General features: G+C 64.4%; 42 protein-coding genes and 2 tRNA genes. 19 read left to right on the top strand and 25 right to left on the bottom strand.

Annotation, left to right across the window (positions count from 1 at the left end; translation table 11 throughout):
* On the top strand, window positions 1-400 hold a 400-nt coding region (locus RSO01_RS48515; protein WP_218037535.1), incomplete at its 5' end, for a hypothetical protein.
* Window positions 401-498: 98 nt separating this feature from the next.
* Here RSO01_RS48515 and RSO01_RS33215 read toward each other — a convergent pair.
* From RSO01_RS33215 to RSO01_RS33210, 3 genes are all read right to left on the bottom strand, one after another.
* Complete coding sequence (locus RSO01_RS33215) at window positions 499-1,476, bottom strand: hypothetical protein (RefSeq protein ID WP_147154881.1); 978 nt, start codon at window positions 1,474-1,476, stop codon at window positions 499-501.
* A gap of 477 nt (window positions 1,477-1,953) precedes the next feature.
* Complete coding sequence (locus tag RSO01_RS47720; RefSeq protein WP_170303538.1) at window positions 1,954-2,121, bottom strand: hypothetical protein; 168 nt, start codon at window positions 2,119-2,121, stop codon at window positions 1,954-1,956.
* Entirely contained in the window at window positions 2,108-3,280 is a 1,173-nt protein-coding gene (locus RSO01_RS33210; protein ID WP_147154880.1) for a hypothetical protein, read from the bottom strand. The genes RSO01_RS47720 and RSO01_RS33210 overlap by 14 nt, the downstream gene beginning before the upstream one ends.
* 429 nt (window positions 3,281-3,709) lie before the next feature.
* Between RSO01_RS33210 and RSO01_RS33205 the strand changes: the two genes are divergently transcribed.
* Window positions 3,710-3,919, top strand: coding sequence for a hypothetical protein (locus RSO01_RS33205; protein WP_147154879.1), 210 nt, complete (start codon window positions 3,710-3,712; stop codon window positions 3,917-3,919).
* Between the two features lie 137 nt (window positions 3,920-4,056).
* On the opposite strand, the gene RSO01_RS33200 is transcribed toward RSO01_RS33205, so the two are convergent.
* The 4 genes from RSO01_RS33200 to RSO01_RS33185 all read right to left on the bottom strand — a co-directional run bounded on the left by RSO01_RS33200 (window position 4,057) and on the right by RSO01_RS33185 (window position 7,336).
* Window positions 4,057-4,689, bottom strand: coding sequence for a hypothetical protein (locus RSO01_RS33200; RefSeq protein WP_170303537.1), 633 nt, complete (start codon window positions 4,687-4,689; stop codon window positions 4,057-4,059).
* A gap of 138 nt (window positions 4,690-4,827) precedes the next feature.
* Window positions 4,828-5,547, bottom strand: a complete 720-nt coding sequence (locus RSO01_RS33195) for a hypothetical protein (protein ID WP_147154877.1) — start codon at window positions 5,545-5,547, stop codon at window positions 4,828-4,830.
* A 16-nt stretch (window positions 5,548-5,563) separates the two neighbouring features.
* Entirely contained in the window at window positions 5,564-6,184 is a 621-nt protein-coding gene (locus RSO01_RS33190; protein WP_147154876.1) for a hypothetical protein, read from the bottom strand.
* Between the two features lie 492 nt (window positions 6,185-6,676).
* On the bottom strand, window positions 6,677-7,336 hold the full coding sequence (locus RSO01_RS33185; RefSeq protein WP_218037534.1) for a helix-turn-helix domain-containing protein: 660 nt from the start codon (window positions 7,334-7,336) through the stop codon (window positions 6,677-6,679).
* A 92-nt stretch (window positions 7,337-7,428) separates the two neighbouring features.
* Here RSO01_RS33185 and RSO01_RS33180 point away from each other — a divergent pair, with 92 nt between their 5' ends.
* Complete coding sequence (locus RSO01_RS33180) at window positions 7,429-7,656, top strand: helix-turn-helix domain-containing protein (RefSeq protein ID WP_147154875.1); 228 nt, start codon at window positions 7,429-7,431, stop codon at window positions 7,654-7,656.
* Between the two features lie 14 nt (window positions 7,657-7,670).
* Here RSO01_RS33180 and RSO01_RS33175 read toward each other — a convergent pair whose 3' ends face one another.
* Both RSO01_RS33175 and RSO01_RS33170 read right to left on the bottom strand, forming a co-directional pair.
* Window positions 7,671-7,934: a hypothetical protein gene (locus RSO01_RS33175; protein ID WP_147154874.1), complete on the bottom strand. Its 264-nt coding sequence runs from the start codon at window positions 7,932-7,934 to the stop codon at window positions 7,671-7,673.
* 63 nt (window positions 7,935-7,997) lie between these two features.
* A complete protein-coding gene (locus RSO01_RS33170; RefSeq protein WP_147154873.1) occupies window positions 7,998-8,204 on the bottom strand; it encodes a hypothetical protein in 207 nt (68 codons plus the stop codon).
* Window positions 8,205-8,214: 10 nt separating this feature from the next.
* Here RSO01_RS33170 and RSO01_RS33165 point away from each other — a divergent pair, with 10 nt between their 5' ends.
* The 4 genes from RSO01_RS33165 (at window position 8,215) to RSO01_RS33150 (ending at window position 10,986) form a co-directional block, all read left to right on the top strand.
* Window positions 8,215-8,676, top strand: coding sequence for a hypothetical protein (locus tag RSO01_RS33165; protein ID WP_170303536.1), 462 nt, complete (start codon window positions 8,215-8,217; stop codon window positions 8,674-8,676).
* Between the two features lie 141 nt (window positions 8,677-8,817).
* Window positions 8,818-9,141: an HNH endonuclease gene (locus tag RSO01_RS50000; protein ID WP_147154871.1), complete on the top strand. Its 324-nt coding sequence runs from the start codon at window positions 8,818-8,820 to the stop codon at window positions 9,139-9,141.
* A 143-nt stretch (window positions 9,142-9,284) separates the two neighbouring features.
* Window positions 9,285-10,424, top strand: coding sequence for a zinc-binding metallopeptidase family protein (locus RSO01_RS33155; RefSeq protein WP_147154885.1), 1,140 nt, complete (start codon window positions 9,285-9,287; stop codon window positions 10,422-10,424).
* 352 nt (window positions 10,425-10,776) lie between these two features.
* Complete coding sequence (locus RSO01_RS33150) at window positions 10,777-10,986, top strand: hypothetical protein (RefSeq protein ID WP_147154870.1); 210 nt, start codon at window positions 10,777-10,779, stop codon at window positions 10,984-10,986.
* A 144-nt stretch (window positions 10,987-11,130) separates the two neighbouring features.
* On the opposite strand, the gene RSO01_RS33145 is transcribed toward RSO01_RS33150, so the two are convergent.
* The 3 genes from RSO01_RS33145 to RSO01_RS33140 form a co-directional block, all read right to left on the bottom strand.
* Window positions 11,131-11,811: a PAS domain-containing protein gene (locus tag RSO01_RS33145; RefSeq protein WP_147154869.1), complete on the bottom strand. Its 681-nt coding sequence runs from the start codon at window positions 11,809-11,811 to the stop codon at window positions 11,131-11,133.
* Window positions 11,812-11,935: 124 nt separating this feature from the next.
* The gene (locus tag RSO01_RS47715) at window positions 11,936-12,082 is read right to left on the bottom strand and encodes an ATP dependent DNA ligase (protein ID WP_170303534.1); all 147 of its coding nucleotides are present in this window, start codon (window positions 12,080-12,082) and stop codon (window positions 11,936-11,938) included.
* An 80-nt stretch (window positions 12,083-12,162) separates the two neighbouring features.
* Window positions 12,163-12,345 (bottom strand): hypothetical protein, encoded by a 183-nt coding sequence (locus tag RSO01_RS33140; RefSeq protein ID WP_147154868.1) that lies wholly within the window; start codon window positions 12,343-12,345, stop codon window positions 12,163-12,165.
* Window positions 12,346-14,369: 2,024 nt separating this feature from the next.
* Between RSO01_RS33140 and RSO01_RS33135 the strand changes: the two genes are divergently transcribed.
* On the top strand, window positions 14,370-15,149 hold the full coding sequence (locus RSO01_RS33135) for a Hint domain-containing protein (RefSeq protein ID WP_170303533.1): 780 nt from the start codon (window positions 14,370-14,372) through the stop codon (window positions 15,147-15,149).
* A 110-nt stretch (window positions 15,150-15,259) separates the two neighbouring features.
* On the opposite strand, the gene RSO01_RS33130 is transcribed toward RSO01_RS33135, so the two are convergent.
* Window positions 15,260-16,240, bottom strand: coding sequence for a hypothetical protein (locus tag RSO01_RS33130; RefSeq protein ID WP_147154866.1), 981 nt, complete (start codon window positions 16,238-16,240; stop codon window positions 15,260-15,262).
* A gap of 154 nt (window positions 16,241-16,394) precedes the next feature.
* Window positions 16,395-16,470: transfer RNA gene (locus RSO01_RS33125), tRNA-Ala, on the bottom strand.
* 122 nt (window positions 16,471-16,592) lie between these two features.
* Here RSO01_RS33125 and RSO01_RS33120 point away from each other — a divergent pair.
* The 6 genes from RSO01_RS33120 to folD all read left to right on the top strand — a co-directional run bounded on the left by RSO01_RS33120 (window position 16,593) and on the right by folD (window position 19,454).
* A complete protein-coding gene (locus tag RSO01_RS33120; protein ID WP_147154865.1) occupies window positions 16,593-16,988 on the top strand; it encodes a RidA family protein in 396 nt (131 codons plus the stop codon).
* Between the two features lie 10 nt (window positions 16,989-16,998).
* Window positions 16,999-17,238 (top strand): hypothetical protein, encoded by a 240-nt coding sequence (locus RSO01_RS33115; protein WP_218037533.1) that lies wholly within the window; start codon window positions 16,999-17,001, stop codon window positions 17,236-17,238.
* Between the two features lies 1 nt (window position 17,239).
* On the top strand, window positions 17,240-17,863 hold the full coding sequence (locus RSO01_RS33110; RefSeq protein ID WP_147154864.1) for an FHA domain-containing protein: 624 nt from the start codon (window positions 17,240-17,242) through the stop codon (window positions 17,861-17,863).
* Window positions 17,864-17,952: 89 nt separating this feature from the next.
* Complete coding sequence (locus tag RSO01_RS33105; protein WP_147154863.1) at window positions 17,953-18,234, top strand: YggT family protein; 282 nt, start codon at window positions 17,953-17,955, stop codon at window positions 18,232-18,234.
* Between the two features lie 4 nt (window positions 18,235-18,238).
* Window positions 18,239-18,559: a DUF167 domain-containing protein gene (locus RSO01_RS33100; protein ID WP_147154862.1), complete on the top strand. Its 321-nt coding sequence runs from the start codon at window positions 18,239-18,241 to the stop codon at window positions 18,557-18,559.
* Window positions 18,552-19,454 (top strand): bifunctional methylenetetrahydrofolate dehydrogenase/methenyltetrahydrofolate cyclohydrolase FolD, encoded by a 903-nt coding sequence (gene folD / locus RSO01_RS33095; RefSeq protein WP_147154861.1) that lies wholly within the window; start codon window positions 18,552-18,554, stop codon window positions 19,452-19,454. Before RSO01_RS33100 ends, folD begins: the two co-directional genes overlap by 8 nt.
* A gap of 169 nt (window positions 19,455-19,623) precedes the next feature.
* Here folD and RSO01_RS33090 read toward each other — a convergent pair whose 3' ends face one another.
* Both RSO01_RS33090 and RSO01_RS33085 read right to left on the bottom strand, forming a co-directional pair.
* Window positions 19,624-20,538, bottom strand: a complete 915-nt coding sequence (locus RSO01_RS33090; RefSeq protein ID WP_147154860.1) for a metal ABC transporter solute-binding protein, Zn/Mn family — start codon at window positions 20,536-20,538, stop codon at window positions 19,624-19,626.
* A gap of 15 nt (window positions 20,539-20,553) precedes the next feature.
* On the bottom strand, window positions 20,554-21,045 hold the full coding sequence (locus RSO01_RS33085) for a prolyl-tRNA synthetase associated domain-containing protein (RefSeq protein ID WP_147154859.1): 492 nt from the start codon (window positions 21,043-21,045) through the stop codon (window positions 20,554-20,556).
* Window positions 21,046-21,077: 32 nt separating this feature from the next.
* Here RSO01_RS33085 and rfbA point away from each other — a divergent pair, with 32 nt between their 5' ends.
* On the top strand, window positions 21,078-21,944 hold the full coding sequence (rfbA, locus tag RSO01_RS33080) for a glucose-1-phosphate thymidylyltransferase RfbA (protein WP_147154858.1): 867 nt from the start codon (window positions 21,078-21,080) through the stop codon (window positions 21,942-21,944).
* Window positions 21,945-22,026: 82 nt separating this feature from the next.
* A tRNA-Gly gene (locus RSO01_RS33075) sits at window positions 22,027-22,101 on the top strand.
* A 49-nt stretch (window positions 22,102-22,150) separates the two neighbouring features.
* On the opposite strand, the gene RSO01_RS33070 is transcribed toward RSO01_RS33075, so the two are convergent.
* A complete protein-coding gene (locus RSO01_RS33070) occupies window positions 22,151-30,748 on the bottom strand; it encodes a glycoside hydrolase family 94 protein (protein WP_246158983.1) in 8,598 nt (2,865 codons plus the stop codon).
* 320 nt (window positions 30,749-31,068) lie between these two features.
* On the opposite strand from RSO01_RS33070, the gene RSO01_RS33065 reads away from it, so the two are divergent.
* Window positions 31,069-31,383 carry a hypothetical protein gene (locus RSO01_RS33065; RefSeq protein WP_147154857.1) on the top strand — a complete coding sequence of 105 codons (315 nt, stop codon included), beginning with the start codon at window positions 31,069-31,071 and terminating at the stop codon, window positions 31,381-31,383.
* 454 nt (window positions 31,384-31,837) lie between these two features.
* Here RSO01_RS33065 and RSO01_RS33060 read toward each other — a convergent pair whose 3' ends face one another.
* The gene (locus tag RSO01_RS33060; protein WP_218037531.1) at window positions 31,838-33,046 is read right to left on the bottom strand and encodes a cation:proton antiporter domain-containing protein; all 1,209 of its coding nucleotides are present in this window, start codon (window positions 33,044-33,046) and stop codon (window positions 31,838-31,840) included.
* A 272-nt stretch (window positions 33,047-33,318) separates the two neighbouring features.
* On the opposite strand from RSO01_RS33060, the gene RSO01_RS33055 reads away from it, so the two are divergent.
* Window positions 33,319-33,549, top strand: coding sequence for a PqqD family protein (locus RSO01_RS33055; RefSeq protein WP_147154855.1), 231 nt, complete (start codon window positions 33,319-33,321; stop codon window positions 33,547-33,549).
* Here RSO01_RS33055 and RSO01_RS33050 read toward each other — a convergent pair.
* The 7 genes from RSO01_RS33050 to RSO01_RS33015 form a co-directional block, all read right to left on the bottom strand.
* Window positions 33,539-34,411 (bottom strand): transglutaminase family protein, encoded by an 873-nt coding sequence (locus RSO01_RS33050; protein ID WP_147154854.1) that lies wholly within the window; start codon window positions 34,409-34,411, stop codon window positions 33,539-33,541. The two genes, RSO01_RS33055 and RSO01_RS33050, sit on opposite strands and share 11 nt — an antisense overlap.
* 122 nt (window positions 34,412-34,533) lie before the next feature.
* On the bottom strand, window positions 34,534-35,247 hold the full coding sequence (locus RSO01_RS49775) for a sigma-70 family RNA polymerase sigma factor (protein WP_147154852.1): 714 nt from the start codon (window positions 35,245-35,247) through the stop codon (window positions 34,534-34,536).
* Between the two features lie 206 nt (window positions 35,248-35,453).
* Entirely contained in the window at window positions 35,454-37,064 is a 1,611-nt protein-coding gene (locus RSO01_RS33035) for an AMP-binding protein (protein WP_147154851.1), read from the bottom strand.
* A complete protein-coding gene (locus RSO01_RS33030) occupies window positions 37,061-38,344 on the bottom strand; it encodes an MFS transporter (protein WP_147154850.1) in 1,284 nt (427 codons plus the stop codon). The genes RSO01_RS33035 and RSO01_RS33030 overlap by 4 nt, the downstream gene beginning before the upstream one ends.
* On the bottom strand, window positions 38,341-38,952 hold the full coding sequence (locus RSO01_RS33025) for a LysE family translocator (protein WP_147154882.1): 612 nt from the start codon (window positions 38,950-38,952) through the stop codon (window positions 38,341-38,343). The genes RSO01_RS33030 and RSO01_RS33025 overlap by 4 nt, the downstream gene beginning before the upstream one ends.
* Window positions 38,952-40,229: an acetyl-CoA C-acyltransferase gene (locus RSO01_RS33020; protein WP_147154849.1), complete on the bottom strand. Its 1,278-nt coding sequence runs from the start codon at window positions 40,227-40,229 to the stop codon at window positions 38,952-38,954. The genes RSO01_RS33025 and RSO01_RS33020 overlap by 1 nt, the downstream gene beginning before the upstream one ends.
* Window positions 40,230-40,238: 9 nt before the next feature.
* Complete coding sequence (locus RSO01_RS33015; protein ID WP_147154848.1) at window positions 40,239-41,123, bottom strand: TauD/TfdA dioxygenase family protein; 885 nt, start codon at window positions 41,121-41,123, stop codon at window positions 40,239-40,241.
* Window positions 41,124-41,179: 56 nt separating this feature from the next.
* On the opposite strand from RSO01_RS33015, the gene RSO01_RS33010 reads away from it, so the two are divergent.
* Entirely contained in the window at window positions 41,180-42,178 is a 999-nt protein-coding gene (locus tag RSO01_RS33010) for a D-2-hydroxyacid dehydrogenase family protein (protein ID WP_147154847.1), read from the top strand.
* The last annotated feature ends 127 nt before the right edge of the window (window positions 42,179-42,305 follow it).

Here is a 42,305-nt window from a genome sequence, read left to right as displayed (position 1 = left end):
CATCGACCAAGGCTGTCAGCTCGCATTTGTCCGATACCACCCTCCTGCGATGAAATCGGCGGGTGGTCCATCGATGACGATTGGCGCGGGGGGAGGGTGGCGGCGGAGCAGGCCCGCCAACGGAGGATTATGGCGCAGGAACTCCCCTACCTCGTTGTCGCTGCCAAAAAGCCAGATGCTGACCTACCGGCTTCCACAAGACGAACAGACGAAATTGCGACTGCGCAGAGGGCGCATGTCGCCGCTGCTGATGCCAAGGCTGGTGAGTTCGCCGGTTGCGCGATCACCGCAAGAGCAGGCGATGCCAAAAGGGCGGCTTCCCCAAGTCGCCGCCGTATGTCCGTTGTCGGTGGATGAAGCCTGGATCATGAGGCGCACGATGGCGCCGCTTGATGTTTAAAGACCACTCACCATCTGGCGAGCAAATGCTGGCAGTGCTGGGCGCGACCTTCAAACTCACGAGCCAGCACTGACAGCAAATGGTGCGGCATGCCGTCTTCAGCGAAGCTTCAGACACGTAAGCTGACCCTCAGCTTCCCAGACAATGTTGCCGTAGCGCTGGCACCGCGCCCAACGCTTCCCATCCTTCTCAAAAAATTCGGGCCCGACAGCAGCTTGAGCGCGGTTGCTGTTCGTACATGCCGCTGCAATGAGAACATCAGCGTCACAGTTTCCTTCCGCCTTTTGAATGACGGGTCCAAATGACTTTATATAGAAGTCGGACGGCTTTAATTTGATCGTGGCAATTTGATCATCGATGCGTTGCTGCAACCTAGCAACTATAGAAGTCTGATACCCCTTCAGCGGTATGAGTAGCGGCCCGTTCTCGAGCCGAAGGGCTATTACCGCATCCTCAGCACTTCTTACCTGCACCCCGTCAACGATTTGGACAATTGGAGTACGATAGCAAAGTGTCGAGAACGGGCTTTCTGGCTTGATTGTTTGCTTTTGCGCAGGCAGAGACGGCGAGCATGTTAGTCCGCCTTGAGGCACGATATCAGCTCCGAGAAGTTCCCCGCCGTTTACCGATCCGTGTGCTATCGTCAGCGACACAGCATCGTTCCCGGCTGAAATGTATTTGATGTCCCATTGTTTGCTTGCGAGTTCGAGGCATCGCTCAATCACGGGAAAAGCCTGCGAGTACACATTCTTTGCGTTTACATATTCCGTGTCGCTAAATCCCAAGGCCTCGCGCGATTGCCTGCAGAGCTGAGAGTTGCGAGATTCCTCGTAATTTCCTCCAAGACTGAACGCTTGATAAGCGATGGAAAGGCCACCACCAGCATGGGATGAGCTGGCCTCACAAGTGGCATAGTAGCGAAGGGCATTGTAGTCCCGATTGGTGAAGTTCGTGGTGTATCCCACTGCAATCGTGCTGGCCAAGGTATTGCAGCTTGAAGGCGTTGGCGCCTGGGCAAGAGCGGGTGAAACAGCAAGAATCGTAAGAGCAACGCCGCAAAGGTTACGCACGCGCATGACGTACCTCCTTTGGAAGCTCTGAAGCGAATGCCTTAAGCCGGCTTGTCGTGGTGAAAATATTCCAGTGCCGCCTTTTGCAAGTCAAGTACGACTGCGGTTGCGTTCTAAGCCCGCAACAAGCATCGTGCCCAGATCCTCGCCCGAGGCACGGCATACCGCGACCGTCCGGCCGTAGCGGTCGCGGTCCTTCTAATGGCAGACAATCGGCCGACACGCCGTCAGTGCCTGCAGCCTGGTTGCTGCCATGCGGCCGGCAGGCCAGCCATCAGGACACGTCTGCGAGAGCTCGGCCGCGTCGATGCCCCACAAACGATAAGTGACGCCGCCTTGCTTGAGCGTGTCGTCATCCGTGACCTGTGCCGCAACGGGCGACCAAAGCAACGCCGACGCGATGACAATACAGACACACCGCTGGGCGTTCACGGCTCGCGTCGCTCTTCTGCGAAACGCCTAGCGCGGTCGAAGTAATTTTCCCTACCACACCTTTTCCAGATCGCTGAAAGTGTCGTCGAGTTTGAGGCGGTCCCAGATGACTCGCTCGCCGACGGGTTTGGGTTTAGGCATCCGGCCTTCCGCAATCAGGCGGTCGAAGGCGGTGACACCGACGCCGAGGCCACGTGGTGTTGCCTCAGTCGCGCGCATTGACGTTAAGCGGCGAGGTCTTCCACACCGCCTCATAGAGTGCTGAGTCGAGGATCGGCTTAGGCGCGGGCAGATTGAGTGTCGTACGGAGCTCCGCGATGCGCTCGCGCAGCAGCGTTATCCTGTCATCCAGGCTGGCTGCGGCAACGATTTTCTGCGGCGCGACGCCCAGAAAACTGAGGACTGACGCGAGTTGCCGCTGGTCGATGCCCGACAGCGGGTCGGACGTGAACATGCCGCTGTCGCTGCCGAGATACGCGCGCTCGAACGGCGACATGAAGACCGCTGGCATCGGCTTCAGTGTCCGCAGAACCCGACCGGACCGGCTGGCGAGGGTGCCGGTGATGTCGCTTTGTGGCCACTCGGACGGATTACGACGAAACATGCCCGTCTGAAACTCGCGTATTGCCGTTCGCGTCATCGCGCTGAAGCGGCCATCATCGGCGATGCCGAGAGCTCTCTGTACTTCCTTGATTTGGGAAACGCCCGGAATCTCGCTGTCGGTTGCAGGATCTTGGATCGCAGAGATCTGCGCCAACCGCTCGATCGCAGCAGACCGAGCTTCGTCCGAGGAGTGATCGCTTGCCGCAGTTGCGGCCACTGTCACCTTCTCTTCGTTAATCCGTGTCTGCTTTAGCAAAAGGTAATCTCGAAACCTTACCCATTGATCACGGTCACCCGTCTCCGCAAGGAATGAAAAGAACTCAGCAATTATGATGCGCTTCTCGATGCGTTCATTGCGCCCTTCACTTGCCAGCTTCTCGAGGTAATCCCGACGATTGCCAACGTCTGTAGTGGAAAGCTTCCGCTGCTCTAACTGGTGCGTCTTCTCCGCTATTTGGTTCTCGTATTGATTCTTGGTTTCGAGGACCTTCTGCTCCGACTTCGCTTTGATATCGAGAGTCCGCTCTTGAGCTTGGACTTTGATCGCCTCAATGCGCTCAGAGAAAGCTGAGCGTGCCACTTCCTGAAAGAATGGGAATGCGGCAACAGCTACGCCTACGATCATTGTGCCGTAGACCACTTTGCGAACGTCCGCGCGAATCTTCTCTTTCTGCAATTCGGCTTCTAGACGAGCTTTCTCAAGCTCGAAATCGGGCGCACTTAGTGACGTCGGCGCGGGCTTTTCGGGTTCTATCGGCTTCGATGAGTCGACCATGATGAGAACCTCTCACCCCAATGGTTGCAGTTCTAGTGTAGCTTACCACCGCCGGGCTGGCAAGCCATCGTTCGGACCGACTGTTTGAGAGTAGGCACTTCCCTGACTTCGGGTCGACTGGCGTCTTAGTGATGGGGGCGCTAAGCCCGGCCGCTGGTGTTTGCCGGCCCGGCCGCTCGATGCCGGGCGACCATCGTTTTGCCGGTCACCATTCCACCTTATCCGCAAGTGCGAAACGGTTGGGACGGTAGTTCGACCATAGCGGTCCCAGGTCCTTCACTGTCCGCAGCCCGCGCCGAGGCTCGCTCTTGCTTCGCTTTTGCGCCGAAAGGGCCTCAGGAACAGCGGCCAGTGCAAATTGGTCGTGTGAGGCTTGAAATAGGCTAACGCCGCGTCCAGCCTACAAACTAGAGACAGGGGGACGCGCGAATGATTTCCTATGAAGCAAAAGAGCACGTGCAATCGGCGTTCGAAGACGTTCTGAAGACCTTGGACGCTATGGAACGTGAGCCGGATCAGGCAGAGGAGTTGAACCTCGTCGATGCCCTTTGCTCCATGGCTAACGGGCACCTGGGCTGCCAGAAAGATTGGCGAAACCCGCGGATTGGTCGCAAGCAAAGCGATTGGCATAGACGATAGTCAGCCGCGGGTGACCAAGGACATGATGCGGCGTGGCCTGATTCACGTGCGTATCCATTGCTAGAGAGATACGCCGTAGCCCGCAACCAAGCTGGCTCTTGCTCCGGAGCTCGCGGTCTAGGGCGGTCATCGCTTGCCTACTCGACGGCCTTCAACTCGACGTCGCCGGCGGCGCGCAGAAGAGCGAATGCCGTCTCTTCGCCTTCCTCGGCCCTGACGACCTTGAAGAGCCACGATTGCCCTTCAATCCGATCGCTCCTGAAGGGGCTCCCGAATGTCTCGCCTGAACCGAACATCAGCCGGCGCAAGCACCGAAGGTCATCCATGGCGCAGTCAGCGAGCTTCGCCATGAAGTGGTCGGCGGGCTTCCAGGCATCATCCTCTTGCGCCTTCGCCATGAAGACCGCGCGGGCGCTTGCGCATTCCTCATTCGAAGCGTCCGCCGTGCAGATGAAATGCTCTAGCAGCCAGACAACCTCATGCAAGAGGTCATCTGCCGTTAGCGGCTCGCCATCCTCGGAATCGATGCCCCTGTCAGGCTGCATTTCAAAGCCGATCGTTCGAAGCATGCCGACCATGTAGACCGCATCGGCCACGGTGTAGTTGCCGAAGACCGGCAAGAGGGATTTGGCCAGCAGCACGCTACCCGGTAGCGTTTCGCTCTTCACCGATGCCATGGCGTCAATGAGCGCCTGAGATGGCTTTGTGTCTTCATGCCGGCCGCGATGGATGAAGTTTGCGGCGCCCCACGCGGCATTGTGGATGCGCAACACCAGAGCCGTCGGCGATAGGGGCGGCCTCGGGGCGCGGGGGCGCGTAGGTCGCGCCGTGGCGACGGCCGTGACGCTCGCAGGCACGGAGGGTGTTTCAAAGGTAAGTGTGTCAGGCATTGTCGTTTTCCTCTCAGCTCAGGATGGATAGTCGGTCGTGACGTTGGGGATACCGAGCAACGCGCGCAGGTCGCTGATCAGGCTGGCGATGATCTGTTCGCCGAGGGAGAGTTCGTCCGGCTTTCTGGCCGGGACCTCTTGGCCCTCAATCTCGGCGAAGAGCTCCAGCTTGCGGAGGATGCCTAAGTGCGTGGTGGTCGGGTGTGCAGCCAGAGCCCGCTCAAGCGCTGCTGAAACTGTGCTCTGGCGCTCCATCTCTGGGCCCAAGCCGGCTTCGCCGGCATTGTAGTAGGCCGCGCTCGCCTGCCGGTCGAGCTGCCAAAGCAGTTCCGCTGGATCGGCGCTGGTCGATGCCGCCGCCGAAAGTGTTTCAGGCATCCCCGCTGCTTGGCTGAGATCGGCGATCAGGCGCTTAACCATGCGGGGCCAAAGCAAATTGGGACTTTCGGCCAGATAGCCGTCGAGGTTTTCCACGTCGGCAATAAGCCGAAGCTTGATGGCGGCGCCCAGCGTCGTGCCATCTCGCTTGTTCAAAAACTCTTCCTGAGCCTGATTATAGGCCTCGGCGAGGGCGTCATACTCGGCGCCGTCGACACGGCAGCTGTTGAGCGCTGCCTCCGCCGCCTTGTAGGCAGCGAATGCCTTACCGCTCGGGCAACTGAGAACGACCGTGCGTTCAGTGATCGGGGATGCCGGGATTTCGACATCGCTGGCGGGGACAATGAGAGTGTCGGGCATGGGATCTGCTCCTGGCCTACGCGGCACAAAACTGCGGTGACGCAGCAAGTGCTGCTCGGTACTTGGCGATGGCGGCCAGCGACGCTTTCATTGCCAGCCTGTGCTTCTCACGCCACGCCAAGAGCTGGCGGCGTCGGTCCTGCCGATCGAATGAGCGAATGCGTGTGATCCAGGCCTCGTCGCCGATCTCTTCGGCCAGCGAGAGCGCACGGCGCGAGTTGGGAAAGTACGTGTGGCAGTGAAGGCTAGTGCTTGCCTTGAAGACTTCGCCGCCTAGCCGCTCGCGCGGAAGGAGCTTGGACCGCGGCAGCGGCCACACCTCGCGGCCCTCCCGCGCCTGGGCCCACTCTTCTTCGTACATCGCAACGAGCGCCCAAAAGCGCAGCGAGCCCCGGCGAACCGGTGGGTTAAGAGGCCACTGATGCAGGGCAGCCAAAGCCATCAGCGCCTTGGGCTCTGCCAAGCCGTAAACCTCTTTGCGCTTCAGGGTTTCGAGATGTTGCCGCATGGCGGCAAACTCTTCGGCGGTGACGAGGCCGAGCGCGACCGGATCGGCGTTCCAGTCCACTTCGATGAACCGGCCTGCTGGGCGTTTCGACGCGCCAATGACGCTGTTCGTGATGATGCTGTCGGGCATGATGATTTTCCCCTGCTAGATGCTCGCGGTCGCATCCGACGACCTGACGATATAATACCATTTGGTATCGTTTGGTCAATACCAAATGGTATTGCATACATGCGTATGCTGTTCCCCATGCGGGGGTGGATTGTCTCAATTACAGCGCTGTGGGTTGTGGGCATCCTTGCCGGCTGCGGTGAAAGTCGGTCTCAGGCAATCGGACGCTGCCAGCTGGAGGCGTATCGCATTTACCCTGTGGAGCAGCGCTTGCTGGATAGGGCGTTGGTCATCAATGCCTGCATGCGCGCCAGCGGCTATACAGTGGCACTCGTTGACGGCTGTGAGTTAGGCCGTGCGGAATGCTGGGACACTGAGTGGGAGGCTTGGTGGCGGAAATTTACGAGGAAGGACGACCACCGTTAGCGAACTTGGATCGCCCTCGGGCGAAGACATGCCGCCTAAGGCCTCCGATACTGCGCGAGTGAGGTGAGGAACGCCCCGCGATGCCCGTTAGATGACCCGCTGTTTGACCCACTCGATATATGCAAAGCTCTCTACCGGCTGGTCCTCAAGGATTGGCGTCACGGGGTTGATACTAATCAGATGAAAAAAGCCCTTCTTGGTGCCTGGTATCAGGCGCTTAACGTAGAGCGACCCGTCCTTCACTTGCACGATTACCGGTCGTGGCGGCATGTCTTTCTTGTTTAGTGGTGGATTCCTCTGAGAAGTGAAGAACAGCACATCTCCAGTGTCGTAAAACGGTCGCATAGCCCCGCCGCGGACAACCACCGCGGCTCCTGTGTTGGACTCAAACCCGGGAGGAGAGGGGGTCCATTCGGTTTCCCCGTTAACACGATGAATCTCGTCACCGGCTCCAACGTAATGGCGAACCTCTGACTGTCGCGATCGAGATTTCGACTCAGCCGCGTATCTGGGGTCTTCACTGGCAGCGGACGAAGTATCGATTGATTTGGAGCCGCGACCATATTGGAGCCACGGGAGCCGAACATCCAAGGCCTGGGCGAGCTCCACTACAAAGCGAGGCATCACATCGTCCCGCTTCTCGATGTGATGGATGGCGACCTGTGTCACCTTACGGCGAAGGATGTTCGAAACCCGTCGGGCAAGTTCTGCCTGCGACCAATTCCGATCCTCACGCTCCTTCTTCACTCGCGCACCTAGGGCCATACCGAACGGTATCAAAAAGGACAATACCATCGGGTATTGACTGGTTGAATACCACTTGGTATTAGAGTTGGGCGATGAGCACCGTAGCCCTCTTGGAAGCGATCAAGGACGCTGGCGGCCAAGGGAAATTGGCCGCCAAAATCGGCAAGCGACAAGGCCATATTGGCAATTGGCTGCATCGGGACAAAAAGGTTCCGGCCGAAGCGTGCGCCGCAATTGAACTCGCAACGAGCGGGAAGGTCACACGCTACGACCTGCGGCCAGATGTCTTCGGACCGAAGCCCGGGCGAGACGCAGAGTGATCGTGGGCAGAAGGCTAGCCTCTGCTCGAGCGCCAATGCGCGGCCTGCTCCTTGAGCATTTCAATGGCGATTGCGAAGCCCGGGTGCCAAGCCGTCTCAGCCGCCAACATCTCTATGGCCGCCGTGGCGCCGGTAATGACCCTCAGGGTGTCTTTAGGCTTCAAGACGTCCCGTCTTTCCAGGACGACCAACAGTTCGATCACCAAGGCCCAGGCAGAGATCCCGACGGCCGCGTCCATGACGATGTGGTTCTCACGCTTGATCTTCTTCCGGGGCATGGTGGCCTCTCATTTGTGAAAGCGGAGCTGGCTGCCGGCTTCCCACAGACCGGCAGCCAGCATTCACGTCGGCGTGGCAACGGAGCAGGGGGCCGTCGCCGGCGTGAACTCGTGAACTTGCCCCTGCGCGCCGTTGTCGTTCGACGGCGGCGGGATGAGGGCGGTGCCGATGTCATCGGCGGCCGCCAAACGTTGTGTGATCAAGCGTGCTGCCAGGCGTCGCGCGATCTCACCAAGGTGAACCCAGTTGTCAGTTTCTGCGGTTTCCATGACCCAAATCATGGAGATCGCTTTGTCCCGAATCCGAGAAATCTCTTCACCTTCGCAGGGAAAGAAGATGCACGCCGTCGCTGAGGCGAAAGCCGCTTTCCGAGCGATACCTCGCGGCGTCGACCAGCCGAAGCTCGAATGGCTGCGCAATCGCGTCGCCCCGTTTTTCGGCCTGACGTTCAGTCAAGCAAAGAAGATCGAGTACGACGAGGTCAAGGATCTGCGAGCCAGCCGGCTCGATCACATCCGGGATAAGGTCAGCCAACTACAAGAAAGCGCCGCGAAGCGCCGTGGAGAGGCCGATGCCATCAAGGAGCGACTTGCCTGCCTCCGATCCGCTCGTACAAGCCGAATTGCTGGTGGCTGTAGCGGAGGAATTGGAACGACTGACAGCCGAGGCCTGGGAGCGGGCGAGGGCAGCAGTGGAGAGAGCGGGCGGACCCCCGCCATTGCTCGACCGGATGAGGCGTGAGGAACCCTGAGTCCTTCGCGCTTTAATCGATTGGGTACCGAGGCCGAACCGCATTCTAGAGGACAGCTTTCATCATCCCCGGCGGTAGTGAAAGTTTGAAATCCGACGAGCAGGTGCGCCATACAAGAGCCGCGACGAGCGATGCTACGTGCCGCGATTGGGCAGTCATGCCCATACTGCGGCGACGCCATGGAAGGCCCCAACCGCTGGCCGACCCGTGACCACATCAAACCTAGATCGAAGCGCCATACGCTCACAGCCGACAACCAAGCCATCGTCTGCGCACCGTGCAACAAGGCCAAGGGGTCACTGTCACTGCAGCGCTTCGTTAATCGCCTCGCTCGTGCCGGAGATCCGCGGGCACTCCGCGTAGCGGCCTTTTTGCAGATTCGCCTTCCACAGCTAGATCTGCAACAAGAGACAGGTCCGAACGTGAAGCACTCGGACTTTGAGTTCTCCATCTAAGCACCTCAGCCCCGCTCTTACCGGCGGGGCTTTTTCCTTTGTCGGCAAAGCGTCCTTTGGGGAACCGCAGTGAGCTTCGTGCATTGGCACGGTTGCCATCAAGGGCGACCGCAATGGTGCGGTGCATCTCCGGAGGGCGCCTGATGCGGCTGTTCAAATGCCAGGCTTGCGAACAGGTTCTCCACTTTGAGAACACACTTTGCGAGAAGTGCGGCCATCGGCTGGGCTATCTACCGCTGGCAGCGGCGCTTACGGCGGTCGAGCCGGATGGAGAGTCCGTCAGGGCACTAGCCGCGCCAGGCACGGCTTTCCGCTTCTGCGTCAACGCCCAGCACGAGGCCTGCAACTGGCTGGTCGAGATGGCATCGCCCGACCCGCTCTGCCTGTGCTGCCGGCACAACCGCACCATCCCCGACCTCGCGCTCGAGGCCAACTTGGTCGCTTGGCGCAAAGTCGAGCGTGCCAAGCATCGCCTGTTCTACGCCCTCGTGCGGCTCAAGCTGCCGCTCACGACCAAGCTCGAGAACGCGGACACCGGGCTTGCCTTCGACTTACTGGCCGATCCGCCGCAGCCAAGCGCACCACCCGTGATGACGGGCCACGACAACGGCCTGATTACGCTGGCGCTGTCCGAAGCTGACGATGCGGAGCGCGAACGCAACCGCGTCAACTTGCACGAGCCCTATCGCACCATGCTGGGACACTTTCGCCACGAAATCGGGCATTACTACTGGGACCGACTGGTACGTGACGCCGCAGGACCGGACGGCGGTCGGCTGGAGGCGTTCCGCGCCCTGTTCGGCGATGAGCGCGCCGACTATGGCCAGGCTCTGCAGCGACACTACGATCAGGGGCCGCCCGCCGACTGGCAGTCGCAGTTCGTGACGGGCTACGCCACGATGCATCCGTGGGAGGATTTCGCCGAAACCTGGGCGCACTATCTGCACATCGTCGATACCCTGGAGACCGCCGGCGCCTTCGGCCTTTCGACCCGTCCGAAGGTGGCGCAGGGCGACGAGCTAGACGCGTCGGTTGACTTCGATCCCTATCGCGCGCGGACCATGGACCAGCTGACCGAGAGCTGGCTGCCGCTCACCATCGCCCTCAACAGCCTGAACCGTGCAATGGGCCAGCCTGATCTCTATCCATTTGTGCTGTCGTCACCGGCGCTGGAAAAGCTCGCCTTTGTCCACTTGCTGGTTCGCCCGACTCAGCCATCTACGGCCGCCACGACACGGGCCCCTGGCGCCGTCCCAATAGTGGCCCGCGATCAAGGCGAGTGACAACAATCGACTCCGCGACGCAACGAACTACCTGACTTCTGTCTTTGGCTTCTCGGAGCAGGCAATTCCCCCGCTTATGCTCCGCCCGCAGGTAAGCCTCGGGTTGCCCGCCCAGTGTTCAGCGCCCTGGGCGGGCTTTTCCTCTGGGGCATGGCCAGCATCGCCGCTAACCCTGTTTTTCTGCCCGTGGAATCGAATTAGTCCGTCTGGCAGCCGGAGAAAGAGCGACGATGGCGTTGTCCGGCGATCATCAAAGGGAGCCGCGGCTTTGAGGCGGATGCGGCATCGGCCGTACAAGGTGCCGCGCCCAAATTGGCTAGCCGCGGCGCAAACCTGCTTCTACAGTCCCGGCATGTCCCGCAAGCCAGTGTATTTCCTCATGGGCTTTATCGTTGGCGCAGTCGTGAGCCTGCTCTGGAATGCAATGCCGATCATTCGTGCAGGAGCTGCGCCCTCAATCCCAGGCATCTGGTTCGACATTGCCGTGCAGGCGGTGATCATCGGACTATTGTTTGGGTTGGCCGTCATGTTGGTCAGCACATGGCGCAGGAACAGAAACTAAGGTCAAAGCCACCAAGCGTCCCCTCCATTGCTGCTTTCGGGCCCATTCCAGAAATTCGCTATGTCGAGCGGTTGGCCAGAGATGTCGCCAGGAGAGGACACCTGTCACGCCGCTGCAAAGAGCAGCGATTACCGCCGCCTTAGATCAAATCTCATTGGCTCCGCCCTGAGTTCGCGCCGGGCCAGTGATTGCCGCCGTCTGCTCAAGTCGATGCTGCCGGGATTGCACCTCAGCCGTCACGTCCTCAACGTGATGCAGGAGGCAGATCAGGTTGCCGTTATCATCGTACACCGGCGAATTGATAGGCTGCCAGTGGCGCTCGACGAAATTGCCCCGGAGATCGCGCACGTCATAGCGCTGGATGGCCATTTCGTGCGGGCGGCCGGTCTCGGCGGCGATTTGCAACGAGATGAACAGGTTGTTCACACCGTCCGCCGATGGATCGGCCGGATTGTCGGGAAACACCTCGAACAGGGAGCGGCCGGCGATGGCGCTGCGATTCGTCATCGTCGCCTGCGCATAGGCATCATTCACGTCAACAATATGCAGACCCGGGCCAGGGTCGAGCAGCAGATAGGGGTGCGCTGAGTTCTGGACGCTACGCCAATATTCGGCCACGCGCTCCGAAGCTCCGCTGAACGCACCCGCGACCCAGCGCGATGACACGCGCGGCTGCACACCCTTTTCGTCGGCAATGATGTAAGCTAGGTCGCGTTCGGCTGACATCAGCAGCATGCAAAGCGTGCGATGCGTGGCCTCGTCCGACGGGCCGGCGAGCTGCCTGCGGAAGAGTTCAATATTTTGCTGCAGTATATACTGCCGCATGATCCAGGCCCCCGCCAAGAACAGCGAAAGCCTAATAAGGTCCACCTTGCTCGTCCAGGTCAGAAGACTGAGTTCCGTGATGATTTGGTGGCCTGCGGCCTGACCGCAGTGCCGGCAGTTGCGGCTACGACGGGCGAGGCGGATGCGGTACCGGCCGCACGACCTGCCGCGCCGGCTTGTCCTTCCGCTGTCCCTGGTAGGAGACATGGCGCAGCAGATTGTCCTCGGTCCACGTCAGGTACGTCACTTCCACGACCAACTCGGGCTTCACCTAGTGCACCTTGCTCACCCGCTGTCACCGATGCTCGCGCGATGTTCCCCCACAGCAACATGAGCCTGTAGGCGGAGCGCTTAGTTGGAAGGCGCCACCGTCGGCGTTGGTGGCAGAAGCTCGGGACGCAGTTGATCGAGCTCGACCTCGTCGTCGAGGGCGAACAGGGTCACGTCACGGCTGCCGCAGGCCTCGCATTTGAACGGACGGTCGTAGAGAGGCGTCTGGTCGTCGTCGGAGGTCTTGAGTAGCCGAAAGGGCACGAGGCGCCGGTGGCCGCACCGACACACGGCAGGAGTGGCCGGCCGCAGCGGCCGCAGGCGATGGAGCCAGGGGCGTCTCGGGGTAGCTTCAACATGGCCCAACACGGTAGCCGCCGATCGCCGGCACGACCTCTCACGATCGCGCAACCATCTGCCAGCACAGCCAGCATCAGGCCAGCCGCCCGGGCCAGGCCCTCGGCCAGTCACCGGGTCGTCACGGACGGTTGTTTGGAACAGTTCGGATGCCCGGCGTTAGTCCGCGATGCATCGGGAACTTCGTCGGCACCTGATCTACGCCTTAGTGGGTGTTGCTACTGCCGCCCTCCTCTACTGGCTGTTGGAAGGCTGAGGCCTCGCCAAGGCGCATCGTCGGTAACTCTTTCGGCCTAGACGTTGTCCGCTCGCGTGCGAGCTACTCTGCTGTAGCCCTCGCTCCCGACACCCAAACCTAGGGAGAGAGGGTTAGGCCTCGCATAGGGTACCCTCCTGTGCGGGGCCGCTCTGGGGTGCGCCTCGTTTGCGTTCGACTTGATCAGGACCCAGGCTCATGGGTCGCCCGATGCAGGCCATGGCCGAGCGGTTGCTTAAATCAACAAGATGTTGTCGCAGGTTAATGCGATCCGGGATGAAATGACCCAATCTGCGCTAGCCATTCGCACGCCCCCACACGGCACCAATGGTCAGGCCCCGCACGGACCGCTCCCAACTGCTGTGCGGGGCCGCCTATTTCCGGCGGGCCGCCAACTGTCGCAACAATCGCAACTGTCGCAGGGGCGACGGTGACCATCGACCGCGTGAGCCCACCGCGGGGGACATTTTCCCTCGCATATGTGGACCTCGGGGGTAGCTCTTTGGGCCTGACCGTATCCTGCTCGCGCGCGGCTACTCTACAGCAGCCCTCGCTCCCTGAACGGCAAACCAGGAGAGGACGGTCAGGCCCCGCATAGGTATTCGTTGCCTATGCGGGGCCGCTCCGCGTGGCGTTGCTCCCACGCAGTAGCAGCCAACTGTCGCCCGACGGCGCTTAGTGAACGAGGTGAGTGAGCTGCGGCTTGATACACTTTGGTAGTTTAACTGTCGGTCCCACGGACGTTACTGGAGCACATTCGCGTCCGGTGGGCGATGCCGCTACGGTCGACCAGTGCTGGCACGAGTTAAAAGACGGCCCCGCATAAGGCTAGCAAGCCACCAAATGCGGGGCCTAACCACTCACTCTAAGTTTGGGGTACAGTGAGGGCTACCGAAGCCTAGCCGATCGGGGCAAACCCTTATTCGGGCTAAAAAGCACTACTCCACGTTGCGCCATGGGCTGCGGCTCAATGAAGGTCACCGACGCGGCGTCAGTGCTACCCCTTAAGAGGTAGTGCCCCGAAAGCGTTGGCTATTTTGGAGGGACCTTAAACGATCACCCTCTTGTGTTCATTGGCACTGCTAAGGAAAAGCCGCCCTGATCCCAACAGGGCAGGCGGGTGGTTGAAGCTTTAGGGACGACCGCAGTGTCCCACACCACTGTCCGAGCGATTCAGCAGCCCGGGCCCGCCTCTCGATTCCAGGCCAAAAAGACATCCGCCACGATGGGTCATACGGAATGCCTACCGCCGTGTTTCCGCATTCCAAACAGTGACGACGACTGCGACGGCAAATGCCACCAGCGTCGCTTGTGACAGCATTGTTGAAATGTCCGTCTCAAGGGCCAGATCCACTACCGCTGACGGAAGCAGTAGTGCGGCGGCGACTAGGCTTGCCAACTGACACACGGTCACCATCAACGAATTTGGCATTTGCTGCACAACCACCACCTGACGGGTACGTCAAGACACCCATCCCATGAACGTCGTCGGGCCGCGTGAGTTTCACCTTTGAACTTTTCTAAGCTTACGGCTTCGTTACAGGCGGACAGCGTAGACTCCTTCGGGGTACCTCCAATGTCCGCGCGGGCTGCGCCTTCTGTCTATGGCTTGGAAGCGTTGGAAAGCTCACAATTCGCGATTGCATATCATGCCGTTAGGCAAGGAGAGAGCAGAATGATCAGCACTCCGAAGATCGATCGCGCGCGGCGCAACACGCTGAAAGCGGCTAGCCTGATCCTCGGTACGGTCTTGGCGACCGGCGCTCTGCACAGTGTGGCGTCGGCAGCCCCGGGCGGAAACGGCAACGGCAACGGCAACGGCGGCACCAACGGAAACGGCGGCAACGGAAACGGCAACAACCAGGGCGGCAGTTGCTTCGCGAGGGGCACCCTGATCCGCACGCGCGACGGCTATCGGCCAATCGAAACCTTGGCAGCGGGTGATGAGGTTGCGGTGCGTTTTGGCGGCTTCGCGCCGATCAAAGCGTTGGTCAGCCACACCTTGAACAGCGTCTCGGGCAAATGGGATGGCGACCAGTCGAACCTGCCGGTCCTCGTGCGGCGCGGCGCTCTGGGTGAGAACTCGCCGAGCGCAGACCTTTGCGTCACGGCCTGGCATGCCGTCTACGTTGATGGCTTCCTGATGCAAGCCGGCGACCTGGTCAATGGCACCAGCATCGTCTTCGAGGCGGCGGGCGATCGGAATACGCTCGACTTCTTCAATATCGAACTCGATAGCCACGACATCCTGGATGTGCAGAGTGCATTCTGCGAGTCGCTGTACAGAGCGGAAACCGAACGCTGTGCACCGCTATTGCGCTTCACTGGGGGCCGTAGCCAGCTTCGGTCGCGCTTGCGCAGCGTGGCATCAGTCGTAGTCGATCGGCGCCAGCCTATTGACATCATTCGCGACAAACTGGAGGAGCGGGCGCAGAGTTTTGCGCTGGCGGCTTAAACCATCAGTGTCTGTTGATCAGGCAGTGACCACTCGCCTCGTCTACCAGGCGCGTGAGCTGCGGGTTGATCCACTTCGGCGGAAAAGCCGAGGCGGTTGATGCTGAGTATCTAGCCTTGCCCGGCATTGAAATACTTCACGACAACCTTGACTGCCTCTTGGAGCAACTTCGCAACGCTAGAAGTTGCCACTGCTATTGCCGTCAACGAAGGCTTCTCCAATTCCAGAAGGCTTCGCAGATTAAGATAAGCGAACCGATAGGTGAGAGGAAGGATCAGCCAAGAAAGCAAGAAAACGCCGGCAATTCCCAAGCGAACCCAAGTGAGAACACTGGAGGCCAGCAGGCTATTTGTGGCCAACCCGTACTCGTGGCCCAGCGACGGCCAGAACGCGAGAGTGTTTGCTGGAATTGATCCTAGTGGCGGAAGGCTAAAGCTTTCCCCCAAATGGATAGGCGAAATTTCACCAAAACCCAACAGCTTGGCAAGCAGTGTTAGGTAGAGCATGAACATCGTCGCCACCATGGCCAGCAGCAACATGCCAAAAAGGGGCGCAAAAAAAACTGAGACAAATAACGTTGCAAGCTGAAGAAGGGCTACGAGCGTACCATCAGGATATCGATCGTTGAGCCATATGATCGCAAGTAAGGATGGAAGGAAGACGAAGACGTTCCCTACTGCAATGGCCCAGCAAAGAACAAAGAACTCACGGCTGAAGACGAAGGGAATGAAGCCTGACAGGTTGTCACTGCGCAGAGCCACAATGCCGGCCGTACCAAGGCCGATAACTGCACCTATCAATAATGCCACGAGGAACGGAATAAAGTTCCTGACAGGCCTGAGCAGTCGGGGCCATTTCTCTATTGCGGCGAAGTATAGTACACCGCCTGCCAGCCAACTAAGTGGCCACGACGCAAACTCCAATTCGCCTCGCGGTACCTGATAAAGCGGCATCGCCTTTAGCTTGATGCGCCACGAGATGAGCCGTTGTCGAAGAGCCTCGCGCTTACCTCTGCCCAACAGCAGATCGACGTAGACGACAGCAGCGCAAAATATCAGAAGGCATGAAGTGAAGAGATCAAGCTCAACCATGCTGGGGGAGACCGCACCGCGTTGACGACTCGTCGCTGTCGCCACTCATCATCTGGGCCTCCGTAGATCGCCGAAATCGCCCGGCGTGCTACCCCGGTGTTACCCCGGCGTGTCCAGCGACTGAGGGCTTGGTGCCCTAAGCCCTTGATCCGGTTGGTGGAGCTGAGGGGGATCGAACCCCTGACCTCCTCATTGCGAACGAGGCGCTCTCCCAGCTGAGCTACAGCCCCCCATCAACCGAACCTGGGCAAGCAAAAAGGCCCAAGGAAGGCGCGGATAAAGCTTGGCGGGTCCCCTGTCAAGCAAGCGGGCCTATGTTAGCGTTCCGCCCTGTTTTCAATGGAGTAATGAAGTGCCCGCTAGCAGCAAGAAAGTCGTCCAGTCGGATGCCGCGCCCAAGGCGCTCGGCCCCTATTCGCAGGCCATCGTCGCCAACGGCCTGGTGTTCTGTGCCGGCCAGATCCCGCTCGATCCCAAGACCGGCGACCTCGTGCCGGGCGGCATCGCCGAGCAGACGCATCAGGTGCTCAAAAACCTGCGGGCGGTCCTGCAGGCGGCGGGCAGCGACCTCGACCGCGCGGTCAAGACGACGGTGTTCCTGAAGAGCATGGACAGCTTCGTGGCCATGAACGAGGTCTACGGCCGGCCGGAATATTTCGGCGCCGCCGCGCCGGCGCGCTCGACCGTCGAGGTGGCGCGCCTGCCGCGCGACGTGCTGGTCGAGATCGAAGTCGTGGCGCTGGCCTGAGCGTCTGGCCGTGGATCCCGTCGCCTGGCTGCTCGGTCTCGGCTCGCTGCTGGTGTTCGGCATCATCGTCGTGCATCTGCTGGCGGCGCTGGTGCTGATCATCCCGACTTGGCGCATCTGCACGCGGGCCGGCTTCTCGGGCGCGCTGTCGCTGTTCCATCTCGTGCCGCTGATCGGCCCCTTCATCGTCATGGGCGTGCTGGCCTTCACCGACTGGCCCAACGGCGAAGCCCCGCCGGGGAAACGCTGAGATGGGCATGGAGATCCTGGGCCTGTTCGGCCTGTCGAGCGTCTTCGGCCTGATCGGCCTGGTGCTGGCCGGCTGGATGGCTTGGCGCATCGTCGAGAAGACGGGGCTGCCGGGCTGGGCGGGTCTCGGCGCCATCCTGCTGACGCTGACCGGCATCGGCATGATCGTGCCGCTGATCCTGCTGTGGGTCTTCGCCTTCATGCGCTGGCCGCGCGACGAGATGGCCGCGGCGGCGCCCGGCGCATCATCGCCGGCCCGGCCGGCATCGCCCGGCGCCTTGTCGCCGCCGCCGGCCGCCCTGGCCGACCGGCGCCCCTGGCGGTTGAGCGGGCTCTCGGCGGGCGGGCCTGTCGTGCTGTCGATGGACGGGACACAGCCCGCCTATGTGCTGACTGGCGCCGCCGCCCAGCAGGCCAACGAGCTTTGTGTGCCCGATCCGACGGTCGGACAGCCGCATGCGCGCCTGTTCGTCTCCGGCGGCCGGCTCGGCCTGGAAGATCTCGGCACGCCCGGCGGCACCCGGATCGACGGGGCCCGGCTGCTGCCCGAGCACGGCCCGCGCGATATCAGCGCAGCGCGTGCCATCCACGTCGGGACGGTCGAATTAGCCCTGTCGCGCGCATGAATTGAGGGCGGGGAATTGGCTTGTGATCGACATTACCCGCCGAGTAGGGTGCCCGGCCGGCGACCTGCCGGCAGCGATTCGGAGAGGCGATGATGTCGGCGGGCCAGCTGATCTTGAAAATTCTCGACATCTATTCGGCCATCATCATTGCCAGCGCCATCATGAGCTGGCTGGTCGCGTTCGGCGTCGTCAACGTGCGCAACCAGTTCATCCGCGTGGTCGTCGACCTGCTCTATCGCGTGACCGAACCGGTGCTGCGGCCGCTCCGCCGCCTTCTGCCGAACCTGGGCGGCATCGACATCTCGCCGGTCGTTGCCCTGTTGCTGATCATTGTCATCCAGCATTTCATCGCGAACTACATCTTGTACTAGCCTTGTGTCGGATCCGGTGTTCCTGCGCCGCACCGGCACGGGCGTGACGGTCGAAGTGCGCGCCCAGCCACGGGCCCGTCGTACCGCGCTCGCCTGCGTCGATGGCACGCTCAAGGCCCAGGTGACGGCGCCTGCCGAAGATGGCAGGGCCAATGCCGCCGTAATCGACCTGCTGGCCGCGACCTGGCGGCTGCCGAAGTCGGCCTTTGCGGTGACGCGCGGCGCGATATCACGCGACAAGGTCTTGAGCATTGCCGGCGAGCCCACGCTGCTCGCGGCGAAGATCGTGGAATGGACAAGGGACTCTGCGGGGAGAGATGGCTGAAGCGAAACTGATAGACGGCAAGGCCTACGCAGCCGGCCTGCGCAAGCGCGTCGCCGCGGGCGTCGAGGCGTTGATCGCCGACGGCGGACCCAAACCCGGCCTGGCGACGGTGTTGATCGGCGAGGATCCGGCGAGCCAGGTCTATGTCCGCAGCAAGGGCAAGCTCGCGGCCGAGCTCGGCATGGCGAGCTTCGATCATCGCCTGCCCGAGAGCACGACCGAGGCCGAGCTGCTGGAGCTGATCGCCCGGCTGAACGCCGACCCGAGCGTGCATGGCATCCTGGTGCAGCTGCCGCTGCCCAAGCACATCAATACCGCACAGGTTCTGCTGGCCGTCGATCCGGCCAAGGATGTCGATGGCTTTCATCCGCTGAATGTCGGCCGACTGGGCTCGGTCGAATCCGGTGCGCCGCTCGACTTTCCCGTGCCGTGCACGCCGCTTGGCATATTGATGCTGCTGCAGGACGCGCTTGCCTCGCTGACCGGTCGTCATGCCGTGGTGATCGGCCGTTCGACCCTGGTCGGCCGTCCGGTGGCGCGCCTGCTGCTGCGCGCTGATTGCACGGTGACCATCGCCCATTCGCGCACGCGCGATCTGCCGGCGGTGAGCCGCCAGGCCGACATCCTTGTCGTCGCCATCGGCAAGCCCGAGTTCGTGCGCGGCGACTGGATCAAGCCTGGCGCCACGGTGATCGATGTCGGCATCAACCGCGTGCCCGCTTCCGACGGCAAGACGCGCCTGGTCGGCGACGTCGCCTTCGCCGAGGCCCTGCCTGTTGCGGGTCACATCACGCCGGTGCCGGGCGGCGTCGGCCCGATGACGGTGGCGTGCCTGATGTACAACACGCTGCAGGAAGCTCGGAAGTCGGCCGGACTGCCGTTCGTGGCGATCTGATCTTCCCGTTCTCTTTTCCTCCCCCGTCATACGGGGGAGGGTAGGGAGGGGCGAGCAACAGTCGTGTTGTCTGCTGATTTCAGATCATGATCTTTTTCTGGGAGGGACCCTTACGGATGCCTTCCCCCTCCCGGCCTCCCCCGTAAGACGGGGGAGGTGAAGAGTTGATTTAGTTCTTCATCATCCCCGCGACCAACGCCGTCACGTTGTGGCGCATCATCGCCTCGTAAGTCGGCGCCGGCCCGCCCGGCGCCGACAGCGCATCGCTGTACAGCCGCGGCCCGACCACAGCGCCCGACTCGCGCGCGATCTGGTCGATCAGGCCGGGGTTGCTCATGTTCTCGACGAACAGCGCCTTGATCTTCTGCTCGCGCACCAGGCGGATCAGCGCCGCCACGTCCTTGGCCGACGGCTCGCTCTCGGTGGTGAAGCCGCGCGGGGCGAAGAACTGTACGCCGTAGGCCGCCGTGAAGTAGCGGAACGAATCGTGCGCCGTGATGGCGCGCCGCTGCGCCGCCGGCACCTTGGCGATCTCGTCCTTGATCCATTGGTCGAGGGTCACGAGGCGCTTGTCGTAGGCCTGCCCGCGCTCGCGATAGAAGGCGGCGTTCGCGGCATCGACCATCGACAGGCCTTCGACGATGTTGCCGACATAGCGCCGCACGCGGCCAGCATCCTGCCAGCAATGCGGGTCGGGGCCATGGACGTGGTTGTGGCCGGGCGTTGGCGCGCCCTCCAAGGTGGCCACGCCCGCCGTCGCCACGATGGCGCGGCCCTTGAAGGGCGCGGCCTTGGCCAGGCGATCGATCCAGCCTTCGTAGCCCAGCCCGTTGCTGACGAGCGCCTGCGCCGAGGCAAGTGCGCGCGCATCGGTCGGCCTGGGCTGATAGGTGTGGGCGTCGATATCGGCGCCGACCAGCACGGCAAGCTCGATCCGATCGGCGCCGACCTCGGCCAAAAGATCGCCCAGGATCGAGAAGGTCGCCACGACCTTGGGCTTCTTGGCCTGAACTTGGGCCCGGGCACGCACGGGCAGGACCGCGAGCGGCGCGGCGGCCGCCAGGAAGTGGCGTCTCAACAGCATCGGCTGAGTGTTATATTATAACGGGAAGTCGAGCCAGTGCGGCGTATGGCCGGTGGCCGCGAAGAAGCGCATCAGGTCGGCTGGCGAGAGGGCCGTCGTCATGGTGTTGACCAGGGGGTGGGCGTTGACCGGGCCGCCCTCGGCGACGCCGCGATCGAGCACCAACCGCACGACTCGGCTCGCATCGTTTATCAGGGAAAGCGGCGTCACCGACCCCGGCTCGACGCCGAGATGGCGCTTCAGGCGATCGGCGCTGCCGAAGGAGAGGCGGCCGGCACCCAGGACCTCGCCGAGGCGTTTGAGGTCGATGGCGCGATCCTCGAGCGCCACGACCAGCCACATCTCCTCCTTCTTGTTGCGCAGGAAGAGGTTCTTGATGTGATGGCCGGGCAGGTTGCCGCGCAGCGCCTTGGCCTCCTCGACGGTGAAGACCGGCGGATGCTCGACGGTGCGATGGGCGATGCCCAATTGGTCGAGACGGGCGAAGAGTTGTTGCGGGTCGAGCATCGGGCTACATCGATCGGCGTGAAGGGGATTTCATGAAAGGCATCGTTCTGTCCGGCGGCAGCGGCACGCGGCTTTACCCGATGACCCGGGCCGCCAACAAGCAGCTCCTGCCGGTCTACAACAAGCCGATGGTCTATTACCCGCTGACCACGCTGATGCTGGCGGGGTGCCGCGAGATCCTGCTGGTCGTCAATCCGGCCGACGAGGAGTCCTATCGCCGCCTGTTCGGCGACGGCAAGCAGTGGGGCCTCGAGATCCGCTACGCCGTGCAGCCCAAGCCGGGCGGCATCGCCGAGGTGTTCCTGGTCGGCCGCGACTTCGTGGCCAAGGACCGCGTCGGCCTGATCCTGGGGGACAACCTGTTCTATGGCGATTCGCTGCCGGCGGTGGCCGAGCGTGGCGCCATGGGCAGCGGTGCCATGATCTATGCCTACTGGGTGAGCGACCCTTCGGCCTATGGCGTTGTCGAGTTCGACGCCGCAGGCCAGCCGATCTCGATCGTCGAGAAACCCAAGGAACCAAAGTCGAACTGGGCGGTCACGGGCCTCTATTTCTACGACGCCGATGTTTGCGACGTCGCCGCGCACATTCCTCGCTCGGCGCGCGGCGAGCTCGAGATCAGCGACGTCAATGCGCACTACCTGAAGCAGGGGCGCCTCACCGTCGAGAAGCTGGGCCGCGGCTATGCTTGGCTCGACACTGGCACGCCGTCGAGCCTGCTGCGCGCCGCCCAGTTCGTCGAGACGGTCGAGGACCGCCAGGGCCTGCAGATCGGCAGTCCCGAGGAGGTCGCCTGGCGCAAGGGCTATATCGACGATGCCGGCATGGAAAAGCTGATCCAGCCCATCCGGGACAGCGAATACGGGAAGTATCTGCAGCGGCTTCTGGCCCGCGGCTAACTTCCCGGGGCGGGCCTTGCATTAGGGGCCGAAAACCCGTATCAACGCCGCCTTCCGGCACCTACCCGGCCGGACATGGAGCGCGGGCGTAGCTCAGGGGTAGAGCACGACCTTGCCAAGGTCGGGGTCGAGGGTTCGAATCCCTTCGCCCGCTCCAATTCTCTTCAAGTAGATCAGCCGCTGAGAAGGGTTCCTCGGGATCCTCTCTACTTCCCCGACTCTGGCCCGAAAGCTGGAGAAGCAGGGGAAGCAACCCGGGGCGAAACGTAGAGTGGCGCGATGCCCAAGGTGACGACGATCCGGTGCGTGCCGCAGTCTTCGCTGAGCTTCAGGCGCATCCTGCCGCCAGCCGGCGCGTGGCTCGCGCCGTCCAGCTCGGCGGCGATCACGCCGCGGTTGACGCCGCCTGGGTTGTGGATCGCGATCTCGTAGACTGCGCCGCGATAACGCAGCGTCATCTCGAAGCCCGGCCATGACGCCGGGATACAGGGATCGATGGTCATAGAATCACCCTCGAGCCTGAGGCCGAGGATCGATTCGATGCCGGCGCGATAGAGCCAGCCGGCCGAGCCGGTGTACCAGGTCCAGCCGCCGCGCCCGACATGCGGCGGCACGGAGTAGACGTCGGCCGCCACGACATAGGGCTCGACCTTGTAGCGCAGGATGCCGGCCCGTGTGCTGGTGTGATTGACGGGATTGACCAGCGAGAACAGCCCGGCCGCCTTGTCACCCTGGCCCAGCGCGGCGAAGGCCATGATCGACCACGCCGCGGCGTGCGTGTATTGCCCGCCATTCTCGCGGATGCCCGGCGGATAGCCTTTGATGTAGCCGGGGTCGCGCTCGGTCTTGTCGAACGGCGGCGCGAAAAGCAGCGCCAGGCGGTCACCGCGATGCACGAGCTGCCGGTCGAGGGCCGCCATCGCCTGAACGGCGCGCGCCGGGTCGCCGGCGCCCGACAGGGCCGCCCACGACTGGGCGATGGAATCGATGCGGCATTCCTCGCTCTTCGCGGAGCCGAGCGGCGCGCCGTCGTCGTAGTAGCCCCTGCGATACCACTCGCCGTCCCAGCCGTCGCGGTCAAGGGCGCCGGAGAGCGCCTCGGCATGCGTCTTCCAGGCCATCGCCCTTGCCGCATCGCCGCGGCCCGAGGCGATCGGGGCGAAGGCGGTCAGCGCGGCATGGAAGAACCAGCCCAGCCACACGCTCTCGCCCCGGCCCGCCTCGCCGACGCGGTTCATCCCGTCGTTCCAGTCACCGGTGCCGATCAGGGGCAGGCCGCGCGAGCCCGTCTCGAGGCTGAGATCGAGGCCCCTGGCGCAGTGCTCGTACAGCGACGCCACCTCGTCGGCCAGGCCCGGCTGGAAGTAAAGATCGTGCTCGCCCGGCTTGAGGGCGGGACCGTCGAGGAACGGCACCCGTTCATCGAGGATCGCGGCATCGCCCGTGGTCTCGACGTAGTGGGCGGCAACGGTCGCGAGCCATGCCCGGTCGTCGGAGATGCGGGTGCGCACCCCTTGCCCGGCCGGCGCGAACCACCAGTGCTGGAAGTCGCCTTCGACGAACTGCCGCGCCGCGGCGCGCAGGATGTGCGCGCGCGCCAGCTCGGGCCGGGCCACCATGAGCGACATGACGTCCTGCAGCTGGTCGCGGAAGCCGTAGGCGCCGCTCGCCTGGTAGAAAGCCGAGCGCGCCCAGTAGCGGCAGGCCAAGGTCTGGTAGAGAAGCGGACCGTTCAACATGACGTCCATGGCGCGATCCGGTGTCCTGACCTGCACCGCGCCCAGCGTCTCTTCCCACCAGCCCGTGACCTCGCGATGGACGGCATCGAGATCGGCCGCGCGATAGCGCTCGATCAAGGCCCGCGCCTCGGCGGCGTCGACGCCCTGACCCAGCAGGAAGACGACCTCCGCGGTGCCGCCGCGCTCGAGCTCCACCGTCGCCTGCAAAGCGGCGCAAGGATCGAGGCCGGCGCCAACCCGCTGCGACAGCGCGATGCCGGCAGCCAGCGCGGCGGGATTGCCTATGGTGCCGTTGCGGCCGATGAATTCGCGGCGATCTCCCGTCCAGGCCGTCTGGCGTCCGCCCAGGTCGGCGAAGGCGACGCGCTCGCCGTGATGCAGGTTCCAGGGGTTGCGCGCGAACAGTGCGCCGGTCGCGGCATCACGTTCGGTGACGACGGTCGGCGCTGAGGCGCCACGCGACAGGCCAAGCACCCATTCGGCAAAGGCCGTGACCGACAGCCGGCGCGGCCGATCCGAGAGGTTGCGGATGGTGAGGCGCGAAATCTTGAGGGAGTCCGACAGCGGCACGTACTGCAGCAGATCGAGCCTGATGCCCTGCGTCGCGACTTCGAAACGGCTATGACCCCGGCCATGGCGGGCGATGTAGGACGCCTGCTCGATCCGGATGGGCAGCGCCGTCGGCGTCCACAGGACGCCGCTGTCGAGGTCGTGCACGTAGAGAACCTCGCCGGGGCGATCGCCGACCGGATCGTTGGACCAGGGAGTGAGCTGGTTGTCGCGGCTGTTCTGCGACCAAGTATAGCCGCTGCCTTCGGCCGCGACCTGGAAGCCGAACGAGGGATTGGAGATGACATTGATCCACGGCGCCGGCGTCGATTGCCCGGGGCCCAGGACGGTGACGTATTCGCGGCCATCGGACGAGAAGCCGCCAAGACCATTGAAGAACTGCAGCCCCGCCAGGTCCGCGACAGGCTTTTCCGCCAGGCCGGCATCGGTCGCGGGCTTACGGACGGTGGGCGGCATCTCTGGGCGCGGCGCCTGCAGGCGGTCAAGCTGATGCGCCAGGCCGCCGCGACGACTCAGCAGCACCACTCGCGCGACGGCGAGCAGGAGGGCGCGGGTCTCGCCGGAAACAAGGTCGCTGCGCAGGACGAAGATGCCGCCGGCTTCGCGCTCGACCCCCAGGTGGGTCCGCGAACGGCTGGTGCGGACCAGCGTCTCGAGGGCGGCCTGCAGGTCCTGCACATACGACGCTCCGCGCTCGTTCAGGATCACGAGATCGACCGCCAATCCCTTCAGGCGCCAGTACTCGCGGGCGCGCAGCACCTCGTGGACGACGCTGGAATCCTCGACCTCGTCGATGCGCACCACGACGATCGGTACGTCACCAGAGATGCCCTGCGCCCACAGCAGATGCTGTGGGGCCAACCCGCGCCCGATCGTGTCGGAGGAGGAGCGCAGCGCCGGCGTGGCGTACACCACGTGGCCCGCCAGACGCTGATAGAGGCTGGCCTGCAGCGGCGTGACGTCGAGATGGCGCAACTGCACTTGCGCCTGCGTCCAGGCCAGCGTGGCCGCGCGCTCGAAAGCGTTGGCGTCCTGATGCTTGTCGACGGCATCGAGCAGCGCCTCGCGCGAGCCAGCAACGACCGTCCAGAATGCGACGCGAACAAACCCACCCGGCGGTACCCGCACGCGCCGGCGCAGCGCGAATATCGGATCGAGCACGGTCCCGACGGTGTTGGAGAGGCTGCGGCCGTCGACGGCGGCAACGGCATTGCCGACGGCGTTGCCGCGGCCGAGGAAGCGCGCACGGTCGGTCTCGATCTCGACCCCGCCCACCGATTCGCCCTCGACGACGGCGAGATGGGCCGCCCACAGTTCCGGCTCGTCCGGGCTGCGCCTCCGTCGCGTCGCCAGGATGGCGCCGGCGCTGGCAAGAAATTCGGTCTGCACGAACAGCTTTGAGAAGGCCTGGTGCGCGGCATCCGCCGCCGGCGGCGCCAGCGCGATCTCGGCGTAGGACGTGACCTCGATGTCGCGCGGCTCGCCGCCGGCATTGGCGATGGAGACGCGTCGGACCTCGGCATCGACTTCGGGCGACACGACGACGTCGAGCGTCGTCGTGAGATCCCCGTCGTGACGCACGAACTCGGCGCGATCCTCGGCGAACATGACGTCGTAGCTGACGGGCCGCGCGCCGCCCGGCTGCCAGGTCGTGGACCACACGTCGGAGCTGGCGACGTCGCGCAGCAGGACATAACTGCCCCAGTCGTCGCACGTCGCGTCCTCGCGCCAGCGCGAGACAGCCTGTTCGCCCCAGCGGCTGTAGCCCGAGCCGGCGGCGGTCAGCATCACGGAATAGCGCCCGTTCGAGAGCAGATGCGCCGACGGGCTGGCGGCATGGGGATTGTGCAGGCGCCGTACGATGGGCGGCTCGAGGTCGTCGACGGTGGCGCTCGCGCCCACCTCCTCGGCACGCGGATGGGCGACAGCGACGTCGCGCGGCGTGCGCTCCTGCAGCAAGAGCTCGGTCGCCTGGATCATCGGCTCGGCATGGAAGCGTCCGCGCATCACGCCGTCGAGCAAGGCGTTGGCGAGCGCCACGATCGTCATGCCCTGGTGGTGGGCCATGTAGGTGCGAACGACCACCTGAGTCCGGCCCTCGGGCAGGCGCGACGGTGTGAAGTCGAGAGCCTCGTAGAAGCCGTAGTCGCCGCGCCCGCCGATCCCTGCCAGTCGGCGGAAGTTGGCCATCGCCGCGGTCGGATCGACCATGGCCGCGAGTGCCGTCGCGTAGGGCGCGATGACGACGTTCTCGCTCAGGCCCCGCTTGAAGCCCAGGCCCGGCACGCCGAAGTTGGAGTATTGGTAGGTCAGTTCCTTGTCGCGGGCGTTGTAGGCCGATTCGGAGATGCCCCAGGGCACGCCGAGCGCGGTCGCGTGCGCGATCTGCCGCCGCACGACCAGGCTGTTGGTCCTTTCGATCAGGCTGCCGAACGGCGCGCGCATGACCAGCGACGGCATGAGATACTCGAACATCGAGCCCGACCAGGAGACCAGCGCCGCGCCATGCCCGACCGGCGTCACCTCGCGCCCCAACCGGAACCAGTGGCGCGCAGGCACCTCGCCTTTGGCGATCGCCATGAAGCTGGCGAGCCGCGCTTCCGACGCCAGCAGGTCGTAGCAGCTGGGATCGAGTGCATCCTCGGCAACGACATAGCCAATGGATAGAAGCTGGCGCTCGCGGTCGAAGAGGAAGCCGAACTCCATGGCGTTTGCCAGGGTGCGGGCGGTGGTCGCCAGGGTACGTAGGCGGCCATCCAGCGCGACACGCGCTTCGTCTTTCTGGACGAGGTCGCGGCGGCGGCTCTCGATCGATCGTTGCACCGCCTCCACCCAGAACAGCATCTCCTCGCCCGCCGCGTCGGCCCGCTCATGGCTGAGCGCGTGTGCCATGTCGGCAGCCCTCGCGGCGTGAAGCGCGAGGTCGTCCAGCGCCTCGGGGGATTCGCGCAGGACCCTGGCGAGTTCGTCCAGGCCACCGGCCAGTTCGCCCGAGGTGACGAGGTGCGTGCGCCGGTCGTCGGGCAGCGCTCCAAGAGCGTCGCGCGCGAGTGTCAGGCTGTCGCCCAGCCCGTCGACGGCGACCGTCGCGACGGCAGGGATACCGCGCCACGCGGCGCAGGTGCCGGCAAGCGCTATCAGATGACCGGCGAGGTTGCCGCTGTCGACAGAGGAGATGTAGGCCGGGTCGAGTGGACGAAGGTCGGTCGTGTCGTACCAATTGAAGAAGTGGCCGCGGTGGCGTTTCAGGCGCCCGACGGTCGTCAACGTCGCCTCCAGGCGTTCGACAGCCTCCAGTGTTCCGATCCAGCCGAACTCGCGGGCAGCGGCGGTCGCCAGCAGCAGAAGACCGATGTTGGTCGGCGACGTCCGATGGGCAACGACGCCGGCCGGATCCTCCTGGAAGTTGTCCGGCGGCAACATGTTGTCGGCTTCGGTCACGAAGGTCTCGAAGAAGCGCCAGGTGCGCCGCGCGATCACGCGCAAAGCCGCGGCATCAGGCTGGGAAATCGCCAGACTGCCGGCATCGGCCGGTGCCACGCTCACCCAGCGCGCGATCGCAGGCGAGATCAGCCATGCGAGGATAAGGGGGGCGGCCACCGGCAGGGCCGGCCGGCCGGCGTACCAGACGGCCAGCGCGGCCAGCGAGGTGATGAAGAGGCTTCCCGCCATCTGGCCGGCAAAGGCCGGCCAACCCGAGCGCAGCAGGCTCGTCGACTGGGCGGCGGTGGTCCAGTCGAGCAGGCGACGGCGACTGATGAACAGGCGGTAGAGGGTCCGGCCGATCGCGTCGAGCATGAGCCAGGCCTGATGGGGAAGAAAGGCCACGAGCAAGGCGGTCTGCGCGGCCGCATGGCCGATGTCGGACACAAGAGCCGACAGATGGCTGCGCGTCGTGACGGCCGAATTGCGCGGCAGCAGCGCCGACATCACCGGCAGCAGGGTGGGCAGGGCGATGGTCAGCACGACGAAGGCGGTCCAGGCGAGTGCCGCATGGAGCGGCAGGGTCCAGCCCGCCAGCAGGGCGACGAACGCGGCCGGCGCCGACAGGGTGCGCCGAAGATTGTCGAACATCTTCCAGAAGCCGACGGCCGTGACGGGACTGCTTCGCCGTTGGGACAGACTGCCCTTCGCGCCGCCGAGCAGCCAAGGCAGCAACTGCCAGTCGCCGCGCGCCCAGCGATGCTGGCGGGACGTGGCGACATCGTAACGGGCGGGGAACTCCTCGACGACCTCGATGTCGGATACCAGACCTGAGCGTGCGAACACGCCCTCGAAAAGATCGTGGCTCAGCATCGTGTTGTCGGGAACGCGGTCGGCCAGGGCGGCCTCGAAGGCGTCGATGTCGTAGATGCCCTTGCCCGAGTAGGAGCCTTCGCCGAACAGATCCTGGTAGACGTCCGATACCGCCGACGAATAGGGATCGATGCCGCTGCTGCCCGAGAAGATCCGCTGGAATCGCGATCCTTCCGCGCCGACCGGCAAGGACGGTGTCACCCGCGGCTGCAGCACGCCGTAGCCTTCGACGACCCGATTCACCGCGGCGTCGACTCGCGGCCGGTTGAGCGGATGCGCCATCTTGCCGACCAGCCGCTGGACGGCATCACGCGGCAATCGTGTATCGGAATCGAGGGTGACGACGTAGCGGGCGCCGACCGGCGGGTGCGATGCGGTGTCGAGGAACGTCGTGTCGGCCGCTCCGCGCAGCAGGCGGTTGAGCTCGTGCAGCTTGCCGCGCTTGCGCTCCCATCCCATCCAGCGGCCCTGCGCGTCGTTCCAGACGCGGCGCCGGTGCAGCAGGAGGAAACGATCGGCGCCGTCGTCGGCCGGATGGCGGCGATTGAGGCGCGCGATGCCGGCGACGGCTGCGGCCAGAAGGTCGGCGTCGCCCGGAACCGTTTCCGCCGCGGCGTCGGCCCAGTCCGACAGCAGCGCGAAATGCACCGCGCCGAGCGGATTGGAGAGATAGTGCACCTCCAACAGCTCGATCTGCTCGTCGACGCCGGCGCGGCTCGTGAGCAATGTCGGGACGGCAACCACGGTGCGCAGCAGCGACGGCACGCCCTTGCGCAGATCGAGGCCGGGCAGCCGCGTGGCGCCGAAGCCGCCGGTGATCGCCCGATTGACCAGCATCAAGGCGGCGTCGATCGCGGGCAGGAGACCGACCAGGGTCATGACCAAGACCTGCCAGTTGGCAAGTCCGGCCTGCGCCGTCGCGAGCAGCGGAAGGGCCAGAAGCACGGCGGCCGTGCCGGAGACGCTGGCAACATAGCCGGCGATCCCCATGGCCATGAAACGGCGCCGCAAGGCGAGACCGGGCGGACGGAAATCCAGTGAACGCTCGAAGGCAGGGCGTCCGCCGCCGATGAGATAGTAGCCGGGCTCGCGCCGCCGGCCGTCGCCGTCCGGTCCGTCCGCTGTTGCGGCAGCCTCGAGGGCGCGAACCGCGATCGCCGGTTCCGTGAGACCGCTGCCACGCGCCATTTGCTCGATGGCGGTGCGATAGAGATTGCGCGTCGCGAAGTCCATGGCGGAGAATGCGCTGCCGGCCCGCAGGACATCGTCGACCGGACTCACCTCCTCGAACAGCTTCGCCCAGTCGACGTCGGAGATCAGCCGCATGCTAGTGATGACGTTGCGCACTGTGACGTTGGCCGCTCCCTGGAGCTGATGCTCCCGGCGCACCAGCTCGTCGGCATTCGTGCCCTCGCCCTTCAAGCGTTCCTCGAGCCAGCCCACGGCGGGCGTTGTTTGCGGGTCCTGATCCCGCAGACGCTGCGCGAGCTGGACGATGAACCCCTCGGAGAGCCGCGCGCGCTGATAGAGCGCCAGCGCTGCGGGATCGGCGACCAGATCGTTCACGCCCATCAGCCGGTCGGCGACGGCATCGGCCTCCTCGCGCGCCGACCGGCGAGTCATGATGCCGACGGCCGATCGCCGAAGGTTCTCGACCAGAACAATGCGCAGCGTGATCGCCACTGCCCAGAGCTCGCCGATGCTGAGAGGCTGGACAGTCTGGTAGGCGCGCACGAAGCGTGTCAGCGCCTCGGGGTCGAACCGGCTGTCGGTATGGGCGACGAATGCCCAGGCCAGACCGAATACGCGGGGGTAGCCGGCCAGCGGACCGCTGCAGAGCTTGGGGAGCTGCTTGTAGTAGCCTGGCGGCAGGTCGGTGCGGACCTCGCGCACCTGGCGTTCGACCAGATGGTAGTTGTCGAGCAGCCACTCTCCGGCGGGCGTGATTGGCCGACCCTCGTCGGCGGCCTTGGCGATGGCGCGGTAGGCTTCGAGCAGGACGCGCTCGTTGTCGGCCAGGCGAGCGACCAGCGACCTGACCCTCGGTGCCGAGGGGGAGACAGGCTGGTTGGCGGCGAGGCTTATGGCATGCTGTTCGAGCCGTTCAACACTGAACAGCTCGCTGCGAATGGGATCGCCTTCATTCCAAAGGGCAATGGTTTGCGGGGGCGTCAGCGCCCGCTGCAGGAAAGCGTACAATCTATCGGCCTTTCCGGACCGCAACGGACGGCGCGATACCGAGGTTGCCGCCCCGAGCGCCGGGAAGCGGATCGTTTAGCGGTGCGGGCGAGACGAAGCGCGTGACAGCGCCATGCCATGTGATCGGTTTCGATCTGGCGACGCCTCGATAGTAAGCGATGATACCGACCACAATAAGGCCGCCGCCGGATTATCTGCCGGGACGCCCTTACCGAGATGCCACATGCGCCCATATCCGTGTGGCGCCAGCGAAAGCACAACGCGGCATGGTCGGACGTTCAAACCCGACGATCGCGACCGATCCCGGAAGGGGACCAGCCATGACAATCGATCCGAACCGCCTGCGCCCGCCTGACATCGGTGCAGCCGCGGCCTCCGCACCGAGGCGCCTCCAGGTGAGGGGGCGCGCCGGCGTCTGGGAGGTCATCCGGGATGACCGCTTCTACGGTCATTACATGGGACACACGGCGGCCTTTGCCGCCGCTGAAGCCGCGGCATTGGCCATCGTCGCGAAGGGCGGCTCGGCCGACATCCACTTCAGGGAACAACTGCAATCGGGCGCTCCGCAGCCGGCGGCAAGGTCAGGCATGCGGACGATGGAGTTCAGGCCAGGAGCGACGCCTGTCGTGCGATAGGGCGACCGGATAGGCCCAAGTGGCTGTCACAGCGTTCGCGACCGGTTGCGGTCAGCGACCAGCGGAAGCCGTCCCGGTCGACAAGCTCGAGTTGATGCACGCGCCGAAGATGACGAGGCGCAAGCGTGCCATCCATGCCCAAGCCGAAGCTGATGCGCAGCAAACAGCCTTCCTCGCAGGGGCTGAGAGGGGCACGCATGCCCCGCAGGGTCGGTCTCACTGCGGAGCTCTCAGAAACGCATAGGCTACGATCAGAAGAACGAGAAAGATCGGAAAGAGGATCGGCGGATTGTGCCAATGCCAGTTCCTGATGGGCGGCGCGATCAAAGATTGCTCGGGCCCGTCTGCAACAAACGGGGACGACGCTCTGGCATTGTAAGACGATCGACGGCTCAGCAGCGATTGTGCTGGACATGGCCGCGGTCCGGACGGCGCTCGCATGCCATCAAGTCATTCAGGATAGCTTTTTCATACGTCTGGCCGACCGACTGATCGCCGCTCCTGCGGCGGCCAGGAGGGGAATGCAAAACATCGACAGCGTCGATGATGCGAGAACCGTCTGCACCAGTTGATGGTCCAGCAGCTTCTCCTTGGCTGCAGAATGCAGGATGACGAACGCGAACTCACCGCTCCCTGACAGAAGCAGGGCCGTCTCTACTGCCGCTGTCGATCCGAGCCCGAAGAGGCGACCCAGGCCGAAGATGATGGAGCCGTTGAGCAATATCAGGCCCAGAAGCAAGGCAGCGACCAGCGCCGGCCTCTCGCTCACGAGCGACAGGTCGAGGCCAAGGCCTATCGACACGAAGAACAACCCGAGGAGCAACCCCTGGAAAGGCTTTACCGTCTTCTCGATCTGTTTGCGATACTCGGTCTCGGCCAGAAGCAAGCCCGCGACGAAGGCGCCCAAAGCCATCGACAGCCCGCTCATTGCCGCCATCAAGCCAGCTCCCACGACGACCAGCAGCGAGGCCGCAACGAACAGCTCCTCGCTGTCCGCCTTAGCGACCGAGCGCATCATCGGACGCAGGACGACGCGCCCCAGTACGACGAGGCCCAGCAGCCCCAGCATCGCCGGAGCGAAGGCCAACAGAAGCTGCGGCGAGAATGCCTCGCCCCGATAGTCGCCAAGGAAGGCGATCGTTATCAGGATCGGAGCCACTGCGAGATCCTGCATCAGCAACACCGAGAAAGTCGCGCGTCCCGGGCGCGAGAGCTGGCGCTTTTGCTCGGCCAGCAGCGGCAGCACGATGGCCGTCGATGACAATGCAAGCGCCGATCCCAGGACAACGGCGCCGACCGGATCCTGCCCCAGCATCATCGCCACGCTGCCGATTGCAGCCGCGCAAATGAAGACCTGCAAGGCGCCCAGGCCGAAGACGAAGCGCCGCATCGTCCACAACCGCTCCCAGGACAGTTCAAGACCGATGGCAAACAGGAGGAAGACGACGCCGAACTCCGCGAGCTGATCCATCGAGGCGGAGCTCTTCATCGTGACGTAGCGCAGCCACGGCAGCTCGCCCTGCAAGGCTCCCAGCCCGAATGGCCCGAGCACGACACCCGCGCCGAGGAATGCCAGGACTGGGCTCAGCCTGAAGCGGCGGAAGATCGGCACCACGACGCCGGCGGTGGCGAGAAAGAGGATGACGTCGGTGTAGTCGCCCACGGCGCTCTCGGTCGCCATTACCGAGCCTCGGCGCTTCGTGTCATGGTGTGCCTCCAATCCTCGTGCAATGGCATCGCGATGCTTGCCCGGGATTCCAGCTCGCATAGAGAGCGCGCGTTATCGCCGGTGATGTCCAGCCCATTCATGGCGTGGGTCGAAGATAAAGAGTCCGCCGCCGCCCTTATCATCCGCGGCATCGTCCCCACCTGTTGATGGCGCCGCTCGACCGATCCTCGCTCGTGAGTGCGCCAATCGAACAACAGGAGACCACAATGTCCAACGCCCCAGCGACGAACCATGCCGCACGCTCGCAAGACAGCGACCGCAATGACGTCCTGAACTCCATTGGCGCCAAGTGGAGCAAGTTCTCGAAGCAGGAACTGTCCGATCTCAAGACCAACGACGAGCTGATCACCCAGGTCGTCGCCAAGTACGGCGTCGAGAAGGTCGCCGCTCAGCGCGACGTCGATGCGCTGATGAATGGTCGCAACCTCACGGCGTGACCTCGACATCGACCGACATGCCCAGATAGGCATCTGTCATGCCCAGGAAGGTGCCGGTCATCGGCATCACCTGGGCGATGACGCGGCCGACGGCGAGTGGCACGAGATTGTAGCCGCCGACCGCGCGGCTGGTCGGATCGAAGGTGATCCAGCCCGCGCCCGGCAGGAAGATCTCGGCCCAGGCGTGGGTCGAGCCCGCCGCTATCGCCGATCCTTCCGGTATCGGCGCGCGATCCGGATTGTAGAGATAGCCCGATATGATCCGCGCGCCGAAGCCCAGGCAGCGCGCTGCCTCGGCGAACAGCACGGCGAAGTCGCGGCACGAGCCCCAGCCGCGATCGATGGTCTGCAATGGCGTCTGCGTGCCCTCCGCCTCGCGGCTCTGGTAGCCGATCCCCGCCGCCACACCCGCCACCATGTCCTTGAGCAGCGCCAGCGTATCGGTGCGGGTGCCGCGCACGAAACCCCGGGCCCAGTCGGCGAGCCGGCCCGACGCGTCGAAGGTCTGCGGCACCGCCAGCAGCCCGAGATCAGCGCGCTCCTCGCTCGAATAGAAGAACGGGTAGTTGGTGGCCGAGGCGGCGATATCGAACACCGGCCAGGGCGAGGCGCCGAGCTCGACCGCGACCCGGCTGTCGATTACGAGACCGTCGGCCAGGCCGGTGAAGCCTAAGGTAGCGACGGCATTGCCGAAGACGTCGTTGGTCCATGAGACCGACGCAGCCGGCGTCATTTCGAGTGTGCTCGACAGCAGGCGCACGTCGCGGCTCTCGCGCGGCCGCAGCATCAGCCGGTGGGGCCCCAGCCGCACGGGTTCGCGGTAGCGATAAGTTGTGCGATGGCGGATGTTGAGTATGGTCATCTGAACTCCCGGGTCACCCCTGGGTTGGAGGCAGTCATGTCGACACGGACCACGGAGACCACTGTCACGTTCCGCCACTCCTTCACGCTCTCGGCTCTCGAGGGCGCGCAGCCCGCCGGCACTTATCGGCTGGTCACGGAGGAGGAAGAAATCCCCGGCCTGTCCTTCACCGCCTTCCGTCGCACGGCGACCTTGCTGTACTTGCCGGCGAATCCTGTGCCCGGCGGCACGCGCCAGGTCGTGAGCGTGTCATCTGACGAACTGGCCGAGGCCCTGGCGTCCGACGCTGCGTAAGCGGGCTCCTGCGCAGCGTCTACTCCTGGCTTGGGTGAAGTCGCCTCCTCGAGGTCGAGCATCCGCCTCAACTGGGTGCGAGCGCGCGACACCCTGCTCTTCACCGTGCCGATCGCGACGCCGGAAGCGCTTGCGATCGTCTCGTGGGAATGGCCTTCCAGCGCCGTCAGCAGCAGCGCGCAGCGCTGGTCGCCCGCCAGGGTCCGGAAGGCCTTCTTGAATTCGCGCATGATGATGCCGCTCTCCTGCCGCGGCGAATATGACAGCGTGGCGGCGATGGCGTCATTGAGCTCGACCGTCGGCCGCTCCCGGCGCAGGCCCGAGATGAACTCGTTGCGCTGGATGCGGAATATCCAGCCCGGGAAGTTGGTGCCCGGGCGAAAAGAAGCGCGACCGAGCAGCGACCGCAGGACGGTCTGCTGCACCAGGTCGTCGGCGTGGACGGAATCGCGGGTGAGCGACAGCGCGTAGACGCGCAGCCGTGGCAGCAGCTGCGTGAGATCGGTGTTGAAGTCGCTGGTCGGCATCTGGGGGCTAGACATGCCTGTCACCCGTCCTTCCTAGTGGTAGTGCTGGGTTGACGAAACATGGGTGCCCGCGAGCCGGCGGGGTCGGTCCGTACCGGATCGCCCAATACCTCACATGGGGTGGGACGCGGCCGATTGCTTGCTCTTTCTGCGCGGGAACGGCCGGGCTACCGCCAGCTTTGAGGCTGCTGCGCGCTATGCTGGCGCGCAGTGACCGGCGGTTATTGACGCCGCTTCAGGCTGCGCGTGTCCAGAATCCCGGCCGCCGAGCGCGGGTCGGTGCCCTTTGGATAGATGGTGTGCTTCTGGATCTTCTGCGTGCCCGTCGTCGGGATGTCGGGCACGAAATGGATCCAGCCCGGCGCCTTGTAGTAGGCGATGCGGTCCAGGCAGTACTGGACCAGCGCGTCGGCCATGGCCTTGTCCGGCCTGGCCTGCTTCAGGACGATGCAGGCCAGCACCTCCTCCTCGCGCAACTCGTCCTTGACCGGCATCACCGCGACCTGATGGACCTCGGGATGCGTCAGCAGCAGGGCCTCGACCTCGGCAGCCGCGATGTTCTCGCCCGAGCGGCGGATGATGTTCTTCTTGCGGTCGACGAAATGCAGCATGCCGTCCGGTCCGCGCCAGACCACGTCGCCGGTGTGGAACCAACCGTCGCGCCAGGCGAGCTCGGTCGCCGCCTCGTCCTTGAGATAGCCCGAGAAGAAACCGCGCCTCGGCGTCGCCGCCGAGTGACGGATGATCAGCTCGCCAGGGTGCGGATCGGCGACATCGCGCCCGTCGTCGTCGACTACGCGGGCCTCGACGCCGTCGATCGCGCGGCCGAAAGCGCGCGTGCCGACATGGCGCGGTTCGATGTCATCGGCCAGCACGCGTACCATCTCCGTCATTCCCCAGAGCTCGATGAGAGGAAAGCCGAAACGCTGCTCGGCGGCGGCGTGCAGTTCGGGCTCGACGCCGGCGCCGACGGCGAAGCGCACCTGGTGCGCGCGCTCGTCAGCGCTCGGCGCCTGTCCCATCAGAAGCGGCACGACGATGCCGAGATAGTGGACGACGGTGGCCCGCGTCTCGGCGATCTCGTTCCACCAGCGCTGCGGGCGGAAGCGGTCGGGCTGGATCTGGCAATTGCCGGTGACGATGGCGGCCATCAGCGAGAAGACGCCGGCATTGGCATGGTAGAGCGGCAGCGGGTTGTAGATGCGGTCCTGGCCCGCGCGCAGCGCGGCCTGGCCGCCCAGCGCTGCATAGCGGCCGCCAGTCGCCACTTCGTAGCCTTGCGAGAGGACGCAGCCCTTGGGCCGTCCGGTCGTGCCCGATGTGTAGAGAATGCTGGATGGCGTCTCAGGTGTCGCTCGTCCGGACGCCGGCCGCAGGGGTTTGGCGAGCGCCGACGCGAACTCTTCCAGATTGACAATCGCCGGCCGATGCGCGCTTTCCGACAGACCGCCGAGCAGCTGCTGGCGGCGCGCCGCCAGCCCGATCACGATCTCGGGCTCGCTGTGCTCCAGGAGATAGGCGATCTCGCCGGCCCGATATTCCGGGTTGATCGGCACACAGCAGACGCCGAGGCTGCTCAGCGCCAGCTTGTGCAGGACGTACTCGGGGCGGTTCTCCAGCAGGGTCGCGACGCGATGGCCGAGGCCGTAGCCCGCCGAGCGATAGATCGCGGCGAGTGCTTCGACCTCCTTGGCTGCGTCGGCATAGGAGATCTCGAAGCCCGCTTCCAGATAGCCGCGCCCAACGCCGGCCGGCACGGCGAAGAACGGTCTGTCGCCCCAGGTCGAGACGGCAGTCGCGAACGCTTCGCCGATTGTCGTTTCGTCCCTCATGTGCGCGCGGCGTCCTTGTCCGGATGGTGGAACACTAGCACGACGACCACCGACGACAGCGCCAGTACCGCCATCAGCAGGAAGCCGTCGGTGAACGAGCCGCGGATGTTCAGCACCCAGCCGGTGATGGCCGGAGCGAGGAAACCTGCGACGGCAAAGGCGAAGTCCATGATGCCGAGCGCCGTCGCCGCGCGGTCGGGCACGATGTCGACGTTCATCGCATAGTAGGCGGCGTTGGCACCCATCGAGGCGGCAACCGCCACGGTGATGCCGGCGATGGCGACCGTGAGATCGTCGGTCATGGCCACGGGAATGACGGCGATGGCCGCCACGAACTGCGTGCCGGCGATCAGGTAGGAGCGGGCGATGCGCAGGCGGCCGGTGGCGGCGAGCAGATGGTCCGACAAGCGGCCGAACAACCAAAGCAGGACGGCCGCCGCCAGCCAAGGCGCGACGGTGAACAGGCCGACGGCGCCGAGGTTCAGCCCGTACTTGCGCTCGAGGTAGCTCGGCAGCCAGGTCATGAAGAAGAACAGGAAATAGCCAAAGACGAAGAACGCCCAGTAGTTGGCGAGCAGCGTGCGGTTGGAGAGCAGGGCGGCGATCACGTCCATGCCGGGCCACGACTTCAGGACGGCATGCGGCGCCTCGGTGCCGACGCCGGGGCTGGCGCGGATGTGGTCGAGCTCGGCCTTGTTGACGAAGCGGGAATCGGCCGGTCTGTCGCGGAACAGGAACCACCACAGCGGCACCCAGGCGGCCGACAGGACGAACAGCACGCCGAACGTCAGCCGCCAGTCGAGCCAGCCGAGAAGCTGGGTGACGATCGGCCCGCCGATCGCCAGCGCCAACGGCACGGCGAGCAGCGCGTTGCCGAGCGCCGTCGCCCGTTCATGCGGCGACAGCCAGTGGGTGACCGCTCCGGTCAGGGCCGGGAAGTTGGGCCCTTCCGACACGCCCAGAAGCACGCGCGCCGCATAGAGCGTCGCGACGCCGGTCGCCAGCGCCGTCATGCCGATCGACAGGCTCCACAGTACCGCCGCGACGGTGAGTACGATGCGCGCGCCCCAGCGGTCGACGGCGAAGCCGCCCAGCAGGGTGGTGATGGCGTAGCCCACGCCGAAGGCGCCCAGGATGGCGCCGCTCTCGGTCGGTGAGAAGCCGAGGTCGCGCTGGATCAGCGGGATGGCATAGGAGATCGCGGCGCGGTCGATGTAGTTGACGATGGTGATCGCAAACAGAAGGAAGACGACGAACCAGCGGAAGCGGGTGGGCGTCATCGATCCGCCAGCGCCAGCTTCGCCCCCAACGCCGCAAACGCCCCGGTGAAGGCGCGGCGCATCCAGGTCAGCACGGCCGGACGCGAGATCACATGTCGGCGCACCGCGGCGGCGAACAGGCCGTAGCCCACGAACACCACGAAGGTCATCAGCATGAACACGGCTGAAAGCTCCGACATGCGCAGCACGGGCGCGGCCTCCTCGGCGGTGACGAACTGCGGCAGGAAGGCGAAGAAGAAGATCGAGAGCTTGGGGTTCAGGATATTGATCAGGATGGCGTGCACGATCACCTGCATCGCCGACTTCTGGTCGACCGTGTCCTCGACCTTGAGCGCGCCGTGCTCCTTCAGGGTCATCCACGCCATGTAGAGCAGGTAGGCGACGCCGAGATACTTCATCGTCTGGAAGGCAATGGCGCTGGTATGCAGCAGCGCCGCCAGGCCCATGATGGCCGCCGCCATGTGCGGCACGATGCCGAGCGTGCAGCCGAAGGCCGCGACCACGCTGGCCCGCGCGCCGCGCGACAGACCGGTGGCGATCGTATAGAGCACGCCGATCCCGGGTGAGACGACGATGATCAGGGTGGTGATCAGGAAATCGATGCTCATCATGCCGCCTCCAATAACAATACACTGCCCTGGCCGCCGTCGGCGCAGATGCTGACGATGGCGCGGCTACCCTTGGCCATGGCTGCGAGCTCCTTCACCGCCTGGCTGATGATGCGCGCACCCGTGGCGCCGAACGGATGGCCGAGCGCCGTGCTGCCGCCGTTGGGGTTCATGCGCTCCTTGGGGAACGCGCCGAAGTTTCTAGGCACCTTGGCCTTGTCGCGCAGGAACACCGGGTCCTGCAGTGCCTTCAGGTGGAAGGCCACCTGGGCCGCGAAGGCCTCGTGGATCTCCCAGAGATGGATGTCGCCATAGGTGAGATCGTGCCGCGCCAGCAGGCGCGGGATAGCGAAGGCCGGTGCCATTAGAAGGCCTTCGACGCGGAAATCGACCGAGCCGATCTCCCAGTCGACCAGCTTTACCCGCGGGGTGCTCGAGGGAAGCCGCTCCAGCCCCTTCGACGAGGCCACCCAGATCGCCGCCGCGCCGTCGGTGAGCGGCGAGGAGTTGCCCGCCGTCAGCGTGCCCTTGCCGCTGGTGCGGTCGAACGATGGCGGCAGGCGCGCGAGCTTTTCCAGCGAGGTGTCCTTGCGCGGGATGGTGTCGCGTTTGACGCCACCCATCTCGATCACGAGGTCGTCGAAGAAGCCCTTGTCCCAGCCCGCCACCGCGTGCTGATGGCTCGCGAGCGCAATCTCATCCTGCTCCTGGCGGCCGATCCGCCATTCCTTGGCGGTGATCTCGGTGTGCTCGCCCATGCTCAAGCCCGTCGTGCGGTTGGCGATCGCCGGGATGTAGAGCCGGATGTCCTTCAGGTGGACGTGAGTGATGTGGTCGAGCTTCTGCCCGAGCGAGCGCGCCTGCTGGAACTTGCGCAGCCAGTCGCTGAGCTTCTGCCCCAGCCCGACCTGCACGCGGCTCAGACTGTCGACGCCACCCACCAGCGCGAGGTTGTAGGCATCGCCGTCGATCATGCCAGCCGCCTCGATGGCGCCCATCATGCTGGTCGAGCAGGCCATGACGGTGGAGAAGGCGGGGATGGTGGCGTCGATGCCGGCATCCATCAGCACTTCGCGGCCGATGTTGCTGAAGGTGAGCGAGGGCACCACCACGCCCCAGACGGCGAAGTCGGGCTTGCCGCCCTTCAGCAGGTCGACCATGTGCCGCGCCACAGGCACCGAGAGCTCGATGGCGTCGTAGCCCGCCAGCGGGCCGTCGACCTTGGCAAAGGGCGTGCGCACGCCCGCGGCCAGCCAGACATCAACGGGCCGCGGCATGGTCTTCTCCTAGGCGGCCTGCTCGAGGGTCGAGGCGACGTCGCGCGTGGTGACGCGGCGCAGGTCGCGCACCTTGGTGGTGTCAAACGGCCGCGCACGATGCATGGTGCAGCGATTGTCCCAGATCACCAGGTCGCCCTGCTTCCACGTGTGGCTGTGCACGAACGGCCGCTGCGTGGCGTGCTCGATCAGGTCCATCAGCAGCAGCCGGCCGTCGGCGACCGGCATTCCGATGATGTGCGAGGCATGGGCGGCGAGGTAGAGCGTCTTGCGATGCGAGCCGGGATGGCGGCGCACGACGCGCTGCGGCACCGGCGGCAGGCTTTTAAGCTCCTCTTCCGTGTACATGGTGACGGCGAGCTGACCGCGCGAATGCCAGATCGAATGCTCGGCGATCAGCGGCTCGATCCGGTCCCTGGTCTTCTGTGGCAGGGCGTCGTAGGCCGCCCGCAGGTCGGCGAATTCGGTCTCGCCGCCCGCGTCGGGCACGACATGGGCATAGAGCATCGATAGCGCACCGGGCACGGCGCGGAACGAGGCGTCGGTGTGCCACAGGCGATTGGCCAGCCAGTCGAGCCGTCGCTTGCTGTTGGCCTCCAGGACATTGCCGTCGCCGTCGAGATTGGAGATGTCGGCGATATCGTTCGAGGCAATGCGGTGCTTGATGCCGGTGTGCCGGGCCTTCTGCGCCGGCGAAGCGAGCGGCCCGAAAGAGCGGGCGAAATCGATCTGCTGCTCGTCGGTCAATTTCTGGTCGTGAAAGATCACGATCGCATACTGGTTGATCGCCGCCTCGATCGCGTCGCGGTCGGCGGGTGCCAGCGGCTGGGCCAGGTCGAGACCGGAAATCTCGGCCACGAAGTCGGGCGTCACCGGCTTCACGGTGATGCTCATGACCGTCTCCTGCGGCTATAGTGTTCTGACCAACCCATCTTCTCCCAGGAAACGCCATGCCGCAAACCTACAAACTCGCCCTGCTCGACGACTATCAGAAGGTCGCGCTCAAGATGGCCGACTGGGATCGCCTCAGGAAACGCGGCGTGGAGATCACGGTGTTTCACGAGCCGTTCTCCTCGGTCGAGGACGCTGCCAAGAAGCTGGCGCCCTTCGACATGCTGGGTTTGCTGCGCGAGCGAACGGCCTTCCCGCGGGCGCTGATCGAGAAGCTGCTCAACCTGAAGTTCATGGTCCTGACCGGTGCGCGGGCTTCCAGCCTGGACGACAAGGCCGCGACCGACCGCGGCATCCCCATCAGCAATACGCCGGGCGGCGGCTCCAACGCCTCGACTGCCGAGCTCACCTGGGCGCTGCTGATGATGTGCGCCCGCGACCTCGCCAAGGCCGAGCGCCTGATGCGCAGCGGTGGCTGGCACGACGGCATCGAGCAGATGGTCGTCCTCGAAGGCAAGCGGCTGGGCGTCATTGGGCTGGGCCGCCTGGGCAGTCGAGTGGCAGGCTATGCAAAAGCCTTCGGCATGGATGTCGTGGCGTGGAGCCAGAACCTCACGGAGGAAGCAGCGGCCAAGGGCGGCGCGAAGCTCGTCAGCAAGGACGAGCTGCTCAAGACCTCCGACTTCGTCAGCATCCATCTCGTGCTGTCCGACCGCAGCCGCGGTCTCTTGGGCGCGGCGGACCTCGCGAAGATGAAGAAGTCGGCCATCCTGGTGAACACTTCGCGCGGGCCGATCGTCGACGAGGCGGCGTTGCTCGCTGCCCTCAAGAACCGCACCATCGCCCATGCCGGCCTCGACGTTTACGACAAGGAGCCGGTGGCGCCCGGCCATCCCTTCACCAAGCTCGAGAACGTCACCCTGATCCCGCACCTGGGCTACGTCGTCGAGGACAGCTACCGGCACTTCTATGCCGGCACGATCGAGGACATCGAGGCCTGGCTGGACGGCAAGCCGATCAATGTCATCAACCCGGAGGCGCTGAAGAAGGCGGCGTGATTGCCGATCGTCATTCCTTCGTTCCTCTCTCATATTCCTCTCCCCCTTGGGGGAGAGGCTAGGTGAGGGGGTTCAACACGAATGCTGTCTCCTGCATCACCCCCTCACCCAACCTCTCCCCAAGGGG

It is taken from the genome of Reyranella soli (assembly GCF_007992495.1).
Lineage (GTDB): Bacteria > Pseudomonadota > Alphaproteobacteria > Reyranellales > Reyranellaceae > Reyranella > Reyranella soli.
This window is presented reverse-complemented; position numbering and strand designations above follow the sequence as displayed.

Excerpts from the sequence above, each read along its gene's own strand:
- RSO01_RS33165 (WP_170303536.1), top strand. The coding sequence starts at position 8,215 with ATGGAGATCGCTTTGTCCCGAATCCGAGAAATCTCTTCACCTTCGCAG.
- RSO01_RS33190 (WP_147154876.1), bottom strand. The coding sequence starts at position 6,184 with ATGCCCGACAGCATCATCACGAACAGCGTCATTGGCGCGTCGAAACGC.
- RSO01_RS33065 (WP_147154857.1), top strand. The coding sequence starts at position 31,069 with ATGACAATCGATCCGAACCGCCTGCGCCCGCCTGACATCGGTGCAGCC.
- RSO01_RS33015 (WP_147154848.1), bottom strand. The coding sequence starts at position 41,123 with ATGAGCATCACCGTGAAGCCGGTGACGCCCGACTTCGTGGCCGAGATT.
- RSO01_RS33205 (WP_147154879.1), top strand. The coding sequence starts at position 3,710 with ATGATTTCCTATGAAGCAAAAGAGCACGTGCAATCGGCGTTCGAAGAC.
- RSO01_RS33030 (WP_147154850.1), bottom strand. The coding sequence starts at position 38,344 with ATGACGCCCACCCGCTTCCGCTGGTTCGTCGTCTTCCTTCTGTTTGCG.
- RSO01_RS33090 (WP_147154860.1), bottom strand. The coding sequence starts at position 20,538 with ATGCTGTTGAGACGCCACTTCCTGGCGGCCGCCGCGCCGCTCGCGGTC.
- RSO01_RS33175 (WP_147154874.1), bottom strand. The coding sequence starts at position 7,934 with ATGCCCCGGAAGAAGATCAAGCGTGAGAACCACATCGTCATGGACGCG.
- RSO01_RS33110 (WP_147154864.1), top strand. The coding sequence starts at position 17,240 with ATGGGCATGGAGATCCTGGGCCTGTTCGGCCTGTCGAGCGTCTTCGGC.
- RSO01_RS33135 (WP_170303533.1), top strand. The coding sequence starts at position 14,370 with ATGATCAGCACTCCGAAGATCGATCGCGCGCGGCGCAACACGCTGAAA.
- RSO01_RS33215 (WP_147154881.1), bottom strand. The coding sequence starts at position 1,476 with ATGCGCGTGCGTAACCTTTGCGGCGTTGCTCTTACGATTCTTGCTGTT.
- RSO01_RS50000 (WP_147154871.1), top strand. The coding sequence starts at position 8,818 with ATGCTACGTGCCGCGATTGGGCAGTCATGCCCATACTGCGGCGACGCC.
- RSO01_RS33195 (WP_147154877.1), bottom strand. The coding sequence starts at position 5,547 with ATGCCCGACACTCTCATTGTCCCCGCCAGCGATGTCGAAATCCCGGCA.
- RSO01_RS33085 (WP_147154859.1), bottom strand. The coding sequence starts at position 21,045 with ATGCTCGACCCGCAACAACTCTTCGCCCGTCTCGACCAATTGGGCATC.
- RSO01_RS33035 (WP_147154851.1), bottom strand. The coding sequence starts at position 37,064 with ATGAGGGACGAAACGACAATCGGCGAAGCGTTCGCGACTGCCGTCTCG.
- RSO01_RS33155 (WP_147154885.1), top strand. The coding sequence starts at position 9,285 with ATGCGGCTGTTCAAATGCCAGGCTTGCGAACAGGTTCTCCACTTTGAG.
- RSO01_RS33130 (WP_147154866.1), bottom strand. The coding sequence starts at position 16,240 with ATGGTTGAGCTTGATCTCTTCACTTCATGCCTTCTGATATTTTGCGCT.
- folD (WP_147154861.1), top strand. The coding sequence starts at position 18,552 with ATGGCTGAAGCGAAACTGATAGACGGCAAGGCCTACGCAGCCGGCCTG.
- RSO01_RS33210 (WP_147154880.1), bottom strand. The coding sequence starts at position 3,280 with ATGGTCGACTCATCGAAGCCGATAGAACCCGAAAAGCCCGCGCCGACG.
- RSO01_RS33105 (WP_147154863.1), top strand. The coding sequence starts at position 17,953 with ATGATGTCGGCGGGCCAGCTGATCTTGAAAATTCTCGACATCTATTCG.
- RSO01_RS33050 (WP_147154854.1), bottom strand. The coding sequence starts at position 34,411 with ATGACCATACTCAACATCCGCCATCGCACAACTTATCGCTACCGCGAA.
- RSO01_RS33180 (WP_147154875.1), top strand. The coding sequence starts at position 7,429 with ATGAGCACCGTAGCCCTCTTGGAAGCGATCAAGGACGCTGGCGGCCAA.
- RSO01_RS47720 (WP_170303538.1), bottom strand. The coding sequence starts at position 2,121 with ATGCGCGCGACTGAGGCAACACCACGTGGCCTCGGCGTCGGTGTCACC.
- RSO01_RS33010 (WP_147154847.1), top strand. The coding sequence starts at position 41,180 with ATGCCGCAAACCTACAAACTCGCCCTGCTCGACGACTATCAGAAGGTC.
- rfbA (WP_147154858.1), top strand. The coding sequence starts at position 21,078 with ATGAAAGGCATCGTTCTGTCCGGCGGCAGCGGCACGCGGCTTTACCCG.
- RSO01_RS33150 (WP_147154870.1), top strand. The coding sequence starts at position 10,777 with ATGTCCCGCAAGCCAGTGTATTTCCTCATGGGCTTTATCGTTGGCGCA.
- RSO01_RS49775 (WP_147154852.1), bottom strand. The coding sequence starts at position 35,247 with ATGTCTAGCCCCCAGATGCCGACCAGCGACTTCAACACCGATCTCACG.
- RSO01_RS33145 (WP_147154869.1), bottom strand. The coding sequence starts at position 11,811 with ATGCGGCAGTATATACTGCAGCAAAATATTGAACTCTTCCGCAGGCAG.
- RSO01_RS33020 (WP_147154849.1), bottom strand. The coding sequence starts at position 40,229 with ATGCCGCGGCCCGTTGATGTCTGGCTGGCCGCGGGCGTGCGCACGCCC.
- RSO01_RS33170 (WP_147154873.1), bottom strand. The coding sequence starts at position 8,204 with ATGGAAACCGCAGAAACTGACAACTGGGTTCACCTTGGTGAGATCGCG.
- RSO01_RS33025 (WP_147154882.1), bottom strand. The coding sequence starts at position 38,952 with ATGAGCATCGATTTCCTGATCACCACCCTGATCATCGTCGTCTCACCC.
- RSO01_RS33055 (WP_147154855.1), top strand. The coding sequence starts at position 33,319 with ATGTCCAACGCCCCAGCGACGAACCATGCCGCACGCTCGCAAGACAGC.